The sequence below is a fragment of the Litchfieldella xinjiangensis genome, assembly GCF_000759345.1.
Lineage (GTDB): Bacteria > Pseudomonadota > Gammaproteobacteria > Pseudomonadales > Halomonadaceae > Litchfieldella_A > Litchfieldella_A xinjiangensis.
Map to the genome: position 1 here is coordinate 799,223 of NZ_JPZL01000002.1, position 57,671 is coordinate 856,893.

Below are 57,671 nucleotides of genomic sequence, written 5' to 3' on the forward strand. Positions count from 1 at the left end.
GCTTCAATATTACCTCGGATAGTGAACACGGCATCGGTGGCTGGCGCGACGACGAGATCGTCGCCTACCTACGCGACGGCGCCGTGCCCGGCAAGGCCCATGCCGCCGGCCCCATGGGCGAGGTCATCGGGCACAGCCTGCGCTATCTCGACGATGCTGACCTCTACGCCATCGCCACCTACCTCAAGAGCGTACCGCCGATCAGTGATCCGGAGCCCAGCCGTTTCGGACAGGGCGAACCTGCCGACGATGTCGAACGGATGGATGATCCCGGGTTCGTCGCATCACCGCAGGGGCAGGCGGCCAAGCGTTACCTGACGACCTGCGCCTATTGCCATGGCGACCGTGGAGAAGGGTCGCGCCGTGGAGACCCATCACTGTTCAACAGCAGCGTGGTCGGGTCGACGCATCTGAACAATCTGGTGCGGGTCATTCTCGAAGGGGTAGCGCGGGAGACCAACCAGGGGCAAGTCACCATGCCGGGCTATGCTGACGAGCTGGATGACGAGCAAATGGCCCAACTGGTCAATTACCTGGTCGACCGCTTCGGCAACCCCGAGGCCGAAACGCTCGCGCCCGAGGATATCGCTGCCATGCGAAGCACTCACTGACCTCGCTACCGACGCAGCAGTTAGGTGGGCTGGCGAACCGGGAAGCCACCGAGTGACTGTTTCACGGCCACCTTGGTCTTGGGGGCCAGATCGGTATCGAAGTCGACCTGGCCGGCGAAGGCCATCACCACGGTGGAGCCGAGCTTGAAGCGCCCCATCTCGGCGCCGCGTTCGAGGTGGATCGGCGTGTCGAAGCGGATGCGTTGCACCTGGCCAGAGAGCGGGGTGATCTGTCCGGCCCATACGGTCTCGATGGCAGCGACAATCATCGCACCCACCAGCACGACCACCATGGGGCCGTACTCGGTATCGAAATGGCATACCAGGCGCTCGTTTCGAGCAAACAGGTTAGGCACATGGTCGGTGGTGGCCGAATTGACCGAGAATAGCCGTCCTGGCACGTAGACCATCTCGGTCAGGGTGCCGGCCAGCGGCATATGCACACGGTGATAGTCGCTGGGCGAGAGATACACGTTGGCGTAGCTGCCACCGCGATAGCGTCGTGCCGTCTCCTCATCGCCACCGAGCAGGTCGGCCACCGAGAAACGGTGTCCCTTGGCCTGCAGCAAGCGATCCGCCTCGATAAGCCCGAACTGCGACAGGTTGCCGTCGGCAGGGGAGAGCAGTCCCTCGCCCTGGGGGCGTGCGCCCGGTTTCAGCGCCCGCGTGAAGAAATCATTGAAGGTCGCGTAAGCGGTCGGGTCGGGTTCGACCGCTTCGCGCATGTCGACCTGGAAAGCCTTGATGAAAGCGCGTATCAGCGCATCCTTGAGCCAGGCAACGCGGCATTCCGCAAGATAACCCACCAGCCGCGAGAGCAGATGATGGGGGATAGGGTACTGAATCAGGGCGAAGAACTTTGCGAGAGACAAGGTAACGGTTCCGTTGTGGGCGCTTCGATATAAACGTCTTGCTTTTTTACTTTTCTATGGGTGTATCGTCGCGGTTGCCCCACTCCTGCCAGGAGCCGGGGTATGCTCGAATCTTATCGAAGCCCAGCGCCTTGCCCACCAGCCAAGTGAAGCCGCTGCGGTGATGGGACTGGCAGTGGGTCACCACTTCCATGTCCGGCGTCAGCCCCAGGGCCTCGAGCTCGGTAATCAACTCGGCAAAATCGCGAATACGCATGTCGCTGTCCATGGCATCGGTCCAGGTCATGTTGACCGCCCCCGGGATGTGACCGAGGTGGCGGTTCTGTCCCTTCTCGCCATCGTACTCGGCCCGCGAGCGGGCATCCCATATGGCAACGTTTCTTTCATCGAGGCGCTGCAGAAGCTCTTCGCGATCGATCATCGCCTCGGGTTTGAGGTATTCAGCTTCGTAATCGCTTGGCTGAGAAGTGTGATGCTGGGTGGACACTTCGAGTCCTGCCGCCCGCCAGGCATGTATCCCGCCGTTGAGGTAGGAAATGCGCGTATGTCCGATCAGCTCCAGCGTCCACAGCAGCCGGCCCGCCCAGCCACCGCCTTCATCGTCGTAAGCGACCACATGCGTGTCGCGGGTCAGGCCCAGTTCTGAGAACAACGAAGAGAGCGCGGCTTCATCGGGAACGTCGTTGGGGACCTCGCCGCTGCCTTTCATCAGACGGCGATGATCCAGAAACAGCGCACCGGGAACATGGCCTTCGTTGTAGCTCTCCGATTTGAGCGGCACATCGATGATCATGACGTGTGGGTCGTCGATATGCGCGGCTAGCTGCTCCGGTTCGACGATGAAAGGCAACTGGTTCTCTTCAGAGCTCATGGCGGACTCCTCTGGCAAAGCGTATTGGCTGATGATGGCATAGCCGGCGTCGATTGGGCGAGCCACGAGCAACCCTGGCTCGTCAGGCATGCTTCAATACGTTTCGCCTTCAAGGCTCTCGAGGATCCTGCGATAGCTTTCGAAACGTTGCGGATGTATGTCGCCGTTGGCAACGGCCTCACGCAGGGCACATCCCGGTTCGGCCTCGTGCCGGCAATCCCGGAACCGACAACGACCTAGCAGCGGACGAAATTCGACGAACCCGTCGGTGACCTCGTCAGGCGTGAGGTGAGTCAGGCCGAACTCACGGATTCCCGGGGAGTCGATCAGTTCACCGCCGGCGGGAAGCCGATAGAGCCGTGCGGTGGTGGTGGTATGCGTCCCTTTGCGTGAATCGGCGGACAAGGCGCCGATACGCAAGGCTTCGTCGGGTAATAGGCGGTCGATCAGCGATGATTTGCCGACCCCGCTCTGGCCGACGAATACCGATGTTCGTTCGGTCAATTGCCGGTGCAGTTCATCCAGTCCGTTGGCATGTTGCGTCGTGGTGGTCACCACGGGATAGCCCAGCGCCTGGTAGCGCGAAAGTAGCTCGCGCAAATCACCGCCCTCGTCGGGCAGCAGGTCGGTCTTGTTGAGCACCAGTACCGGGGGAATCCCGGTGGCCTCGGCAGCCACCAGATAGCGGTCGACCAGGTTGGCGTGCGGGGCGGGCTCGACGGCGAAGACGATCAGGATCTGATCGATATTGGCGGCAACCGGCTTGAGCAAGCCACGCGGATCGGGACGCTCGAGCACGTTGTCCCGTTCACCGCGCGCCACGACGACACCGCTGCCATCGCCGGCTTCCCGCCAGATGACCCGATCCCCGGTCACCAGGGCATCGAGGTTGGCGCGCATGTGACAACGATGCAGGCTCCCGCTGTCAGCCATGACTTCGAGCGTGCGGCCGAAGTGTGCGATCACCCGGCCGGCCTGTTCGGCGCCATATTCGCCCGCCTCGAGCTTGTCCTGGTCCTGTTCGTCCCGACGCGAGGCACGCGACGCGCGTTCGGCCTGGATCTTCTCGATGCGCCAACGTTGTTGGCGGGAAAGCTTGCGTTTGCTCATGAGCCCCCGAGGGTCTGTACAATAGCGGCTAGTGTAACGTTGCGGTGCGTGACTGTCGCCCGCCCCCCTATTCAAGGAGATGTTTCAATGTCGGATGCCCCTGCCGTGGCCCCCCGCCAGGATCTACTGGTCTGGATCGATCTGGAGATGACCGGACTGGACCCGCAGCGAGAGCGAATCATCGAGGTGGCCACCCTGATCACCGACAGCGACCTCAATACGGTGGCGGAAGGGCCGGTGCTCGCCGTACACCAGCCCGATTCGCTGCTCGAGGCCATGGACGAATGGAATACTCGCACGCATGGCGCGTCGGGACTGGTCGAACGTGTACGCCAGAGCCAGGTCGATACGGCCCAGGCCGAGCAACAGACGCTCGATTTCCTGAGAGCGTATGTGGCGCCGGGAACCTCGCCGATGTGCGGCAATAGCGTGCATCAGGATCGCCGCTTCCTGGAGCGGGAAATGCCACAATTGCTGGAATTCTTTCACTATCGCAATCTGGACGTCTCGAGCGTTAAGGAACTGGCCAAGCGCTGGAACCCGGCCGCGCTCAAGGGCTTCCAGAAGCGTAACGTCCACCTGGCCATGGATGATATTCGCGAATCGATCGCCGAACTGGCGCACTATCGCCAGACCTTCCTGCGCATGGAACCGCCGGTCCCGGACGAAGAAGAACAGTAGGGATTACTGAACGGCGATCAGCGACACGCGACGCGTACGTTGACGGGCCAATGCCCAGCGCACGTGCTCGCGAACCAGATCGGAGGGATAGGCCAGGCGTGCCTGGAGAGCCGCTTCGACGGCTGCGCTCCAGGGCGCATTGCCCAGCCCCACGGCCAGGTTGCGCAGCCAGCGCTCGTAGCCGATACGGCGAATGGCACTCCCCTCGGTACGCTGCATGAACTCTTCTTCGCTCCAGGCAAAAAGGGTCAGCAGATCGGCGCGGTCGAGGTCGTGCCGGGGGGCGAAGTCAGGTTCCTGGCTTGCCCGGGTGAAACGGGTGAAGGGACACACCAGCTGGCAGTCGTCGCAACCATAGACGCGGTTACCCATGGCCTCGCGGTACGCCTCAGGAATCGGACCGTGCAGCTCGATAGTCAGATAAGAGATGCAGCGTCGCGAGTCGACCACCTTGTCGTCAATGATGGCCCCGGTGGGGCAGGCGGTCTGGCAGGCCGTGCAACGCCCGCAATGTTCGCTTTCGAAGGGGGGATCCACGGGCAGGGGCAGATCGGTATACAGCTCACCCAGAAAGAATAGCGAACCTGCTTGCGGGTGGAGCAGCATCGAATTCTTGCCGAACCAGCCCAGGCCAGCCTTCTGGGCCAGGGCGCGCTCCATCACAGGCGCCGAATCGACGAACGCACGATAGCCGAAACGACCGACGGTCTCCTCGATCTGGCGCGCCAGCTGTGCCAGACGTTTGCGAATCAACTTGTGGTAGTCGCGACCCAGCGCATAGCGCGATACGTACGCCTTGCCAGGCTGAGCCAGCAGACGCGTGGTTTCCACTTCGGCAGGAAGATAATCCATACGTACGCTGATCACCCGCAAAGTACCGGGAACCAGCATCTCAGGCCGGGTACGCTTGACGCCATGCTTGGCCATGAACCCCATTTCGCCGTGGTGACCTTCGTCCAGCCAGTGCTCCAGGTAGCGTTCGTGCGTGCTCAGGTCGGTATCCGTGATACCCACTTGCTGGAAGCCCAGTTCGCGGCCCCAGGTCTTGATATCGGCGGCCAGCGCGGTCAGGTTGACCGGGTCCGTGATCTGATCATTTTCCGATAAGGAAGAAGCGGGAGTCGCCATGCTGGAAGAACACTCGGGATCGGGGCCGCTCACGAAGGGGAGCCAAGGAAGCAAACGGTCTGCAGGGGTTTGGCCCATGCACGCGACACCCTACACTAGAAGCCATCTCCTCGTCATATGAGTAGAAGCAGATGAAACAGTCCCTTGGACGTCCGCTCTATCTTGCCGATCAGGTTCGCGAACTCGATCGACGCACAGTGGCTGCCGGAATGGATGGTTTCGCCTTGATGCAGCGCGCGGCGATGGCCGCCTACGATGTGTTACGGGCGCGCTGGCCTGGGGTGCGTCGCCTGAGCGTCTTGTGCGGCAGCGGTAATAACGGCGGCGACGGTTACGTGATGGCCGCCCTGGCCGTGTGCGACGGAATCGACGTCCAATTGATCGCTGTGAGCGACCCGGCCGGACTCAAGGGCGAAGCGGCTCGGGCGCGGGACATGGCCGAGCAGGCCGGTGTGCGGATACGTCATTGGCATGCCGGCCTTACGCTCGATGGCGAGGTTGCCATCGATGCGCTATTGGGCACGGGACTCAAGGGTGAGGTACGGGAGCCCTATGTCACCGCGATCGAGACGACCAATGCTAGCGGCAAGCCGGTCCTGGCCGTGGATATTCCGTCGGGGTTGGCGGCGGATACGGGCGCTTCACTGGGGCATACCGTCCGGGCCGACATCACGGTCACCTTCATCGCCGATAAGTTTGGACTGCATACCGGCGCCGCCCCGGCACATGTCGGGGAGCATCGCCTGGAAACCCTGGGTGTGGAGGCGGGGGCGCACGCCGACCTGGTACCCGCAGCCTGGTTGATGGTGGAAAGCAGAATCGCCGAGGCGCTCCCGCCGCGTCGCCGGGACAGTCACAAGGGCCACCAGGGGCATGTTCTGGTGCTCGGCGGTGCGCCGGGGTTCGGTGGGGCAGCTCTGCTGGCGAGCGAAGCGGCGGCTCGCCTGGGCGCAGGCAAGGTGAGCCTGGCCACGGCGCGCGAGCACGTCACGGCCAGCCTGGTGCGATGCCCCGAAGTCATGGTACATGGCGTCGATTCGCCCGGTGAGATTCAAGCGCTGCTGGCGGCAGCCGATGTCATTGTTATCGGTCCCGGCTTGAGCCAGGCTCCGTGGGGGCAGCGCATGCTACAAGCCGCCCTGAAGACTGCTGCAAGGTTGGTCGTCGATGCCGACGCCTTGAACCTTTTGGTGACCCGCTGGCCCGATCTGCGGCGTGATAATTGGATACTCACCCCGCATCCTGGCGAGGCGGCACGCCTGTTGAATATTGCAGGTAGCGAGGTGCAACGCGGCCGGCTGGCCGCTGTCACACAACTGCAGCATGAGCGGGGGGGTTGTGTCGTGCTCAAGGGGGCCGGTAGCCTGGTGGCCGGCCCGAATCGTGTCGGCGTGTGCCCTTTCGGCAATCCGGGGATGGCCAGCGGCGGCATGGGGGATGCGCTCAGCGGCATATTGGGCGCGTTACTGGCGCAGGGCCTACCTCTCGAGATTGCTGCCGAGGTCGGCATGCTGCTGCATGCCCAGGCGGCCGATGCCGCTGCCGAAGCACAGGGCGAGCGTGGTCTGCTCGCCAGCGATCTGGCATCCTATGCGCGTCGATTGGCCAACCCCATGGAATCATGATGCAGGTCACACTCGAAGATGAAGCTGCCCAGGTGGCGTTCGGCGAAGCGTTGGGGCTGGCCCTGGCGGGGCGAGGCCAGGTTCACCTGCAAGGGGAACTGGGAGCCGGCAAGACCACGCTGACGCGCGGCGTGTTACGCGCCTACGGCCACCAAGGGGCGGTCAAGAGCCCGACCTACACCCTGGTCGAACCCTATCGGTTCAATGACCGGGAAGTACACCATTTCGATCTCTATCGCCTGGCGGATCCCGAGGAACTCGAGTTCATCGGCGCGCGCGACCTGCTCGACGACGATAGTTTGTGTCTGATCGAGTGGCCAAGTCGCGGTGAGGGCTGGTTGCCCGAGCCTGACCTGGCCGTGCAGCTGAGCGTAAGCGGCATGGGGCGTACGGCCGAACTGCGAGCCATGACGGAGTATGGCCGCTCGGTACTGACACGATTGCAACGTGATTGGTCGCAAGCTCGCGACGAGTCCGATACGGAAGACCCGACAAGACCATGAGCGGTACGATCGAATTTCAACGAGACGCGCTGGCTTGGCGCGGCTCCCGACGCATCGGCGCCAAACGGTATCTCGCTGCGCTGCTTTGCAGTGCCTTTCTACTGGGTTTGCCACAGACGGGCAGGGCAGCCGACGTCGATAACATCCGGCTATGGGCAGCGCCGGATCACTCGCGCCTGGTCTTTGACCTCAGCTCACCGGCACGCGCCAACGTGTTTACCCTGGATAATCCCGACCGGCTGGTCATCGACCTCGATGACTCGCGCATCACCACCGATCCGGCAGGTCTGAATCTCGATGGAAGCGCCATCAGCGGCGTGCGCACCGGGGTGCGTGACGGTAACGGCCTGCGCATCGTGCTCGACCTGGAGCGCCATGTGCAGCCGCGCCACTTCACGCTGGATCCCAACGATCAGTACGGCCATCGTTTGGTGGTGGATCTCGAATACCCCGGCGAGAGCGCCGTCGAGGATCCAATCGATCCTATCGAGGCGATGATTCGCGATCAGGAGATTGCCGCCGGCCGCGCGCGTGCCGAGGCGGAGGCCAGTGGCGCGGAACGTGGCGCCGATACGGTTAACGCCCAGCAACAGGCCCAGCCACACCCCAAGCGTGACATCATCATTGCCGTGGACGCAGGGCACGGCGGCGAGGACCCCGGTGCCATCGGTCCTGGCGGGACGCGTGAAAAGGATGTGGTGCTGGATATCAGTCGTCACTTGCAACGCTTGATCAACGATACCCAGGGCTTTCGCGCCGTCATGATTCGTGATGGCGATTACTACGTGGGGCTGCGACAGCGCACACGAATCGCCCGCGAGCAGAAGGCCGACTTCTTCGTATCGATTCACGCCGATGCCTTCACGAGCCCTCGTCCACAGGGCAGTTCGGTGTATGCCCTGTCACAGAGCGGGGCGACCTCTGAAGCGGCGCAATGGCTGGCCAATAGCGAAAACCGGGCCGACCTCATCGGCGGTGTGGATGGCAATCTATCCTTGAAGGACAAGGATGAGGTACTGCGCGGCGTGCTGATGGACCTGACCATGACCGCCACGCTCAACGATTCGCTCTCCATCGGTGGCCAGGTGCTGGATCAGTTGGGACGTGTGAATCGGCTCCATAAGTCGCGTGTCGAGCAGGCCGGATTCATGGTGCTCAAGTCACCGGATATACCGTCGTTGCTGATCGAGACCGGATTCATTTCCAATCCCGACGAGGAGCGCCGACTCAAGGACAGTAGCCATCAGCGAGGCTTGGCCCAGGCGGTGCACAGTGGCTTGATGGCGCATTTCGAGCGCAACCCGCCCCCGGCGAGCCTGCTGGCCTGGCAGCGTGACCAGCAACGCGGGGGTGGCCAGGACGAGTACCGCATTCAACCCGGTGACACCTTATCCGAGATTGCTGCGCGCCATCAGGTCCCACTGGGGCAACTCAAGCAGGCCAACGAGATCAATGGCGATGTGATCCGTGTGGGGCAGGTGCTGAGGATTCCGAACTCATGACCCCATCTCGCCGTATTCACATTCTCAACCCGCGGCTGGCTAACCAGATCGCCGCAGGTGAAGTGGTCGAGCGGCCGGCCTCGGTGGTCAAGGAATTGGCCGAGAATGCCATCGATGCGGGGAGCCAGCGTATCGAGGTCGAGCTCGAAAACGGCGGGGCGCGCCTGATCCGCGTGCGGGACAATGGCAGCGGCATCGCCGAGGATGACCTGCCATTAGCGCTTTCGCGCCATGCCACCAGCAAGATCGAGTCGCTGAAGGATCTCGAGGGTGTGGCGAGCCTGGGGTTTCGGGGCGAGGCATTGGCGTCCATCAGTTCGGTGTCGCGCCTGGAGCTGGTCTCGAATACCGACGCGGATCCGCAGCAAGGCTGGCGCGTGGTGGCCGAGGGGCGTGAAATGGAGCCGCGGGTCAGTCCCGCTCCCCATCCGCAGGGCACGTCCGTCTGTGTACGGGACTTGTTCTTCAATACCCCGGCGCGGCGAAAATTTCTGCGCACCGAGAAGACCGAATTCGGCCATGTCGAAGAGACGTTCAGGCGTCTTGCGCTATCGCGTTACGATATTGGCTGGACGCTGCGCCATAACCAGAAGACGCTGCATCAGCTGCGTAGCGTGGAGGACGCGGCGGGGCGTGAGCGACGAATTGCCTCGCTTCTCGGGGCCAAGTTTCTCGATCATGCCCTGCATCTCGATATCGAGGCCAGTGGCTTACGCCTGTGGGGCTGGGTCGGTCTTCCCACGCATTCGCGTGCCCAGGCCGACCATCAATATTTCTTCGTCAACGGCCGGGTGGTACGCGATCGGCTCGTAGCCCACGCCATTCGACAAGCTTATCGCGATGTCCTCTTCCATGGGCGGCATCCGGTATTCGTGCTCTATCTGGAAGTCGATCCCTCGGTCGTGGATGTCAACGTTCATCCCACCAAGCACGAGGTGCGCTTTCGCGACGGCCGCCTGGTTCACGATTTCCTCTTCTCGAGCCTGCACCGGGCACTGGGAGAGGTACGGCCCAATGCCACGGCAGCTGACTCTCCAACACCTGAGGCCCAGCAGTCCGAAGCGACCGAGGACGAGACAGCCCCTCGACTGACTGGCCCCGCTTGGCAACAGCAGCCCATGGCCCTGCGTTCGTCGGAAACATCGGACCGCTATCCTGGGGCAGAACGGGTCAGGCAGTTCATGGCGGGCTATCGTGCCTTGCATCCCGAGCATGAGGAGAGCTTGCTGACTCCGCAAGCGGCCGCGCCGGGCACCGAGGCAGCGGAAGTCGCCGTGAGGGAGCGGCCGCCCCAGGGCTATCTCGGAGAAACCACTCCAGCGCAGCCGCTACCGGAGGACGATGCCACCCAGGCACCGCCGCTCGGCTATGCCGTTGCCCAGCTCCACGGGGTGTATATCCTCTCGCAAACGGCGCGGGGCCTGGTCGTTGTCGACATGCATGCCGCCCATGAGCGGATCGTCTATGAGCGCATGAAGACCCAGGTGCACGGTGGGGCACTCGACGCCCAGCCCTTGCTGGTGCCGGTATCGATGGCAGCCAGCCGGGCCGAGGTCGAGACGGCTGAGGCCGAGCGCGACGCCTTCGTGCGGCTTGGTGTGGAGCTTGATGTAGCTGGCCCCGAGACGCTGCTTGTGCGTCAGGTACCGGCCTTGCTGGCCGATGCCGATGTCGAGCCGTTGATCCGCGACATGCTGGGGGACCTCGAGCGCTATGGCCGCTCGGATCGGCTCGAAGCGCGTATCAATACGCTGCTTTCCACCATGGCCTGCCATGGCAGTGTCCGTGCCAACCGGCGCCTGACGATCGCCGAGATGAATGCGTTGTTGCGTGACATGGAACGTACCGAGCGCAGCGGCCAGTGCAACCACGGGCGACCGACCTGGACCGAAATGTCCATGCGTGAGCTCGACAAGCTTTTCCTGCGCGGCCAGTGAACGTGGTGGCAGCCTCCGCCCCTCCCGATAGTCGTCCGCTTGCCATCCTGCTGATGGGACCCACCGCAGCCGGCAAGACCGACCTGGCCATTGAGCTGCACGAGCGGCTTGGCTGCGAGTTGATCAGTGTCGATTCGGCCCTGATCTATCGAGGCATGGATATTGGCACGGCCAAACCCGGGCCCGACGAGCTGGCCCGTGCACCTCACCGTCTGATCGATATCCGCGATCCGGCAGAGGCTTACTCCGCAGCCGACTTTCGCCACGATGCCCTGGCAGCGATGCGGCAGATTACCGCAGCCGGACGGATCCCGCTGCTGGTCGGCGGTACTATGATGTATTACAAGCGCCTTCTTGAAGGGGTGGCCAATCTGCCTTCAGCAGACCCCGCCATACGCGCCGAACTCGACGCTCAGGCCCGGGCGCAGGGACTTTCGGCGTTGCATGACGAGCTGGGCCGCGTCGATCCCGAGGCGGCTAAGCGCATTCACCCCAACGATCCACAGCGTTTGCTGCGTGCCCTGGAGGTCTACCGAGTCAGTGGGCGATCCATGAGTGAGTTATGGCGACAGCAAGCTCAGGAAACCTTCCCGTGGAAGACGTTGTCGATAGGAGTGGCGCCTGCCGAGCGAAGCCTATTGCACGCGAGAATTGCCCAGCGCTTCGAGGCCATGCTAGAGCAAGGCTTCATCGATGAAGTCATTGCCCTGAGAGCGCGAGGCGACTTGCATCTAGGGCTACCGTCGATGAGGTGTGTCGGGTATCGTCAAGCCTGGGAGTATCTTGACGGTCAGCTTGACTGGGAAGGCTTGCGAGAAAGGGGCATCGTGGCGACACGTCAGTTGGCCAAGCGCCAGCTGACTTGGCTGCGCAGTTGGCCCGGGGTGAACTGGGTCGATAGCCAGCGCAGCGAAGCGCTGGAGGAAATCCTTAAACTCGTGCGCCATGCGGGTTCATAGCGTAAGATAAGCCCTTCGCTTGGCGGGTTGAGTCGAGCCGTTGACGAACCATGTGCCAATCGCTTGGCAGACAAAGAACACATTCAAAGAGACAGTTAGGGAGAGCAAAATGTCCAAAGGGCAGTCCCTTCAAGACCCGTACCTGAATATCCTGCGCAAGGAGCGCATTCCGGTTTCTATCTTCCTGGTCAACGGCATCAAGCTGCAGGGGCAGATCGAATCGTTCGATCAGTTCGTGATCCTGCTGCGCAATACCGTCAGCCAGATGGTTTACAAGCACGCCATCTCGACGGTGGTTCCGTCGCGCAACGTGCGTCTGCCGGCACAAGACCCTGCCGCAGCACAAGAAATCTAATCGCGAGGTAATGATTGTTTTTTGAACGACCCGACGCCGGCGAGACGGCGATCCTCGTCCATGTGGATTTCCATGACGAGAAGGAACGCGAAGATCCGGGTGAATTCCTGGAGCTGGTGCGTTCCGCTGGCGCCGAGCCGGCGACCCTGTTGCAGGGGAGCCGGCATCGGCCCGACCCGCGAACCTTCATCGGCAGCGGCAAGCTGGAGGAGCTGCAGGAACTCAAGCAGATCCACCATGCCGAGTTGGTGATTTTCAATCACGCGCTGAGCCCGTCTCAGGAGCGTAACCTAGAACGTGCCTTGAAGAGCCGGGTGCTGGACCGCACCGGACTGATACTGGATATCTTTGCCCAGCGTGCACGTACCCATGAAGGCAAGCTTCAGGTCGAGCTGGCCCAACTCGAATACATGTCGACGCGGCTGGTACGAGGCTGGACTCACCTTGAGCGCCAGAAGGGCGGTATTGGCCTTCGCGGTCCAGGCGAGACGCAGCTCGAAACCGACCGTCGCCTGCTGCGGGCACGCATCAAGTCGATCCACAAACGGCTGGACAAGGTGCGCAGCCAGCGTGACCAGAACCGTCGGGCTCGGGCCCGGGCGGAAATTCCCAGCGTATCATTGGTGGGCTATACCAACGCCGGCAAGTCGACGTTGTTCAATACGTTGACCGAATCCCACGTGTATGCCGCCGATCAGCTGTTTGCGACACTCGACCCGACCTTGCGTCGGCTGGAAGTCAACGACGTTGGGCCGGTGGTGTTGGCCGATACGGTAGGTTTCATCCGTCATTTGCCGCACAAGCTGGTGGAGGCGTTCCAGGCCACGCTGCAGGAGGCCTCGGATGCCAGCCTGTTGGTGCATGTCATCGATGCCGCCGATCCGGATCGTGAGCTCAACGTCGGTCAGGTCGAGACGGTACTGGGTGAGATCGGTGCGCTGGACGTTCCCACGCTGCGGGTCATGAACAAGATCGATCTGCTCGACACGGCCCCGCGGATCGAGCGTGATGGAACCGGCCGTCCCGAGGTGGTCTGGGTCTCGGCTCAGAAAGGCCTGGGCATGGACCTGTTGTATCAGGCTCTGTCGGAGTGTCTCGCCGACGATGTGCTCGAAGCCCATCTGACACTGGACCCGAGCCAGGGGCGGCTGCGTGCCGCACTGCACGATCTGGGCGCAGTGCGCGAGGAAAGCTTTGACGACAACGGCAAGATACGCCTGGATATTCGGCTCCCCAGACGCGACTTCATGCAGCTCATGGCGCGGCTGGGAGAAAAGGCCAACGATTACTTGCCCCCGGAACAACGGGAGCGCCCGGTATGGGACTGATGCGGCAGCATCGCCGGGTGTAGCGTTGGCAGCAAGACATCGCAACCGATGCTGTGATGCCCGATGATGAGTGATCGCATCGAGCATCAACGGACTTATTGCATAGTGGAGACGACGTATGGCTTGGAATGAGCCTGGTGGTGGCAACCAGCACGACCCCTGGAGCGGCGGCGGTGGCCGACGTGGTGGAAGCGGGGGCGGCGGGGGCGGGGGCGGGGGTGGTAACAATCAAGGCCCGCCCGACCTCGATGAAGCACTCAAGAAATTTCAGGACAAGCTGAACAACATGCTGGGCGGCGGGCGTGGCAAGCGCGGCGGCGGCAATGGTGGTGGAAAGCCGGGTGGCGGGCGTCGTAATACCTTCGCCTTGCCAGGACTGTTGGTCGTCGTTGCGCTCGCAATCTGGGCGGCGTCGGGTTTCTATCTGGTCGATCAATCCGAACGTGGCGTCGTGCTGCGCTTCGGTGAGTTCCAGCAGGTAGTGACACCGGGGCTTCACTGGAATCCGCCGCTCATCGATGACGTGCGCATGGTCAATGTGACGCGGGTTCGCTCACTGACCCAGACGCAATCGATGCTGACCCGCGACGAGAACATCGTCGAAGTCGAGATTTCGGCCCAGTATCAGGTCGCCGATCCTCGGGCTTTCGTGCTTAACGTGCGCAACCCCCAGCTCTCGATCGAGAATGCCCTCGACTCGGCACTGCGCCACGTGGTCGGTGGCACCGACATGATCGAAATCCTGACCTCCGGTCGTGAGATCCTGGGTAGCACCGTGGCCAGCCGTCTGCAGAGCTACCTCGACAGCTATGGCACGGGGTTGAGCCTTCAGACCATCAACATCGAATCGACGGCTCCGCCCGCTGCGGTGGTCAACGCCTTTGATGACGTGATCCGGGCGCGTGAGGATCGTCAGCGCACGATCAACGAAGCCATGGCCTATGCGAATGCGATCATCCCTGAGGCACAAGGCCAGGCCCAACGCCTGATCGAGCAGGGACAAGGCTATCGTGAGTCGGTGGTTTCCGATGCCCAGGGTCAGGCCAACCGCTTCAATTCGATGCTGACCGAATACCGCAACGCCCCCGAGATCATGCGTGAACGCCTGTATCTGGATGCGGTCAGTGAGGTGCTCGGCAACACCAACAAAGTGTTGATCGACGTGAGCGATAGTAGCCCGCTCATGTACCTGCCCCTCGATCAGTTGCGTAATGGCAACAGCGGTAATGGCAGCCAGAGCAACCAGAACACTAATGCCTCCAATTCAGAGAGCATTGATCCGCGTGTACTGGACCGCCTGCGTAATCAGCAGCAGTCGCAAGGTAACTCCAGCCGCGGTATCAGCCGGGAGGGCCGTCAATGATCAATAATCGTTCCCTGCTCATTGTGGGCGGGCTTGCCGCGGTGGCCTGGCTCGCCAGCAGTAGCTTGTATATCGTCGATGAAACCGAGCGTGCAGTGAAGCTGCGTTTCGGTGAGGTCATCGAGGAGAACATCCAGCCAGGGTTGCACTTCAAGATCCCGATCACCCAAACGGTTCGGACCTTCGATACGCGACTGCTCACCTTGGATACCGACCCCAGTCGTTATCTGACTCAGGAGCAGAAGGCGGTCATCGTTGATTCCTTCGTGCAGTGGCAGGTGGTCAATCCGACACGCTACTACGAGGCGACAGCCGGCGACGAGATGATGGCGGTTCGCCTGATTCAGCCGCGCGTCGACGAGAGCCTGCGTAACGAATTCGGTCGATTGAATTTGCAACAGATCATCGCGGAGCGTCGTGACGAGCTGATGGCGGGGCCGACCCAGGAACTCGACCGGCTGCTACAGAATGAGCTTGGTGTGGCGATCCGGGACATCCGCGTCAAACAGATCGATCTGCCGGAGGACGTGTCCCAGGCCGTCTACGACCGGATGCGTTCCGAGCGTGAGCGTGAGGCTCGTGAATGGCGCGCCCAGGGGCAGGAGGAGGCCGAGCGCCTGCGTGCCAACGCCGATCGTCGGCGTCAGGTACTGTTGGCACAAGCGACGGAACGTGCCGAAACCCTGCGTGGTGAGGGGGATGCCGAAGCCGCTGGGATCTATTCCCAGGCGTACCAGCAGGACGCGGAGTTCTTCTCGTTCTACCGTAGCCTCAACGCCTATCGTGACAGTCTGTCGGGTGACGGCAACATGCTGGTGCTGGAGCCTACCAGTGACTTCTTCCGCTATCTCAACAGCCCAAATCCGCCGGCGAACGGCGACTGAACGTCGCCTCAGCTGCACGGCCCCGGGGTTCAACCCGGGGCCAAACGTGATAGACTCCTTCAACCGGGCGTGGCCCGGTTTTTTTGTGGAGGAAATATGACCATCGCCGACCGCTGGTTGCTCCCCGACGGTATGGAAGAGGTGCTGCCACCCCAGGCGGCACGTATGGAAGAGCTGCGTCGTGCGCTACTCGATCAGTATCACCGCTGGGGGTATGACCAGGTCATGCCGCCGCCGGTGGAGTTTCTCGATTCGCTCTTGACGGGCACCGGAACCGACCTGGATTTGCAGACCTTCAAGCTCACCGACCAGTTGACCGGCCGGATGATGGGTGTCAGTGCTGACGTTACCCCTCAGGTAGCGCGAATGGACGCCCATTCCCTCAAGCGCCAGGGGCCGGTTAGGTTGTGCTACTGCACCAACGTGCTGCGTGCCAAGGCCGATCAACATCAAGGCGGTCGCAGCCCCGTCCAGGTTGGCGTCGAGCTGTTCGGTCATGCGGGCCCTCAGGCAGATCTCGAGATACTGCAACTCGCCCTCTCGAGCCTGCTCACGGCCGGTGCCGAAGAGATCCATCTCGCGCTTGGACACATCGGCATTTATCGAAGCTTGGTCCAGGCAGCGGCGCTCGACCCCGAGCAGGAGCGCGCCATTTTCGGCGCTTTGGAGCTGAAGTCGCCGGGTGAATTGGCCGCACGCGTGGCAGAGGGTGTCAGGGATCCGGCGCTGGCCGAGATGTTCCTGGCCTTGATCGACCTGCATGGGGGTCACGATGTGCTGGTGCGGGCACGGGAAGTCTTCGCCGAGGCGCCCCAGGCGGTCGGTGCGGCGCTCGATCAATTGGAAGGGCTGAGTGCCGGGGTCGTCGCAGCCTATCCGAATGTGGAGCTCTACTATGATCTTGCGGAACTTCGCGGTTATCAGTATCACACAGGGATGATGTTTGCCGCCTATGTGCCCGGTTACGGCCAGGCACTCGCCAAGGGCGGGCGGTATGACGATACCGGTCGCGCCTTTGGCCGGGCACGGCCGGCCACGGGGTTCTCCATGGACCTGAAACTGCTCGCATCGCTCGAGATTCAGGAGCCGACCCGGGACGGCATCTGGGCGCCAAGCGATGATGATGCGACCCTGGCCGGAACGGTTGCCGAACTGCGCCGTGCCGGCGAGCGTGTCGTCCAGGCACTGCCTGGGCAGCGAACCGGCCCGCAGGAGCACCGTTGTAACCGGCATCTCGTACAGGATGCGGGGCATTGGCAGGTAGCACCCTTGAACCAGGCATGACGTCGGCGTGTACCGAGACGCTGGATTATCATGATCGAATGCGCGATGTTTGGCCGCGCTGACGCAAGCAAGAGACGAGACCAATGGGCAAGAATGTAGTCGTACTGGGCACTCAGTGGGGTGATGAAGGCAAGGGCAAGGTCGTGGACCTGCTAACCGAATCGGCCACTGCTGTGGTGCGTTTCCAGGGAGGCCATAACGCCGGCCATACCCTGGTCATCGATGGCGAGAAAACGGTCCTGCACTTGATCCCTTCAGGTGTCCTTCGCGCCGACAAGACGTGCGTGATCGGTAACGGTGTCGTGCTATCGCCGGAAGCGTTGATCAAGGAAATCCGCGAGCTCGAAGCCAAGGGTGTGCCGGTACGAGAGCGTTTGCGTTTGTCGCCCGCTTGCCCATTGATCCTGCCGTATCATGTCCGCCTCGACCAGGCCCGCGAAAAAGCCCGCGGTGAGGCCAAGATCGGTACGACCGGCCGCGGTATCGGGCCGGCCTATGAGGACAAGGTGGCTCGCCGTGGTCTGCGCCTGGGCGACATGTTGCATCGCGAGCGTTTCGCGTCGAAATTGGGCGAAGTGCTCGATTATCACAACTTCGTTCTGACGCATTACCACAAGGAATCCCCGGTCGATTTCCAGGAAGTCCTCAATGAGGCCATGGAAATGATCGAAGAGCTGCGCCCGATGGTCTGCGATACCGTGGGCCTGGTGCATGGCATGCGCAAGGCGGGAGAAAATATCCTGTTCGAGGGCGCACAGGGGTCGCTACTGGATATCGATCATGGTACCTATCCTTTCGTGACCAGCTCGAACACCACCGCCGGGGGCACCGCGACGGGATCGGGCGTCGGGCCGCTGTACCTGGATTACGTACTCGGCATCACCAAGGCGTATACCACGCGCGTTGGTTCAGGACCGTTCCCCACCGAGCTATTCGATGAATTTGGCAGCCATCTCGCTAAGCGCGGTCACGAATTCGGGGCCACGACCGGGCGTCCCCGCCGGTGTGGCTGGGTCGATGCGGTGGGGCTGCGCCATGCGGTGCAGATCAACTCGGTCTCCGGGTTGTGTCTGACCAAGCTCGATGTGCTCGATGGCCTCGAGAATATTCGGGTATGCGTAGGCTACCGCAGCAAGGATGGCGATGTGTTGGATACGCCGGTGGATTCCGAGGGCTATGAGGCGATCGAGCCGCTCTATCGCGACCTGCCGGGATGGCGCGAATCCACGTTGGGCGTCAAGCGCGTGGAAGACCTACCAGCCAATGCTCGCTCCTATATCAGCTTCCTCGAGGAGCAGGTGGGCACGTCGATCGACATCATCTCAACCGGCCCGGATCGCGTCGAAACGATCGTGTTGCGTAACCCGTTCGATCACGACTGATACGAGACGTCTGGCAGGGTTTAGAAAACCGGCGCTCACGCGCCGGTTTTCTCGTTTGGCTCAGCCTTCGGACGTCAGGCCCTCGAAGGCCATCTTCTCCTGGCGCTCATCATCCATGCGTACGTGCTGCTGCAATTCCGGATCCATGAAGTAGAGTGTGGTGAAACCGCCGGCACTGCGGTTGTAGACCGGCCTCAGGTTGGCCAGGAAGGTATCGATACGCGGCTCCTGAAAACGCGAACGGTAGATCTCCATCCACGAGAAGAACTGCTTTTCCTTGATGAAATCGATGGATTGCTCACGAGGCGCCAGTTCATCCAGTAGCGTGGGGTCAGCCATAATATCCAAGGCGAAATCCACGGCGTCATGGATCGTCGACCCTTCGATATCGAGATCGTATATGTCATACCCCTGTCGAGCGATGATCTCCATGTTGGGAAGCAGGTACAGCAGGGCATAATTCTGGTATTGCACGGCACGCCGGCCGCGCTTCACCTCCAACGGGAGGGCGCCTTCTGCCGTCAGGTCATGCAGGGCGGAATAGACCCCGCTCACTCCGATCTGGAATAGCTCATCGTCCTGGGTCAGCACGCCGACCATACTGGCGTAGAGGGCCCGGCGGTAAAAGTGGTTATTGCAGCAACTGTTCCCTTCGCCTCCGGGAATGGCGACGTGAAAGTGAGCCAGGCCATTCAGCCAATCCTCGACGCGCTCTTGCTCTGCTTGCATCCCCTCGATGGCGGGGCGAACGGTGGAATAAGCCATGGCCGCGGAAAAGATCATCGAGGCACTATTGAACCAGGCCTGCGGCTCACCCGCTTCGTAGTGGAAATTGATCAGGGCGCTTTCGGTGGCCCAATGATCGAGGAACTGGACCAGGCATTCCGCATAATAATCGTCTCCCGTGGCTACATACGAGCCGGCCAGGGTACTCACGCTCTCCTCGAACTCGAACATGGGTTCCGTTGCCATTTCCCAATCGTCCCGGGCTGGATAGTAACCCGGTATGCGCTGCTGGGAGGTGAGGGGAGGAAGGTCGAGCAATTGCTTGCAGCTGGGACCAAGAGACAGCGTGTCGCGCTGTTGAAGGAGCAGGCTGTTGGTCGTTGTCCCAAGCATTTCCATGCGTTTTTCTACATCGAAATAGGAGGCATCGGGTACCTGGACGGTATAGTCGCTAAGATCTAGGGCGTTGCGCTCCGCGATCGTCATGGCACCGGCTGGGGGAACGGCAAGAACTAGAGTTGAAAGGAGTGACGTCGTGACTCCCTTGAAAACGCCGTAAGTGGGCTGTGTGCTCTCCATGATGTTATATCCTCTTCCTTGCGCGGATAGGGGGCGGTGTTGGACCGGCCTTGTTGTGCAATTCGAATTGATTGGCAAAGCCTGGGACGGAGACTTTCCGTCCCGGCTTTTTTATCGATTTGGTTCTAGCGGGGCGATTCAATCGGTGCTGGCGACTTCCACGTCACCCGCCGCTTCGACGGCACTCTCGTCGGTCAGCAGTTGGCGCAGCGTTTCCAGAGCGAGCTGGCTATCGCTTTGCATGACGCCATCGAGCCAGACCAGGGCTTGCTCGCGGTTCGCCATCTGAAGGCCCTCTGCGGAGAGGTAGGCTTCGGCCAAGGCAAGTCGTGCACTGCGATGGCCTTCGCTTGCTGCCTCGAAGAGGTATTCCGTGCCCTTGGCGCGGTCCATGGGGAGCCTCTCACCGCGCAGGTATTCGCGCCCGAGTGTCGCGAGGGCCCCTGTGTCGCCGCTCATGGCTGCCTGTTTCAGCAGGGTATGGCCGCGTTCGCTATCTTGGGCCAACGCTTCATCGCCCCTGAGCAGGGCGCGTCCCAAGCTGGCCTTCGCTGACACGCTACCACCCTGAATGGCTCGGGTGAGCCACCGGTCGGCCTGGTCGGTATCTTGATCGACTGCCGTCCCGCGCAGGTAGGCAAGACCCAGGCGATGTGCTGCATGGGGATTGCCCGACTCAGCTGCGGAGCGCAGATAGCGCAAGCCACGCTGGGCATCCTTCTCGACCTTGTTCCCGTCCAGATAGGCACGCCCCAGAACCAGGCTGGCACCGGCATGGCCTTCGTTGACGGCTTCCTGAAGTAGGGCGAGGCCCCGCTCACGGTCATAGGGGACATGACGCCCTTCGAGCATCAACTCGCCCATGGTGGCACGCGCACCCAGATGGCCTTGCTCCATGGCCCGCTCCAGGTACTCGAGCCCGCGTGACGTCTCGCCATTTTCCATGTACAGGCGGCCCAGGCTGGCAGTTGCCCCTTGGTGGCCCTCTTCATAAGCGCGCTCAAGCCACATGCGGGCCCGGCGGGGATTGCGTCCGACGCCCGTGCCATCCAGGTAGGCCCGGCCCAGGTCGGCCATGGCACTGGGCAGGCCTGACTCGGCGGCTTCCTTCAAGGCATCGATATTCCCTTCCTTGCCCTGGGCGCGATACGTTCGCGATAACGCCACGGCAGCCGAGGGATGGCCGGCACGCTGCGCCCGTTCGAGCCACTCTTGAGACCTAGCCAGGTCCTGTGAGACTCCTTCACCGTCCCGGTAAGCCCGGCCCATGACCACCATCGCGTAGCTGTCGCCCTGGTTTGCGGCTCGCTGTATCAGCTCGACACCCTGCGATACGCTACCCCTCAGTGCGCCATCGATATAAGCCTGGCCAAGCACGACCATGGCCGTGGTGTCATTCGCTTCAACAGCTGTGGCCAGAAGTTCCTGACCCTGTTCGGTGTCGTGTGCCAGCGTCTCGCCAGCCAGGTAGGCCTCGCCCAAGGTTCTCATGGCCGATGTCTGGCCCTGGTGGGCTGCGTCGCTGAGAAGCGCTTCGGCGCGCTGGGGATCACGTGAAACCCCAGCGCCTTCCAGGTAGGCGCTACCTAGAAGGGCCGTGGCATAGGGGTGTCCCAGCTCATGACCGCGCTGCAGGTACTCGACGGCTCGCTCGAGCTGACGTGTGACGCCACGCCCTTCCAGGTAAATATCACCCAGCAACGCCAGGGCCAGGCCGTCATCACGCTGTGCTGCGCTCTCGAGCAGGCTGATGCCCTGGCGGGTACTACGGCGCACACCGTTACCGTCCAGGTAGGCTTGCCCCAACGCGGTCATGGCCTGCGCATCGCCGGCATTGATGGCGTATTCCAGCATCGCAGCGCCACGCCGGGGATCGCCGCTCTCGAGAAGGACACGCCCAGCATTGCGTAACGCAGCTGGTTCGCCCGACTCAGCGGCTTGTACCAGCCATTTGCGCTGTTTTTCCGGCTGGTGGCCCAGTAGGCCATCCTCGGCGTAGAGGCCGGCAAGACGCGTCATGGCGTCGGTGTCGCCGTCCTGGGCCTGCCGCTCCATCAATGCAAGGTAGCGCTGGGTGTAACGCTCGGCCTGGTCAGGGCTTTCGCTGAGCCAGGAGCCTTGTTGATAGCCCTCGGCCAACGCCAGCAAGGCGTCCGGTTGACCCTCTTCGGCCGCCTCTTGATACAGCGCGACAGCGAGATCGGGATCGGCGTTGACGTTATCCCCGCCTTCCTTGAGAAGATCGGCCAACATCGCCTTGGCATCCCGGCCAACCTCTTCCTGGATGGCCTGGTTCAGCAGATGGTAGGCCAACACATCGTTGCGCTCGACGCCGACACCTGCGCGATAGAGCTTGGCCAGGTTGAGGGAAGCATGGCCGAGGATAGGGGAGGGGCGAGTGATAGCCTCACCGTAGAGCCGCGCCGCTTCGGCCTTGTCCGTATCGACACCTACCCCGTTATCGTACATCTTTGCCAGCTCGTGATACGCCGGCTGAAAATGGCCTTCCCCTGCCATGCGCTCCAGCCGCTCGATGGCCTCCTGATAGTTGCCCGCCTCGATGGCGGCCTGGGCCCGGTCGATCCGGTCCCAATCGGCGGAGTTCATGCGTGCAGGAAGGCCACCATCGAACCAGGCATGGTAACGTGCCGGAATAGGAGCCGTGGCATGTTGACTGGTGGTCGGGGTTCCCGGTGTGGCGCATCCGGTCAACCAGATGCTTAACGCTGCCGTGGCTAACCACGGCGCATGCGTTGCGACCTGACGCGTGAAAGACATGTTAGGTGTCGTCATGAGCCTCTCCTTGTCTCAATGATCCCTTGGGCTTGCTTAGCCCGCTATACGGGCTCTTCCTTTATTCGTACTCAACTAGTCGTCTTGCAGCCCTTCGAAAGCTACGGTTTCCTGGCGCTTCTCATCGTCGACTATATGTCCCTGGACGTCAGGATCCATGAAATAGAGTGTCGCGTAGCCGCCGGCACTGCGGTTATAGATGGGACGGAGGGTCTCTACGAATTCCTCGAAACGGTCATAGCCGAAGCGGGCTCGATAGATCTCGACCCAGGAAAAATATTGGGGATCCTTCATGAACCCGGTGTACTGCTCTCGCGGAGCGAGATCGCCCAATTCATCGGGGTCCTTCATGATGGTGGCGAGAAACTCGACCGCGTCGTGAATGGTCCTGCCGTCGACTTCCAGGTTGTAAATGTCGTAGCCCTGGCGAGCGATGATCTCCATGTTGGTGACCAGATAGAGCAGGGCATAGTTCTGGTAGTGGGTCGCACGACGTCCCCGCTCCATTTCCATGGGAAAGGCGCCTTCCTCGGTCATGTCATGCAACGCGGAATAGATGGCGCTGACACCGAACTGGAACATCTCGTCGTCTTCGGTCAATACGCCGACCATGGTGGCGTAGAGGGCCCGACGATAGAAGTGGTTGTTGCAGCAGCTGCTTTCCGCTCCATCGATGGACATATGTTCGGTGGCCAGTCGGTTCAGCCAATCCTCGACACGTTCTCGCTCCTCTGTCATCTCCTCGATGTCTGGCTGAACGACGGAGTAAGCCATGGCGGCGGCAAAGATCATCGATTCCAGGGAAAACCAGGCCTGCGGTTCCATCCAGTGGTAATGGAATTCCATGAGGGCATCTTCCTTCGCCCAGTTATCCAGGAATTTCACCAGGCACTCGGCATAGTAAGCATCCCCACTGGCCACGTATGACCCCGCCATCTCCGAGACGGTGTCCTCGAACTGGAATAGCGGTTCGGTAGCCAACTCCCAGGCGTCAGGGGTCGGGTAGAAGCCCGGGATACGCATGTTCTCGGTGATCGGTGGAAGGTCGAGGCGCTGCTGACAGCTGGGCCCGTAGTTCTTCAGCTCATCGCGCTGTTGTATGAGCAAGCTATTACTCGTCTTCTGGAGCAGTTCCGTGCGCGCTTCCCGGTCAAAGTAGGAGGCGCTGGGGTCTGTCACCGTGTAGTGGGACAGGTCGAGTTCCTTTCTCTCTTCCAGAGTCAGTGCAGATGCACTCGACGAGAGCCCGACAGCCAGTGCCAGGCCCGCACAGGCCGTAGTGAGTCGTTGGCCGGGACGCGACCTCGAATATTCTTTCATAAAGCGGGAAACCATGGCGTCTCACCCTCCTGGTTGGTGTCGCATCGGCCGGCTCCTGGCCAGCCATGGTCAATGGTGTGTTGAATAGATACGAAAGGCGGCAAAGTCGACAGACTGGTCGCGGGGCGAGCGCCAGGATTGACCAGTGCCGCCGAAGAAACTGGAGAACATGAGTCCATCGATGGCGACATCTTCAGATGTGCGGTATTCGATATTGCGCTGCTCAAGGACGGGCTTGCCGTCGACCCAGACCCTGGCGAGGCCGTCCGCCTTGCCAGGCGCGTTGAGAACGATTTCCTGCTCCAGGCTGACCCAGCGGCCGGTAGGGAAGGTCCACCAGCCGCGGCCTATCGAAGCCCCTTCATCGTCGACGACGTATTCGTAGAGTTCGCCTTGGCCGTCTTCTCGCCACATGAAGCGCATCGAGAAGCCGTTCTTGCCGGTCACCTCATCGCCGCCACTGGGTGCATCACCGCCATACAGCCCAGGCAGCTTTCCCCCCCTGACGAAGTCGAAGCCGGGTTCGAAGCGCACGTGATACTTGAGACAGGCCCGATCAGTAGCGCGTAGCTCTGCTTCCCGGGTATAGAACCCGAGACCGCCGCGAGGCACATCGGCCTTGTCAGCGTCACTGGGCGATGAGCTATCCTGGGGGTAGCGTACACGCAGACCAGGCTCTCCGAGGCCGGTCGCCAGAGCCGGAATCAGCAGGACATTTTTTTCCGTCCCCCAATCCCGGATCGATGCGTAATCCTCACGGATCGAGGCCTTGGCGTTACTGGCCTCGAGCTTGGGACGCGGGGAGGCCAGTAGGGAGTAACGTGTCGAGCAGGGCGCTAGCTCGGGCACGCTCAGATCATTCTCAGAGGCTTCCTTCGCCTGTGTAGACATCGGGACAAAGGCGGCACACGCGATCATGCACACGCGGCAAATTCCCTCGCCTATTCGTTTTTTCGCAAGCAGTTCCGGCATGCGTTCTCCTCGGGACCGCCGAAGCGCCCCTCTCCTTGAGCTGGTCGGGCTTGCTTGCCGCATCGTGGTGACCGCCTGCGGACAATCACTACCCAAGCGCACACGTTCAAACGTGTCACTGGAAGCGCCGCGATGGGCAACGAGACAAGATATTCATGAAGGATAAGCGGGCTCGTGATGTACGAGTTCCAACGCCAGTGGCCGCGCTTGAGCAGCCATTCCGTTCTGATTTTCAAGCTGGCCTGGCGTCCTGCCTGACACGCTTGAGGTCCTTGCAGCGAATATCTTTCCGATTCGTTTGTAACCGTTACTGACTATCGGAGATGCTCAGTCACATTTCATTTCAGCAAGCCTGAGCCGTTTCGTCAAATTGTGAGGGGGTGTATCTGAAAAAAAGCATGAGCCCCTTGGCGCGGAATGCCTTTTAGGCGGGAGGGGGGCTGATCGAGTGGAAAGGGAAGAGGAACCGTAGAAACAGTGGGCAGGCCGAAGGTCGGCCTGCCCGGTAGATCATTCGCTATCAGTGACTTGCTGCTCACTTGCCGCCTGAAGGGCGCGATCGTCGGTCAGCAGTTGACGTAGTGTTTCAACGGCCATTTGACCTTGGCCCTCGAAAACGCCATCGAGCCAGATCAACGCTTGCTCGCGATTCGCCTGCTCCAGGCCACGTGAACTCAGGTATGCTTCGGCCAGCGAAATACGTGCGCTCCGGTGGCCTTGGACAGCTGCCTGGAAAAGGTAATTGGCTCCTTTCTCAAGATCCTGCTCGATATTCTCGCCACGCAGGTACTCGCGTCCCAGGGTGGCTTGGGCGCCGGAATGGCCTTCCTCGGCTGCTGCCAGCAACAATTCATGCCCACGCTCGACGTCCTGTGCCATGGCGCCTTCGCCACGAATCAGGGCGCGTCCCAGGCTGGACCGGGCGGCAAGACTGCCCCCTTGGCTGGCTCGCTCGTACCAGCGCTTGGCTTGCTCGGCGCTCTGCTCGACGCCGTTGCCTTCCTGATAGGCCTGGCCGAGAAGATGCGCGGCGTGGGGATTGCCGCTATTGGCAGCGGCAGTCAGATACTCGACGCCTTTCTCGGAATCCTGTTCAACGTGCTGGCCTTGGAGATAAAGCTCGCCGAGCGTAAGCCGGGCGCCGCTATGGCCGCTCCTGGCAGCCTGTTGCAGCAACTCAACGCCGCGTTGAGGATCGGCGCTAGTACCTTGGCCGGTCAGCAGCGCCTCGCCAAGATCAGCGCGGGCTCCGTTATGCCCCCTTGCTACGGCGGCCTCAAGATAGTTGATGCCCTGGGAGGTATTGCCGCTTTCCATATACATGCGGCCTAAGCTCGCGGCTGCGCCTGCGTGGCCTTCCCGGTGGGCCCGCTCGAGCCAAATACGCGCTTGCTCATTGTTCTGCGGCACACCCCGGCCCTCGCGATAGGCGCGGCCCAGGTCGGCCATGGCCCCCGGGATTCCGGATTCAGCGGCTTCCACCAACGCTTCGATGTTACCGCCTTGGCCCTGTTCACGGCGGGTGCGTGCCAAGGCATCGTCGGCCGACTCATGGCCCGCATCCTGGGCCCGTTCGAGCCATTGTTGCGATAGCGCCAAGTCCTGTGGGACGCCGGTCCCTTCGCGGTAGGCGCGACCAAGCACCACCATGGCATAACCGTCACCGGCATTGGCGGCTTGCTTCAGGAGCTCTTCGCCCCGCTCGGGCTGCGACTGATTCAAGGTGCCTTCTTCGTCCGAACCGCCTTCCAGGTAGGCTTCGCCCAGCACTGTCATGGCCGTCGTGTCGCCGGCCTCGACGGCTTGCAGTAACCACTGCTCGCCCTGCTCAGGGTCGCGGGAAAGCACCTCGCCTGACAGGTAGGCCTCGCCCAAGGCGCGCATGGCCGATGTCTGTCCCTCATCGGCTGCCTGATTGAGCAGTTCGACTGCACGAACGGGATCGGGCGCCACGCCACGGCCTTGAAGATAGACCTCGCCGAGTTGGGCGGTGGCATAGGGGTGCCCTAGTTCATGCCCGCGCTGCAGGTAGTCGATAGCGATCAAAGGCTGCGTATCGACGACCTCTCCATCAAGATAAATACTGCCGAGTGAGGCCATGGCAAGCCCATCACCTTGTTCGGCGGCTTCTTCGAGCAGGCTGATTCCCCGCTGCGGATTGGCGGGCAGTGCGTCGCCTTCGACATACGCGCGGCCCAGGGTCACCTTGGCGTCCACCGAGCCTTGTTCGATGGCGGCTTGCAGCCACTGTTCGGCCTGGCCAGGCCGCGGCGTAATATTGTCCTCCTGACCCAACAGGGCCTTGCCAAGCAGGGCCATGGCATCGATATCGCCACTTTGTGCGCCCCGTTCAAGCATGTCGATGGCCTGGTCGGGATTTGATTCGAGCATGGCCCGGCCGGCATTGGTCAATGCCCCGGGATCGCCCGATTCGGCCGCCTGCATCAACCAATGTTGCTGCTGATCGGGTTGCGGGCCAAGCAGGCCATCTTCGGCATAGACACTGGCAAGCTGGGTCATTGCGCTTACTTCGCCACGTTGCGCTTCTCGTTCCAGCGCCTCGGCATAGCGTTGCGCATAGGTTTCGACTTGCTCCGGATTCTGCTCGAGCCATCCGCCGGGTTGGTGGGCTTCGGCCAAGGCAAGATAGGCTTCCGGATTGCCCTGTTCGGCCGCCTGGCGATATAGCCTTTGCGCAAGCTCAGGGTCGGCATTTACGTTCCGGCTACCCTCGGCCAGCAGATTGGCCAGTTCCAGGCCGGCATCGCGTTCCACCCCTTCGTCCAAGGCTTGCTTGAGCAAGTGATAGGCCAGAAGGTCGTTGCGTTCGACGCCCTGACCAGTCAGATACAGCTTCGCCAGATTTAAGGAAGCATGACCCAGGATAGGGGAGGGCCGGGTAATGGCCTCGCCGTAATGGTGGGCCGCTGTCTGGAAGTCCTGGTCGACCCCTTCTCCACGCTCATAAAGCTTGCCTAGTTCATGATGCGCGGGTTGAAAGTGGCCTTCCTCGATCATGTCTTCCAGCCGGCTCAGCGCTTCTTCGTAATTGCCGGCCTCGATAGCGGCCTGGGCGCGGTCGAGCCTGTCCCAGTCGGTAGAATTCATGCGAGCGGGGATTCCCCCATCGAACCATGCCTGATATTCGGAAGGCACGGGGGCGGTCGCATGCTGGGTTCTTCCAACACTGCCAGTTCCGCCACCGGTAGCGCAGCCGCCGATTGCCAGGGCCAGCGCAGCGCCCGCGACCCAACGCTGGGAGACATGCGTTCGTTCTAGCAGGGCGTGACGTGGTGTCTTCATGGGGTGCTCTCCTTGTCCTTTCGTTGCTGCCAATCCCTTGCAGGAGGCTCGCCGCGGTCAATCTCCGGATAATCCTTCAAAAGCTGCCGCTTCTTGCTGCGCTTCATCGACCACGACATTCTGCTGTACCTCAGGATCCATGAAGTACATTGTGGTGTAGCCGCCCGCACTGCGATTATAGGTAGGCCGCACGGTCTTGATGAACTCGGCGATTCTTGGGTCGTGGAAGTGGTGCTGATAAATTTCCATCCACGAAAAGTACTGATCGTCCTTGAGGAACCCGGTGTATTGCTCGCGTGGTGCCATTTCCCCCAATTTTTCGGGATCCTCGAGTATCGACATGATGAAGTCGACGGCGTCATGGATGGTCTTGCCATCTATCTCCAGATTGTAGATGTCATACCCTTGGCGCGCGATGACCTGCATATTGGTGATCAAGTACAGCGTGGCATAGTTCTGATAGTGAGTGGCTCGCCGCCCGCGTTCGATTTCAAGCGGGAGGGCGCCTTGCTCCGTCATGTCATGCAGGGCCGAATAGATGGCGCTCACGCCGAAGCGGAACAATTCATTATCCTCGGTGAGGACACCGATAATGCTGCCGTAGAGTGCGCGGCGGTAAAAATGGTTGTTACAGCAACTGTTTCCCTTTCCACCGGGGATCGCCATGTGTCGATGCGCCAAGCGATTGAGCCAATCCTCGACTCGCTCCCGCTCTTCTTCGAATCCGTCAAGCTCGGGGCGAACGATGGAATAGGCCAGACCTGCTGCAAAGATCATCGATTCAGTGGAGAACCACGCTTGAGGCTGGGTCGAGGCATAATAGAATTCCATCAAGGCATCGCTGCGCGCCCAGTGATCAAGGAATTTTACAAGACACTCGGCATAATACTTATCATCACTGGCCAAAAAAGAGCCGGCCAGCCCCGAGACGGTATCCTCGAATTGGAAGAGAGGCTCAGTAGCGAGTTCCCATGCTTGTGGGCTTGGATAATAACCCGGCACCCTCAGGCGTGTGGTGATCGGGGGGAGCGAAAGCACCTGACTGCAGCTGGGGCCTTGCTGCAACTCATCTCGTTCCTGAAGGAGAATGGAATTGCTGGTTTCAGCCAGCAGCTCCTTACGTGCTTCTACGTCGAAATAAGAAGCATCGGGATTATTCACGGTATAGTCGGACAGGTCGAGTTCCTGGCGTTCTTCCAACGTCAATGCGTGGCTCGATCCGATGCCGCAGAGCATGATGAAAAGAACCGTTGAGGCTGCCGTACCGAGGTGGGTCAGGGCGGTACATGAACGAGGTGTTAGCAAACCCATTGATGTGTCTTCCGAATAGGGGGTCGTCTCGAGGAGAACCGCCGCGCTAGATCAGCGCGGCGCGTAGAAGCGAAAAGCGGCAAAATCGATGGTCTGGTCCCGGGGCGTCCGCCACTCTTCACCATGGCCACCGAAAAAGGTGGAGAACATCATCCCGTCGATAGTCAGGCTGGGAGTGGTGCGGTAGACAATATTGCTTTGCTCGAGCACCGGTCGACCATCGATCCAGACGCGAGCAATGCCGTCTGACTCTCCAGGGGTGTTGAGTACGACTTCTTGCTCGACGGTCACCCACTGGCCAGAGGGAAAGACCCACTCCCCGCGGCCTACGGAATCGCCATAATCGTCTTCATCGCTCTGGCTGGCGACATACTCGTAAAGTTCGCCCTTGCCGTTCTCCCGCCACATGAAGCGCATCGAGAACCCTTCGTCGCCTTCGGCGGTTTCACCGCCACTTGGGCTATTGCCTCCGTAGAGACCTGGTAGCTTGCCACCCTTGACGTAATCGAAGCCGTACTCGAAGCGAACCTGGTATTGCAGGCAGGCGCGGTCATCAAGAGACGGGACATCGGCATAGAACCCTGCGCCGCCTTCCTCGGTATCGCCCGGAGAGGAGGTCCCTTCGGGATAGAGCACTCTGAAGCCAGGCTCGCCCAGGCCTGTCTCACTGGGGGAGAGAATTTCCACATTCTTGTCTGTCCCCCAATCGCGCTTGGTCTGGAAGCCTTCTCGAATCGCCTCCTGCGCATCGGCCAAGCCCATTGCGGGCTCGGGACTGCTGACTTGCGTATAGCGCTCGGAGCATTGAGCCACGGTCGGGGTGGACAACTGCGCTTCATCCTCGCCTTCGTCGGCCTGAACCGACAGGCTGGTCAGTGCAACAAGCGCTAGACTCGATAACATGACTTGGCTACGGGCCGGCCGTAGTAATGAATGTTGGCTGTATTTCAACGTGCTCTCTCCTCATCGCGGTGGGGTTGCCACCGCGACGTAGTAGGTGAGTTTCGTTCAGGGGTTAGCCTGCTTCTTCATCGGATTCGTTGACGGCGGTCTTGTATATCTCGTCGACGAATGACACCACGCTGCTAGTGCCTTGCCAGATCCATTCGGACATGGCGCTCAATACCGGGGTTTCGGCGAAGCGAACATCAACCGGCTGACCGACGGACTCGGGCGGAAGCGGCTCCTCGGGAACCAGAAGTACACTGGCAACATTTTGCTGCTGGCGAACCCAGCTGGGGAAACCGGCACGCGGTTGACGCTCGATGTCGAGAGCGACGTTACGCACCTTGGCGCGAATCGCCTCGTTTGAATTGGCCAAGGAGACGTAGGCTGTCTGCTCCGGCTCGATCCGGGCAATATCGCTCATGTGTACGAGCGCCTCGACCAGAATGTCGTCCTCATCCTCGGTACGAATGAGCGTCATGATACGCTCACTCTCATTGATGTAGGTACCATCGGCACTACTCAATGCCCAGGCCACCAGGCAATTGCAGGGGCTCGAGATCTCGTTCTGCGACATCCGCGCCTGAAGGGCACTGATCCGCGAGCTCTCGTAATCGCGAGCGGTCTCGAACTGTTCGATCCGGGTACGGGCAATTTCCGGCGATGCGGTCTCGAAGCTGACTGTCTCGCCGCTACCTGGCTGTGCCGAGTTGGCCAGGCTGACCTGTTCGACCCCAGCATTATTCAGGCTTTCCTGGAGGTTCTCGATCAGCTGCGAATTGTAGCGATGCGACGCTTCCGCCAGGATCAGGTCAGACTGTAGATCGCTGTTATTGACCGAGGTCAGGTACTGGTCGCGTTCCACGCGATCGCCGGCTTCGAGATTATGCTGCTCAAGAATCCCCGGCCCTGGAGCGCGAATATCGATACGTGGTGCGGTTACCGCGGCGAAGCTCGGCTCGATGAGCATGAAATTGCGGTAGACCGTTGCTGCAGCCACCAATGCAAGGATCCCGGCAGCCGCAAACAATGCGATATAGCGCCCCCAGGGTTTGGGAGGCTGGCTGACAGGCGGAGTCGAGCGCCGTGTGTTGCTTCGCTTGCGAGGGGTCTGCGGATCCTGGCCGCCCACCATGTCTTCGATGCTGGCATGGTGCCCGCTCAGATAAGCACGAATGACACGTCTCAGCACTTCACGTTGTGGCGCTTCGATCGAGGTGATCTCGAACGCGTTCTTGTATGCCTGCCCATCGTCGGTAGGTACGCTGCGTACGCAACGCGCCTGCACGGGTACGTTGAATTCCGCAGATCCCGCTTCCAGTAGAAGTGAGATATCTACCGGGGTTCCCGGCTCAAGCGCTTCTTCGCTATAGAGGGCAAAGCCTCCCAGGGCAAGATCGCCGCCTGTCAGCACCCGGTCATCCGGCATCTTGGCATGGAAGGGCGGCGATAGGCGTACGTGGCGCCGCTCATCGCGCCGTTCATGCTTCAGGAAATCCTCCCGAGACTGGGCGGCAGACTCGTGTTTCTCATTGCCGGGAGCTGCCGTGTTCTGCTGTGCCCCGTCCTTGCGACCACCCTGGCCCAAGGTCGGCTCAGTACGGTTTTCACCGTCACTATTGGGATGATTATGTTCTGTCATGTGTCCGCCTCTCCTTGCTTAGGTTGCTTGGGCGTCAATGCGTCAATGCGGGAACAGTCCCCAATTCTGCAGTATTTCCAACGACATCATGTCGGGTGGCAACAGCACGCCTGTAGTCAAGATCAGTATGAAGACTAAGCAACTGACTGCGAGGCCATGTAGGAAGTTGCCCATGCGACGTTGCCGCTTGACAGCTTTGGGGTCGTCGGGCTCGCCTGCGGAAATCCCTTGCCGCGACCACTTCTGGCGATTGAATCGGAAACTTACATAAATCTTGAGTAGCGCTCCGCCGATCTGGTTGTAGTAGAGCAGCGGTATCCACGTGAAGCTGAACCGCCCGTGTTGCCAGGCCAGCACCAGCGTCGCGATCGTTCTCGTGAACATAATCCACAACAGATACGCGAAGATGAACGATGGGCGGATGAATAGCGTCACCAGGATCGCGACGGTCGGCCCCACTAGCGTAGTCCACATCGAAATACGCTGATCGACCAGACTCCACCAGGTGAACATGCCCATTGGGCGAGGCCCCAGCTTGATGGCCCGGCCACTGGTGCGCAGCATGTTGCCGTACCAGCGCTTCATCAAGTCGAGTGTCGAACTGAAAAAACGGTGTCGATCCGGCAACTCCTCGAAGCCCGTAACATAGACATCGGGGATGTAGCGCATCTTCCAGCCACGTTGCAGTAGCCAGTACCACGTCGATTTATCATCGCCCGACAGGAACTTGAAATTCCCGAAGCGCCAATGTTCGACGTGATCGCTCTCTACTAGTTCAATGAAGCTGGGTTGCGTCGCCAGGTCGGCCCGGAAAGCGCTATAGCGCCCGGTAAGAACCAGCAGACGTCCCGACAGCGACATCGAGCTCATCATCAGATGGCGCTGCGCATAGCGCAGGTCATACCACTCCTTGGTGGCATCGTTGCCAGTGACAACGGCGTTATTGTTGGTCGTGATCGCACCCAGGTCATTCTGAATCATGAAGAACGACAGCGAATGCTTGAACGTGCCTGGCTCGAGGCGAATGTCGCCATCCATCGAAACCAGCAGCGACCGTTCCGTCGGCATGCACCGAGAGATCGCACGAAGCACTTCAGCCATGGCCGAGCGCTTGCCATCCCCTTTCTGGAACATGTACCGGACCTCGACATTCTCCGGCCAACCATTGTCATCCAACACATGATCGATCACGTCGATATCGGAACGATCCGATATTGCTGCGAAGACTGTGGTCGGCACGCCGAAATCAACGGCCTCACGGATCAGAGCGTCATACACCATGAAGCTGGTTTCGGGATCGATGCGAAAAGACGTGCAAAGCACGTACAGTGCATCGGGCTGATCCACTTCACTGGCGGCATCGGCTTGGGCGCGCAGCGGTGGAAACACCTTGCGGTTGTACCAAACCGAACGTGTAGCCTGAACGAACCACCACGAATAGCGCCAGATGCCGATGAAACCGATCACAAAGAAGAACTGCTTGGATTCCGGCGAGAAAATCTCGCTCGGAAGCTCCGACAGCAGCAAGATCAGCACCGACAAACCCAGCAATAGCGTGGCGACCTCCGTCGCCCAACTGGCGACGGAGGGTTGCGGTCTTTTAGGGTGTGACATGAGTGTCCCCCTTACGCTGCTTCCGCGTTGAGGGAATCTCCACGGCCCATGGCGAAGTAGAGCAGGCCTGCGGCCTTGACGGCGTCAAGGTCGAACAGGTTGCGGCCGTCAACGAGGACAGGAGAGGCCAGGGCGTTGCGCAGCTTCTCGAAGTCAATCGTACGGAATTCCTTCCATTCGGTGCAGATCACCAGGGCATCCGCCCCTTCCAGCGCATCGTCGCGGTGGTCGGCATAGGTCAGGTCATCACGCTCGCCGTAGATGCGGCGGCATTCGTCACTGGCCTTCGGGTCGTAGGCCTGGACCTTGGCGCCGGCTTCCCACAGCGACTCCATCAACGTGCGGCTAGGCGCTTCGCGCATGTCGTCGGTGTTGGGCTTGAAAGAGAGACCCCAGACGGCGATCGTCTTACCCTTGAGATCGCCATCGAAGGCTTTCATCAGCTTGTTGAATAGCTGGCCCTTCTGGCGATAGTTGACCGTTTCGACCGCTTCGAGCAGCTCCGAGGTCTGGCCCAGTTCATGAGAGGCACGCGCCAGTGCTTGTACATCTTTGGGGAAACAAGAGCCACCGTAGCCGCAGCCCGGATAGATGAACTGGTAGCCGATACGCGGATCACTACCGATCCCGTGGCGGACGTTCTCGATGTCGGCCCCCATTTGTTCGGCCAGGCGCGATATCTCGTTGATGAAACTGATCTTGGTCGCCAGCATGGCATTGGCCGCGTATTTGGTGAGCTCGGCACTGCGGATGTCCATGAACATCAGCTTGTCCTGCTGGCGGCTATAGGGGGCGTAACATTCACGCATGGCGCGCTTCACGCGCTCGGAGTCGGTGCCCACGATGATGCGTGCACCCTTGGAGAAATCCTCGATAGCATTGCCTTCCTTGAGGAACTCCGGATTGGAGCAAACGTCAAAGGCCAGCTCCGCGCCACGCTCGGCCAGTGTCTCGGAAACTGCGGCACGTACCTTGTCTGCGGTGCCGACCGGGACTGTCGATTTATCGATGATGACCTTGTAATCCTGCATATGGGTGGCGATGGTGCGCGCCACAGCCAATACATATTTCAAGTCGGCGCTGCCGTCCTCGTCGGGCGGGGTACCGACCGCGATGAACTGCAGCTGGCCAAATTTCACGGCCTCTTCAGCATCGGTAGTGAAGTTGATGCGTCCGGCTTTCATGTTATTGACGATCATGGTGTCGAGGCCCGGCTCATGGATCGGCACGATCCCTTGCTTTAGCCCGTCCACCTTGTTCTGGTCGACGTCGACACAGAGAACTTCATGGCCGACATCAGCCAGGCATGCCCCAGTGACCAGGCCGACATACCCTGAACCGAAAATTGTGATCCGCATACGTTTGGCTCCTTGCGCAATTTGCTCGCCCGCGTCTTGCAGGATGAATGGCGTCCTATAAGCACGTAGCGAGCCAGAATGTCCGTGTGTGAATCGGATTACACCAAGGTCTTAGCCAAAACCGTGCCGGATCAGTAGCTTATTATTCAATTTCAGTTAGTTACCTTGTTTCAGTTGGGTAAGTAGGAAGCTGGTGAAAAAATACTAGCTAAAAAGTGTCGCTTAATGGCAACGCTCATGATGGATATATTAAGAAAGGTTGCAGAACAGGGGGTTAAAGTGTCGCCTATTTGAGACAGTGAGGGTGCGGAGCTTCCCTAAGCTAATGATATTTAACTTGTAATTTTTTATGCTGCAGTGCTTTGTAAGAGAATCCGGATGCAAGCTAGGTCGAAACAGATGAGAAGTTTTTGCGTACGAGAAATCTGTGCAATTGTGCGTCATCTTCGTTAAACGTGCCGATTCGCTATACCTATTGCTCCGATTGCTGCTGGCGGCTTCACATACCCTTCATACAGGACTAAAATGGTCCTCAATTGAACCAGGCTAATCTGGACGGATGATCGAGGGGTGGACCCGGCATGATGAAGCTTTCCCGGATGACCGACTACGCTGCCGTGGTGATGGCGCAGATTGCCCGGCATCCCGAGCGTTCGCATGCCGCCGGTGATCTGGCCGATGCCGTGCTACTTCCCCACCCTACGGTGAGCAAGACACTCAAGATGCTGGTACGTGCCGGGCTTCTGGTTTCGCAGCGTGGCGCTCAAGGCGGCTATCGCCTGTCGCGCCCGGCCATTCAGATTACCGCCAGCGACATCATCACCGCTATCGAGGGGCCCGTGGCGGTGACCGAATGCAGCCACGATGATGGCGATTGTGACCTGGTTGCGACATGTGGCGTATCCGACAACTGGCAACGGGTGTCGCTGGCCATACGCACCCTGTTGGACAGCGTAACGCTGGTTCATCTCGCGCAAACGACGCCGATCAAGCTGCCCGTGCAGCTACCGATTCAAACCGTGACGCTGGCAGCATCCAGCGACCGATAACATCACCCGAGCAAGACTCGACCGTAACCGCCCGGGAGGGAGAAACCAATGGCAAGTCAGGAAATGGAGCAGCTTGTCCGTCGCGAATATACGCAGGGCTTCGTGACCGACATCGAAAGCGATACTGTCCCGCCCGGCCTGGATGAAAGCACTATCGCCTTTATCTCGGGTAAGAAGGGCGAGCCCGAGTGGATGCTCGAGTGGCGTCTGGATGCTTATCACCAGTGGCTGAAGATGACACCACCCTCCTGGGCCCATCTCGATTATCCGCCCATCGATTACCAGGCGATCTCCTATTACAGCGCGCCCAAGAAGCCGGAAGATCGGCCGCAAAGCCTCGACGAGGTCGATCCCAAGCTGCTCGAGACCTATGAAAAGCTAGGCATTCCCCTGCATGAGCGGGCCGCGTTGGCGGGGGTGGCGGTCGATGCCGTGTTCGATTCCGTGTCGGTGACGACCACCTTCAAGGACAAGCTTGCAGAAGCGGGTGTCATCTTCTGCTCGATTTCCGAGGCCATTCGCGATTACCCCGAGCTGATCAAGCAGTATCTCGGCAGTGTGGTGCCCAAGGCGGACAACTATTTCGCGGCCCTGAATTCGGCCGTGTTCACCGATGGCTCGTTCGTTTTCGTGCCCGAAGGTGTGACCTGCCCCATGGAGCTGTCCACCTACTTCCGCATCAACGCCGCCAATACCGGGCAGTTCGAGCGCACGTTGATCATTTGCGAGAAGCAGGCTCAGGTCTCTTATCTGGAAGGCTGCACGGCACCGATGCGCGACGAGAACCAGTTGCACGCTGCGGTGGTCGAGCTGGTGGCCCTCGAAGACGCCTATATCAAGTATTCCACCGTGCAGAACTGGTATCCAGGCGATGAAGACGGCAAGGGCGGCATCTATAACTTCGTCACCAAACGGGGCGACTGCCGTGGCGATCGCTCGCGCATCAGCTGGACACAGGTCGAGACCGGGTCAGCCATCACCTGGAAGTATCCTTCTTGCGTACTGCGGGGCAAGGACAGCATCGGTGAGTTCTATTCGGTCGCGGTCACCAATGGACGTCAGCAGGCCGATACCGGCACCAAGATGATTCACATCGGGGAGGGGACTCGCTCCTATATCGTCTCCAAGGGGATCGCGGCCGGGCGCTCCGACCAGTCCTACCGGGGTCTGGTCAAGATCGGGCCGCGGGCCAAGGGAGCACGCAACTTCACCCAGTGCGACTCGTTGCTGATCGGTGATCGCTGCGGTGCGCACACCTTCCCTTATCAGGAGATCGGCAACGCCACGTCCACGCTCGAACACGAGGCGACCACCTCCAAGATCGGTGAGGATCAGCTGTTCTATTGCCAGACCCGGGGCATATCCGAAGAAGACGCCGTTAGCATGATCGTCAATGGCTTTTGCAAGGATGTGTTCCAGGAGTTGCCGATGGAGTTCGCCGTGGAGGCAGAGGCGCTACTCAACGTCACGCTCGAAGGCGCTGTTGGCTAATAGAAACGGCTGCGCGACGCCTGAACGGCGTTATAAGCTGGTTCGAGAATGCTCATTTACCTGAGTAAACTCCGCTTCTCTCTCCAGCTTCTGCCTTGTTCAGGTGCCGCTCGCTCGTTTCTCGCCCTTGGTAGGGTTCAATTTCAGGAGTCGCTGCGGCGGCTCGCCAGAATCGAAAAAGGTACTCGATGATGCTCGAAGTCAAGGATCTGCACGTCACGGTGGAAGGTAGTGAAATCCTCAAGGGCCTTACATTGACTGTCAATCCCGGGGAAGTGCACGCCATCATGGGCCCTAACGGGGCCGGTAAATCGACCCTGTCGGCAGTCATCGCCGGTAAGGACGGTTACGAAGTGACAGGCGGTTCGATCACCTTCGAAGGCAAGGACGTGCTGGAGATGGAGATCGAAGAGCGCGCTCAGGCCGGTTTGTTGCTGGGTTTCCAGTATCCGGTCGAGATCCCTGGGGTCAAGAACATCTACTTGCTCAAGGCTGCGCTGAATGCGCAGCGTACGGCCCGCGGTGAAGAAGAAATACCGGCGCCGGAATTCATGAAGCTGGTGCGCGAAAAGCTCAACTTCATGCAAATGGATCCGAGCTTTCTACAGCGGGCCGTTAACGAAGGTTTCTCGGGCGGGGAGAAAAAGCGCAACGAAATCCTGCAGATGCTGGTACTCCAGCCGAAACTCGCGATGCTCGATGAGATCGATTCAGGGCTGGATATCGACGCCATGAAAGTCGTCGCCAAGGGGATCAACTCCCTGCGCAGCGAGGAGCGGGCGATTTTGCTGGTAACCCACTACCAGCGACTTCTCGATCATATCGAACCGGACGTGGTCCATGTGCTGGTTGACGGCCGTATCGTCAAGAGCGGTGACAAGAATCTGGCACTTGAACTCGAGTCGCGGGGATACGACTGGCTGGTGGAGGGGTCCGCTGCATGAGCGAAGAGCAAACCTTTATCGACGCCTTGAATCGTCGCATGGCAGCACGCGATGCGGCAGAGCCGACTTGGGTGGCAGCTCGCCGCCAGGCGGCCAGTGCTCGCTTCGAGGCCGTGGGCTTTCCTACCCGACGTGACGAAGCATGGAAATATACCGACACCCGGTCCATCGCCCGTGGCACCTTCGTACAGGCAGATAACGCCGAGTTCTCACCGGCCGCGGCCGCCGCACTGACGCTGCCACTCGACGCGATTCGCCTGACATTCGTCGACGGGGTCTTTTCCGCGGCGCTTTCTGACCTCGACGCCTTGCCCGCGGGCGCCACGGTGGAGACATTGTCACAGGCACTCGAGAGCAATCATGAGGCTGTCGGTGCCGTACTCGGCCGCTTGGCAGGCGTCGACTTTTCTCCGTTTGCCGCCCTCAATACCGCCTTTGCCGAGGAGGGCGCTATCATTCGCCTGGCCCCGGGGACGGTAGTCGAGACCCCGATCCTGCTTCAGTTCCTGTCTCGGGAAGGTGATCAGCCGACCATGTGCCATCCGCGGGTGCTGATCGAGGCGGGAGCGCGCAGTGAGGCGACTGTCATCGAGCATTACGTGGGTGAAACTGATGCCAAGAACTTCACCAACGTAATTACCGAAGTGTTGCTCGATCGCGGCGCCATCGTGCAGCACTACAAGCTTCAGGAGGCCCCCGTCGGCGACATGCACATTGCCAGCGTGCATGTTGATCAGGGGCGCGACAGCCGGTTTACCTCGTTCAACCTCAATCTTGGTGGCGCGCTGGTCCGCAACGATATCGTCGCGGACCTCAATGCCGAAGGTGCCGAGACCCAGTATTTCGGGCTGTTTTTTGCTCAGGGGCGTCAGCACGTTGACAACCATACGCTGGTCAACCACAACGCGCCGCGGACCTACTCGCAGGAAAGCTACAAGGGCATCCTCGACGATCGGGCCCGGGGGGTGTTCAACGGCAAGGTCATCGTCAAGCGCGACAGTCAGCAGATCGAGGCGTATCAGAACAATGCCAACCTGCTGCTATCCGATCGTGCCGAGATCGATACCAAGCCGGAACTCGAGATCTATGCCGACGACGTGAAATGTTCACATGGCGCGACCACCGGCCAGCTGGATGAAGAAGCGATCTACGCATTGCGCACGCGCGGCATCGACGAGCAGACGGCACGCGGGCTGCTGACATTGGCCTTTGCCGGTGAAGTCATGGAGCAGGTCAAGCATGACGCCATTGCCCAGCGCGTCGAGCTTGCCGTGGCTGGTAAACTTCCTGAGCGATTCAACCTGGCCGGATTGGTGGAAGCGGCCGTCGCGCTTGGCGAGGAGGGCTAGATGAGTGCATTCAGCGACCTGACGCTCGATGTGGTCAAGGTGCGTGCGGATTTTCCGATCCTTGAGCGCAAGGTGCATGGTAAGCCGCTGATCTACCTGGACAATGCTGCAACCAGCCAGACCCCGCGTCAGGTCATCGACGTCTTTGCGGATTATTATGAGCGCTACAACGCCAACATCCACCGGGGGCTGCATACGCTCTCGGATGAGGCGACGGCGGCTTACGAAGCCGTACGCGAAACGGTGGCTCGCTTCCTGAACGCCAACAAGCGCCACGAGATCATCTTCACCCGGGGTACGACCGAGGCCATCAACCTGGTGGCCAACACCTGGGGACGTGCCAACCTGAAGGCCGGGGATGAGATCATTTTATCGATGCTCGAGCACCACTCGAATATCGTGCCGTGGCAGCTTCTGGCCCAGCAGTTGGGCTTGATCATCAAGGTTATCCCTGTCGATGAACATGGTGCGCTCGACATGGCCGCGTACCGTGAACTCATCAGTGAGCGGACACGTCTGGTAGCGGTCAACCATGTTTCGAACGCCTTCGGCACGATCAATCCGATCCGCGACATGGCGGCGATTGCGCATGATCATGGAGCGCTTATCTTAGTCGATGGCGCCCAGGCGGCGCCGCACGAGCCGATAGACGTTCAGGCGTTGGGCGTGGACTTCTACGCCTTTTCAGGACACAAGGTCTACGGGCCCACGGGGGCCGGGGCGCTGTATGGCCGCGCTGAGCTGCTCGAGGCGATGCCTCCCTGGCAGGGTGGCGGTGAGATGATCAAGACCGTTGGCTTCGATGGCGGCACCTCCTTCGCCGACATACCTCACCGTTTCGAGGCTGGCACACCTGCTATTGCCGAAGTGATCGCCATGGGCAAGGCGCTGGATTGGGTCTCCAATATCGGCATCGGACTCATCGGCAGTTGGGAGCAGCGCTTGCTGGCACATGCCAATGACCGTCTGCGCACCATCGACGGCCTGCGTATCCTGGGTACGGCACCGAAAAAAGCCGGCGTCATTTCCTTTGTTGTCGATGGCGCTCATTCTCAGGATATCGGCCTGTTGATCGATCAGCTAGGGGTGGCGATCCGCACCGGACACCACTGCGCGCAGCCGCTCTTGAAGCATTTTGGTGTCGATGCCACCTGCCGAGCGTCGTTTGGGGCCTATAACACGCCCGAAGAGATCGATATCTTCGCGGATGCCCTCGAGCGAGTCATAGGTATGGTGCGGTGACACGGGTTCATTGAATCGCGTTGGGGGAAAGAGCCGATGGCTGCACTGGAGCAGATGAAAAGCCTTTACAAGGGGCAGGAGATGCCCCTGCAACGGGACGTGGAGGCCATCTCCATCCCGTTCGGCAAGACCGTGACCCTGACCGAGGACAGCGTGGTATCGATCATGCAGGCCAAGGGAAGCTCGGTAAGTGTCGCCTACGAGGGTCGCTTGTTTCTGATCGAAGGGGCTAATCTCGATGCCCTGGGCCTGGAGTCGGTGCCCCGCCCCACGCTGCATGAAGACGCCAGTGATGAGGAACTGGAGCAGTTCGTCTGGGACCAGCTGCGTACCTGTTTCGACCCCGAGATTCCGGTAAATATCGTCGATCTGGGGCTGGTGTATGGATGTCGCATCGAGCGCCTGTTGACGGGCGAGCGTATCGTCACGGTACGCATGACCCTCACGGCGCCGGGTTGCGGCATGGGCGAAGTGATTGCCGCCGATGCTCGTAACAAGATTCTGGGCGCTCCGCAGATCTCTCGAGTCCATGTGGAAACCGTGTTCGATCCTCCGTGGAGTCGTGAGATGATGTCCGAAGAGGCCAAGCTGGAACTGGGCATGTTCTAGCCGGTCGAGACGAGGATTGCGGATGCGGCTAAGGCTGCTGACATGGGTCAAGGCGTTCGTGATGTCGCTGGGAGTCGTTGTGCTCTTGGCGACATTGCTATTTATTGCCGCCAATTTATGGATCATCTCGCGGACGTACTCACGTATCGAGCACGATATCGAGCAATGCACCAGCGCTCCTGTCGGGATCGTCTTCGGCACATCCCATTGGAGTCGTGGTGGGGTACGCAATCCGCATTTCGAGGCACGCATGAGCGCGGCGGCCGAACTCATTGCATCACGCCAGGTCGCGCACTTGCTCTTATCCGGTGATAACCGCACCCGGTACTATAATGAGCCGATCACCATGTGGCGGGACCTGCGAGGGCGTCAGGTGCGCGACGATGACATGACGCTCGACTATGCCGGTTTCAGCACGTTCGACACTCTAGTGCGTTCCCGTGAGATCTTCCGCGTATCGAATGTACTCCTGATCACTCAGGCTTGGCATCTTCCCCGTGCACTGATTATTGCCGATGCGCTGGGACTGGACGCTGAAGGATGCGCAGTGCCTTCCCGCCATGTCTCGGGGGTCTGGCGTCTTCAAGTGCGGGAGTGGATTGCTCGCGTGGCGACACTGGGGGACCTGTACCTATGGGAGCGTCAGCCCTACTTCCTTGGACCCGAAGAGCCGCTATTGATCGCTCCCGAGCGAAAGCCACCGCGCTACGAGACACCCGAAGGCATCGACTAGCTCGGCCATAATAAAAACGGGGTCAGCGGCGTCGCTTCTGCAGCTTATAAAGCTCACGTATCAACGATCTGCAGCCTTTCCAGCAGCGTTCAACCGCGGGCTCGATCGGGTCAGGCAGGGGATGGGTATATAGCGTGGCCAAAGCCTGCATCAATACGCGCTCCTGTTCGAGCAATTCGTTGATCAGTACTTGGCTATCGTTGCCGACGAAGCTCTTGAGGCGGCTCCACAACCACAGGTAGTCGTCGCGTTCGACATCGGCATCGCGGGGGAGCAGGTGGAGGTGCTTCTTGGCCAGCTCCTGCAACTCATGCATGGATTCGCTGCGCGCTTCATAGTGCGGCTTCAAGGCTTCACGCAGAGAAGGGCGCAGGCGTTCGAGATTGTCCTGAAAATAATCGAGACTGTCGGCCAGCGCTTCCAGGACGCTGTCCATCGCCACCTGGCGATTATCAAGAAACATGAGCGGTCACCTCCTCCGGTGACGCTGATTGTGCGGGGGAGAACACTGTTTTGCTACCCCCGCAAGCAATTAATTTATAGATTCTCCGGTTTCGGCCGCTTTTCGACGAATTAACCGTTGGGTTTGGGCGGCGCCTTGCGTGGAGTCACGGCATTTTTCTCGATGTGGTCGATGATCAATCCCGCGATGTCCTTGCCGGTGGAGGTCTCGATGCCTTGTAGCCCCGGCGAGGAATTGACCTCCATGATCACCGGGCCGTGGTTGGAGCGCAGCAGGTCGACACCCGCCACACGCAACCCCATGGCCTTGGCCGCTCTGATTGCCGTAGAGCGCTCCTCCGGCGTGATGCGAATGACGCTGGCGCTTCCCCCACGGTGGAGATTGGAGCGAAACTCCCCCTCGGCGGCCTGGCGCTTCATGGAGGCGACCACCTTGTCACCGATCACGAAGCAGCGGATATCGGCGCCCTTGGCCTCCTTGATGTATTCCTGAACCATGATGTTGGCTTTCATGCCCATGAAAGCCTGGATCACACTCTCGGCGGCCTGGTTGGTTTCCGCCAGCACCACGCCGATGCCTTGCGTACCCTCGAGCAGCTTGATGACCAGTGGCGCGCCCTTGACCATGGTGATCAGATCGGGAATATCGTCCGGCGAGTGGGCAAAGCCGGTAATGGGCAGCCCCAAGCCCTTACGCGAAAGTAGCTGAAGCGAACGCAGCTTGTCCCGCGAGCGGGTGATCGCTACCGAGTCGTTGAGGACGTAGGTGCGCATCATTTCAAACTGACGCAACACGGCACAGCCATAGAACGTCACAGACGAACCGATCCGCGGTATGACCGCATCGAACGGCTCCAGCTCAGCGCCTTTGTAGTGGATCGAGGGCCGGTGCGAGGCAATGTTCATATAACAGCGCAGCGTATCCACGACACGAATGGTATGCCCACGGGCTTCCGCAGCTTCGATCAGGCGCCGGGTAGAGTACAGGTTGCGGTTACGCGAAAGCAGGGCGATATGCATGTGATTCTCCGTTTCGAAGCGAAAGCGGCTAGAAGATGTCAGGCGGTTCAGCTCAGGGCTCGCCGTGCAGGAAAGCGGTGCCGGGTGCCACCAGCAGGCGGCGCATGGCACGTCGGCCGAGCAGCATCGGATGCCGCATGTCCCGTCGATCAGTCAAGGTGAGTTCTACCGGGAATTCCAGTTCGCCGAGCTGCATCGGGGTGCGTATGACATAGCGCCACTCGCTGTGCCCGTTGGAGCTCGTCACCCGGCGACGGTCATGTAAGTGCAATTTCATGGGATGACCCGGGCTGTGCGGGCCGCCACTGCGCGTCAGGAAGCTGACCCACATGTGGCCATCCTCCTCGAAGGACTCGATCTCCTCGGCATGCAGGGCGGAGGTCCTGGCGCCGGTATCGATCTTGCAGCACAGCGACAGGTGCAACTCGGGTAGCGTAACCATTTCCCGGCGTCCGACGATGGCTTTGGCCTGATAGGGAAGTGCTTTCATGCGTTGCCCTTCTGGTGATTCACGGTACAGGATGCATCAAGCCTGATGCAGGGCTGCCAGACGTTGACCGATGGCCGAATCCGCCGGTGCCTCGCGCAAGCTCATGAGCACGGGGAGGCGCAGACGCGGAATCAAGGCGAGATCGCGCACGAGGGCCAGGAAATCTGCTCCGGGATGCTCGGCGAGGCGCTGGAGAAAGCGGGGCAGGCGCTCGGCATCTTCCAGATGCTCCCAGCCGCGTGCCGCCATCGCCGCCAGCAGATCCGGCCCGCTGGCATGGGTGTCCGCGAGCAGCGCATCGTACCACTTCAGCGTCGTGTCGCTGACGCTGGTCCCTACAGCACGGACGCAGGCGCAAAGGGTCTCGACATCGCCATGTTGCGCTGCCGCCTCGCCGCGGGCACGTAAGGCGATGACCAGCGACTCGTCGAGAGGCTCATGTTCAAGACAGTAGCATAGTGTACGCACCACATCCGACGGCAGCGCGTCCAGGCGATCGGCAAGCTGACGGGACTGTTCGGTGTCCTGACGAATGACGTAATCGGCCATGCCTTGTAGCCCCAGCGCTTGCCAATGGGCTTCATCCTGCTGTCCCTGAAGGTAAGCTTCCACCAGTTCGAGATGCTGGCTTGCGGGGCGATCAAAGGCACGCGTTGCCCTGGCGTGCAGCATCGCGCGAAAGGGCAGGCTGGGCTCAAAGCTGAGTGGATTCCCTTCCATCAGGTTTTCCGCTGCGCCGTCCTCGGCTTGGTTCTGACGTTCGACTATGCGGCCCAAGGTTTCGAGCAGTCGCTGTACGAACGCATCGCGAGGCGCAGGCATCAGATGGCCTTGTTCGTCTAGCGGCATGGCCAGGAACCAGATGATCGGTTCCGGACTGTCCCCCAGCGTGAAAACGCATGCCATGCGGGCCTGCGACCGCCAGGGTTGCGGCCAAGGCAGCGTACCGTTCTCGAAGGCCGCCAATGTATCCAGCCCGAAGGGCGTGACTCGGCGCCCCATATGGAACAGGCGAAGCTGCGCGCCACTGCGCAGGAAAAAATCGTGAACGGTGTGGATCGGCTGCATATCGTCATTCCGGCGTTGAACCGCGCACTGTACCGCGGGGCCGGCTACCTTGTCAGTAGCGGGCAAGGCCGCCTGATCGAACTGGTCAGTTTTTGATCGATTCTCTGAAGCTGACGTCCCGTCACGCGGTGCGTGTGTTTTCCACGGGTTATCCACAGCCTCGCTCAGGGTTTCTGTGAATCCGTGGATAGCAGCGGGGCTTCGTCGTTCTCTCTGCGGCTTTCACCCGATTAATCAATAGCCTACTATGCGATCTTTTTGATCGCAGCGACAGATGACTCAGGAGATCACTATGCTACGTACCATTGCGCTTGCCCTGGCCCTGGCAGGACTGGGGACAGCCCAGGCACAAGAAACCCCCTTGAGGGTCGGCATGTCGGGAGGATACTTCCCCTTCACTTTCGTCAAACAGGACGAGTTGCAGGGCTTCGAAGTGGATGTGATGGAGGCCGTTGGCAAGACTCTGGATATCGAAGTGACATTCGTAACCGCCAATTTCTCCGGCCTGTTCGGTATGTTGGGGTCCGGCCGCATCGATACCATTGCCAACCAGATCACCATCACCGAAGCGCGTCAGCAACAATATGCCTTCACCGAGCCCTACGTTTATGACGGGGCTCAGGTGGTGGTCAGGCAGGGCAATGAATCGATCGAGGGGGTCGAGGATCTGCGAGGCAAGTCGGTGGCCGTCAACCTGGGCTCCAATTACGAGCAGCTGTTACGTGAGCTTCCCTACGCCGACGAAATCGATATCCGGACCTACGAGAGCAATATCGAGCAGGACACGGCCCTGGGCCGGGTGGACGCCTTCGTGATGGATCGTGTCAGTGCCAGCCAGGTGATCCAGGAGACGCCGTTGCCGCTTGCCCTCGCGGGCCAACCGTTCTCCGAGATTCGCAATGCGCTGCCGTTCCGTGATACCGAGGAAGGCCGGGAACTGCGTGATCGTGTCGACAATGCCCTGGAAACGCTGCGTGAAGACGGCACCCTGACGAGTATTTCCGAGCGCTGGTTCGGCACCGATATCACGCGTCCCTAAGGCAGGAGATCCCCATGCGAGAGCTAGATTTCGGGTATATGCTCGAGCTGTTCCCGATCCTGCTCAGATACCTGCCGTTGACACTGGAAATGGCCGGGGCCGGTATGGTGCTTGCCCTGGTACTGGCCTGTCTGCTGGCGGTCATCCGTGTGCTCAAGCTGCCTGGCCTCAATGCCCTGACCCTGCTGTTCATCTCGTTCTTCCGGGGAACACCGCTGTTGGTCCAGCTATTCCTGTTCTATTACGGGTTGCCCCAGCTACTGGCCTTTCTCACCCAGATCAATGGCGTCACGGCAACGATCATGGGGCTGACCCTGCACTTCTCGGCCTACATGGCCGAATCCATACGGGCGGCCATCGTCGGGGTCGACCGCAGTCAGACAGAGGCTGCGCTCTCGATCGGCATGACCAATGCTCAGCTGATGCGCCGTATCGTGCTGCCTCAGGCCACTCGTATCGCCGTGCCAACGTTGATGAATTACTTCATCGATATGATCAAGGCGACGTCGCTGGCCTTTACCCTGGGCGTCACCGAGCTGATGGGCGCCACGCAGAAGGAAGCGGCAGGCAGCTTCCTTTATTTTGAAGCGTTCATCACAGTGGCCATTCTTTACTGGGGGATTGTCGAGCTGCTGGCATGGGCTCAGCGACGACTCGAATCACGGCTCGGGGAGGCCTACCGGAGATGATCGAGCTTGAAGGATTGATCAAGCGGTTTGGCGATACCACGGTGCTCGACGGCATCGATCTGGAAATTCAGGAGGGCGAGATCATCGTCGTCATCGGTCCATCGGGAACCGGCAAGTCGACGCTTCTGCGCTGCATGAATTTTCTCGAGCGCCCCGATGCCGGTCGCTTGCGAATTGGGGATCTGGATCTCGACGTGACGCGCGCACGCAAGGCCGAAATTCTCGCACTCCGGCGCCGCACCGCATTCGTATTCCAGAATTATGCCTTGTTCGCCAACAAGACGGCTCTGGAGAACATTGCCGAAGGTTTGATCGTCGTCAATCGCTGGCCGCGTGCCAAGGCGCATTCCCGCGCCCACGAGATTCTCGAGCGGATCGGCCTGGCTGAAAAGGCCAACGCCTATCCGGCTTCCCTCTCGGGTGGGCAGCAACAACGCATTGGTATCGGGCGCGCCATGGCCGCTCAGGCCGACGTGATCCTGTTCGATGAACCCACCTCGTCCCTCGATCCCGAGTGGGTCGAGGAAGTGCTCGGCCTGATGAAACAGTTGGCGCGAGAGCGTCAGACCATGCTGGTGGTCACGCATGAAATGGGCTTCGCGCGCGATGTTGCCGATCGTGTGATCTTCATGGATGGCGGGCGTATCGTCGAGCAGGATGTGCCTTCGCGGCTTTTCACCCAACCGCGTGACGAACGAACGCGTGACTTCCTTCGCAAGGTTCTCGCCAATCAGGCAGCCAGCCTGGGGCCCGAGGGTAGCCATTCGCGAGGAGAGCCGGATAATGGCCAGGATTCGATAAAGGAGACCCCATGAGCGTACACCAGGAACTCGACGAGGCTCTTCGCCGCCTCGAGGCCACCATGAAGGCCTCCAATCTCTGGCAAATGTCCCAGCCTTCAGCCGAGGCCTTTGACAGCCAGCAACCCTTTTGTGTGGATACCATGGCATTGCCGCAGTGGCTGCGGTTCGTATTCATCGCTCGTCTCGATGCCCTGGTCGAGGCACGTGGTCCGCTACCCACAAGCTGTGACGTCGCGCCCGCTGCGGACATGTACCTCAAGCAGTCCGATGCGCGTCCGAGCGAGCGCCTGCTCCTCGTCAAGGCGATCGAGGAAGTCGATCGTGTCATTACCGAAAACGAGTAGTTCCCTGCATGGCGTATTATTTTGCCTATGGCAGCAACATGAACCCGGCGCGGGTCGCAGCCCGAATCGGTGCCACACGGGCTGTCCTGGCAGGGCGGCTCGATAACCACGAATTGCGTTTCGACAAGGCCTCAAGCGTACCGGGCATTGCTCATGCCAATGTCGCAGCAAGATCGGGCATTCACGTCGAAGGGGCGCTCTACGAGCTTGAATCTCCCGATCAAATCCAGCTCATGGATCCCTTCGAGGGGGTTCCTCACCACTATTTTCGCCAGCAGCACCCCATTCTTACCGAACGGGGCGTCATCGAGGCCTGGGTCTATATTGCGCACCCCGGTCAGACCCGGGCGGCACTCAGGCCGGCCCGCGAATACCTGGAGCATCTTCTGGCCGGCAAGGCGTTCCTCTCCGATGAGTACTACACGCGCTTGGCAGCGGTTGACGCTGTGGAGGGTTTGGAGGACACCCTTTTGACGATGCTTGGCCTGTCACGCCACTCCCCCCGCTAGCCCCCGCACAACGACGTCGCCCGCCGGGAGGCGGGCGACATTTCAGCGATTATCGGGGACCCGCGGATCGGGGTGTCGTCTAGAAGCGATAGCTGATACCACCCATGACCACGATCGGATCGATGTTCACAGTGCCCAGATCGTTACCACCGAGGCTGGCGTCGGTGTCGATATCCAGATACCAGGCCGCGGCATTGAGTGCCCAGTTGTCATTGATCAGCAGATCCACACCGATTAGGCCGGCGGCTCCCCAGGAACTGTCGAGCTCCAGCTCAGCTCCGTCAATCCCGATCTCTTCATCCGAGAAACGCGTGTAGTTGATACCGGCCCCGAGGTAGGGCTGTACGCGCGCATCGGTGCCGCCCAGGGGATAATATTGCAGGGTCAGCGTCGGCGGCAGGTGCTTGGTGGAAGCATTGATGTCTGTGCCGGCTGCATCTAGGTCTATCTCGTGCTCGAAGGGCAGGGCGGCGAGCAGTTCGACGCCCAGCTTGTCATGGAAACGATAGCCCAGGGTAAATGCCAGCCCGAGCTCATTCTTCACATCGACATCGATAGTGCCGTCAGCCAGGGAGCCGTTGCTATCCTTCGGCGCAACCTTGGCGATACCTACGCGGGTATAGATATCGCCAGCGCCATAGGCGAAGGCCTGATTCACGGTGACTAGACCGCCGGCAATGACCCCAGCGACCAGCAGGGCGGAAAAGGAAGACTTCTTCATAGGGCGACTCCTTGTGAGAGGACACGCTGAGCGTGCGTCGAAACTACGAGGAGTCTAATGGTCTTGTCGGGGGCGCTTATTGACCCAGCGCAAGACAGATCGAGGTGTCACACGAAAAACGCCGGGCAATGGCCCGGCGTTATCTTTCTCCGTAGCTAACGGCGAGTGGATCAGAAGTGCAGCGTGACGCCACCGCCAACAGTCACCGGATCGACGTCGGCACGGCCGATCGTGCTGCCACTTTCGCGGATGTCCGAATCGACATCGGCGTAGTTGGCGAAGCCATTGAGAGATACGTTCTTGGTGATGGCCAAGTCAATGCCGACTTGCCCGGCAGCACCGTAGGACTTCTGTAGGTCGACACCACTCGGTTCGCCTGAAAAGCGCGTGTAGTTCAGGCCGGCACCTACATAGGGCTGCACTTTAGAGTTGAGCCCACCGAGGGGATAGTAGTTGACCATCAGGTTGACCGGCTGACGATCGAAGCCGAAGCTGTCGCTGCCCATGGCTAGATTGTGGCCGATCTTCTCGGAGCTGTTGAGCTCCACGCCGATCTTGTCGTGGACCAGATAGCCTACACCGAAGGTGAAGCCGTTCTCGTCGCTGACATCGATTTGCTCGCCACCGGCGCGACCATTGTCGCCCTCAGGATTGGATTGGGCGAAGCCGCCCCGGGCGAAGAAGTCACCGGCACCGTAGGCCATGGCCGCCTGGCTGGCGACAAGACTGGTTCCCACGATGACTGCAGCTGATACCCACTTAGTCTTGCTCATTGGTTCCTCCTTGAGGCCGGTAAATCCGGCGCGCCAATTAATTGGACAACATCATTATAGGAAACAGTGTTTCCTTAGTCTCGTTACGAAATGTAATGAATGCTGAGGATATAGTAAGCGCAGTGCAGCGCGATTCTTCTTTATAAGGTGCGACTCAAGTCTAATGCCGTTGGGGTTTGAGATGTATAGCCTTTGTCTAAATCAAGGCTGGGCGTGGCGGGGACAGTCTGGCTACGCTTGAGGAACTGAAGCCATCGTATAAGGAAATCCTGTGGTGACACGTCTTCTGTATCGCTTGCCTTGGTCGCCCATGCTGGCGATGGTGCTCTCTGCGACGATGGCCGTAGGGTTGTTATGGTGGCCTGATCTGCTCACCCAGCTTTCGATGCCGATGCGCTTCCCGTTGATTCTCTTGGGGGTATGGGCGCTGGGGGCCGGTTTCACCCAAGGCATGGGGCTCGAACCCCGCGCAAGCTGGCTGCGATGGCTCGTCTCGGAACCGCTCAGTTGGGGGTTGCTTGTAAGCTTCGCGCTGGTCCTCGTCTGGCGTGCGCTGGTCCTTTTCCACGGGGCATAAAAAACGGGGCCGCCTATGGCGACCCCGTGGTTTGCACGCTTTGCGAATCAACGCTTGAGGGCATCGAACTCGGCGGTGATCTCATCGCTCGGCTCGCCTGTAGCCAGGCTGGCAACGACGATGGCGATATAAGCGAATATCACGCCCGGAACGATTTCGTAGAGATCGAACAGGCCACCGGAAATCTCCGCCCATACGACGACGGTGACACCGCCGACGACGATACCGGCCAGGGCACCCCACTGATTCATGCGGCGCCAGAAAAGCGACATGATCAGCGCGGGGCCGAACGCGGCTCCGAAACCTGCCCAGGCGTAGGAGACCAGGTCGAGTACCGTTGTGTCCGGATTCAGGGCGAGGAGGTAGGCAATCACGGCGATAGCCACCACGGCAAAGCGACCCACCCAGACCAACTCACTCTGTGATGCTTCCTTGCGTAGCAACGCCTTGTAGAAGTCATCCGTCAGCGCTGACGAGGAGACCAGCAACTGCGAGTCGGCTGTCGACATGATCGCTGCCAGGATGGCAGCCAACAGGATGCCCGCGATGACCGGATGGAAGATCAGGTTGACCATGACCATGAACACCGTCTCGCCATCACCCAGCTCACGAGAAACGAAGCCAACGCCCAGCAGGCCTACGGCCACCGCACAGAACAAGGTCAGCCCCGACCAGATGACGGCGATGCGACGTGCAGCCGGGATATCGTTCTCGCTACGGATACCGGCGAAACGCGCCAGGATATGCGGCTGACCGAAGTAACCCAGACCCCAGGCCAGGGAGCTGATGATTCCTACGGCCGTCAGGGCATCGCCGGTTGAGGCGTCACGGAACCAGGACAGCATGTACTCGCTTTCGGCGGCCAGGGCTGCACCTGCGCCACTGGCACCGCCAAGGTCCATGAACGCGATGATCGGGACGATAGCCAGGGCGGCGGCCATCATCAGGCCCTGGATCAAGTCGGTCCAGGAGACCGCCAGGAACCCGCCGATAAACGTATAGACGATAATGGTCAGGGTCCCCACGGTGACCGCAATGCGGTAGTCGAGACCGAAGACCGTCTCGAAAAGACGGCCACCTGCCACCAGCCCGGAACTGGTATAGAACAGGAAGAAGACCAGAATGAAAATGGCCGAAATGATCCGTAGCAGGTGAGTCCTGTCGCGGAAGCGGTTGGCAAAGAACTCGGGCAGTGTCAGCGAATCGCTGGCCTGGAAGCTATAGATGCGAAGCCGGCGGGCGACGATCAGCCAGTTGAGCCAGGTACCGATCAACAGGCCGACGGCGATCCAACTGGCAGAAATGCCGCTGACATAGGCGGCGCCCGGCAGACCCAGCAGTAGCCAGCCCGACATATCGGAGGCACCGGCGGAGATCGCCGATGTCCATGGGCCGAGCGAGCGCCCGCCAAGAATGTAATCGGAGAGGTTGGTAGTGCGCTTGTAGGCAATGATACCGATGCCGAGCATTACTATGAGGTAGACGGCGAACGTCAAGCCGATGAGGAGGTTGTTTTGGACCATAAGATCTGTCCCACGTAAGGGTAAGTTTGTTGTTTATCAGGCGCGAAACCTCCCTGGCCACCGGCCAAGGAGGTTTCGGGCGCCCCCGTCGTCATCGAACCCGGCAGGATGACGACGGGCTGCGGCGCTTGCTCAGGTATCGCCGAGCGCCAGCAGCGACGCGTTGCCGCCCAAGGCGGCGGTATTGATGGTGACCGTCTTTTCGGTGGCGAAGCGAAGCAGGTAGTTCGGGCCACCTGCCTTGGGGCCCGTGCCCGACAGGCCTTGCCCACCGAAAGGCTGAACGCCAACCACGGCGCCGATGATATTGCGGTTTACATACACATTACCAACCCGAATTTTCTGAGCAATGGCTTCCGCAAAGGATTCGTTTCTGCTATGGACGCCAAAGGTCAAGCCGTAGCGCCGGTCATTGATCGACTGGATCACCGCATCGATTTCGGAGGCCTTGTAGCGCACGATATGCAGCACGGGGCCGAACTGCTCGCGCTCCAGGGCATCGATACCGTCGATCTCGAAGGCCGTCGGCGGCACGAAGGTGCCGTCTGCCGTATGGGCGGGGTTCAGGCGCGTCTCGGCGATCAGACGCCCTTCGGCTTTCAACGCTTCGATATGTCCGACAAGGCCCTCACGTGCGTCTTCATCGATGACCGGGCCGACATCGGTGCCCAGATCGCGCGGATCGCCGACGTGCAGCTCGGCCATGGCGCCCTTGAGAATCTCGATGACACGGTCGGCCACGTCTTCCTGAAGATACAGTACTCGCAGTGCAGAGCAGCGCTGGCCGGCGCTCTGGAACGCGGACTGCACAACGTCGGCCACGACCTGCTCGGGAAGCGCCGTCGAATCGACGATCATGGCGTTCATGCCGCCCGTCTCGGCAATCAGCGTGGGCAGCGCCGCCCCCTCGCGAGCCGCAAGCGCGCGATTGATGATCTGGGCCGTATCGGTTCCACCCGTGAAGGCGACCCCGGTGATGCGCGGGTCGGAGGTCAGCACGCTGCCCACTGTGGGGCCATCGCCCGGCAGCAGCTGGACCACGTCGCGCGGCATGCCCGCTTCGTGAAGCAATTCGATCACGCGGTGAGCGATCAAAGAGGTCTGCTCGGCGGGCTTGGCCAGTACGGTATTACCGGACACGACCGCGGCCATGATCTGTCCGCAGAAAATGGCGACCGGGAAGTTCCACGGGCTGATGGCTGCGAACACGCCCTTGCCGGTAAGCAGCAGTTCGTTCGATTCTCCGGTCGGGCCGGGCAGCGGGGTCGGGTTGAACAGATCCTCGGCGCGCATGGCGTAGTAACGACAGAAGTCGACCGCTTCGCGGATTTCATCGACACCATCGGTCAGCAGCTTCCCGCCTTCGCGCGAGCAGAGCGTCATCAGCTCCGCCATGTTGTGCTCCATCAAGTCCGCCAGGCGGCGCAGGATCGCGGCGCGTTCGGCGACCGGCGTCGCGTCCCAGCTCGGAAACGCCTGCCAGGCGGCATCGATGGCGCGGCGTGTCTGCTCGCTCGAGGTCCACTGCACCGAGCCGACACGCACGCGGCGGTCGAAGGGACACAGCACGTCATGGGTGTTGTCAGCGTCGTCATCCACCGAGAACGCCAGCAGTGGCTTGACATGATGCTCCTTGTCCATGAAGGAGCCCATCTCGTCCACGAGCGGCTGGTACTGGCTACGTATATTCAAGTTAACGCCCTGAGAATTCTTGCGATTCTGCCCATAGAGATCCCGGGGAAGCGGAATACGGGGGTTGGCGTAGGAAGGGTACTGCTTGAGCGTCTCGACCGGGTGCACGCAAAGCGACTCAACGGGGACGCGGGGATCGACCAACTGGTGCACGAAGGAGGAGTTGGCGCCATTTTCGAGTAGCCGGCGCACCAGGTAGGGCAATAGGTCCTTATGCGCCCCCACGGGGGCATAGATACGACAGTAGGTGCCCTTGGGTGCGCGCTTTAGCGCGGCGTCATACAACGCTTCGCCCATCCCATGCAGACGCTGGAACTCGAAGGGACGAGAGACCTCATTGGCCTGTTCCAGAATGGCACTGATGGTATGGGCGTTGTGCGTGGCGAACTGGGGGAAGATCTTGCCCCGGGTGTTTTCCGACAGCAGGAAACTGGCACAGACCAGGTAGGCGACATCGGTATTGGCCTTGCGCGTGTAGACAGGGTAGCCGTCCACGCCCAACTGCTGCGATTCCTTGACTTCACTATCCCAGTAGGCGCCCTTGACCAGGCGGATGGGGATCTCGTCACCCTGTTCGTCGGCAAGGCGGTTAAGGTACTGGAGCACGGGCAGGGCGCGCTTGGAATAGGCCTGAACTACCAGGCCAAAATGCCCCCAGCCGCTACATACGTCGCTTTCGAATACGGCGCGGAAAACCTCCAGTGACAGTTCCAGTCGATCGACCTCCTCGGCGTCGATGGTCATGGCGACGCTATACTCACGCGCCAGGGTCGCAAGGCGCTTCACACTGGCGACCAACTCCTCGAGGACCTGCTCGCGACGGCCGAACTCATAACGCGGATGCAGCGCCGAGAGTTTGATCGAGATCGAGGGGGCAGGGGTCTTGTCGGCCAATGTCTTGCTGGTCTTGCCGACCTGCTCGATGGCGCGTGCATAGTCGTTGAAGTAGCGCTCCGCGTCCTCCCGCGTGCGGGCGGCTTCGCCCAGCATGTCGTAGGAATAAGTATAGCCCTTGTCGAAAAGCGGCTTGGAGCGCTTCAGCGCCTCGTCGATATCGCGCCCCAGCACGAACTGCTTACCCATGATCTTCATGGCCTCGACCATGGCGCGGCGGATGACGGGTTCGCCCATGCGGTTGACGAGGCGATTGATGAAATTGGCCGGCTTGCCGTCGCGGGGATGATCCATGGTGGTGACGCGGCCAGTCATCAACAGGCCCCAGGTCGAGGCGTTGACGAACCACGACTCGCTCTGGCCGACATAGGATTTCCAGTCGGCGGGGCCCAGCTTGTCCTCGATCAGGGCATCGGCAGTAGCCTTGTCGGGAATACGCAGCATGGCTTCTGCCAGGCACATCAGCATCAGCCCTTCGTGCGTATCCAGACTGTATTGCTGCAGCAGTTCGTCGATGCTGTCCACGGCCGTATCCATCTGACGGACTTCGCGCACCAGCTCAGCGGTCTTTTCGGCGATGCGCTTGAAGTCTTCCTCGTCGTTGGCCAGGAATTTGACCTGCTCCGCCACATAGGCGTTTTCGTCGACGATATAGTGGTCACTGACCCGGGCGAACAGCGTCGCCAGGTCCTGGTTCCACGTAGCACTATCCAGCATGTTGTTGGCGTTGAGCATGTGACTACCTATAGCGATGGGTGAACGAAACCCGCACTTGGCCAGGTCGGTCCCCGTGATAATGAGATGAATGTAGAGCGGGGTGTAGACGCCGTCTTGCCGAATCCTCGGCAGGAGTTGTCAAAAACGCGGATTTTCACAAAGAACCATCTTGTCACCCTAGTCCAGGATGACGAGACGTGCCGTTGGGGTTAGCGCTGCGGGCTACCGGCCAAGAGCGAGCAACGAGGGAGCGTCGGCGCGTCGCAATAGGCTCGGCGGGTGACCGTAGGTTCGGCGGAATGCGTGGGACAGGGCGCTCTGATTGGCAAAGCCGGTATGCGCAGCGATCTCGGATAATGGTAGTCGCGTTGAAGTGAGAAGATGGCGAACGGCACCGAGACGTTGCCGCAACAGATATTGATAGGGCGAGAGCCCGGTCTGTTGCCGGAAGCGCTCACTGAAGTGTGCTTCACTCAGGCATGCCTGCTCGGCCAGATGCTTGACGGTGATACGTTCGGCTAGGTTGCGCTGTATGTAGCGATCGAGGGTCTGGAGGTTCAACCGACGCGGACCGCGTGTCGCCAGGTCGGGGTGCAGACGGGCATAAAGACAGCTGAGAAAAGTGGCCGCCAGCAGGTCGCCCTGCCTTTCATATTGTCCGCCCTGGCCAAGTTCCTGGGTAAGAAAGTCGAGGTACGATCGCAGGGGAGCGTCGAGTTCGAAGAAGCGGGGTGCGTCGAAGAGGCGGGCAAGCTCATGGTTAGCCCCTGTCAGGCAGGGTCCGTCACCGGGCAGGTCCAGGATCAGCTGGCGATTTTCTCCGATGCCCTCATAGTAGTGCACATGGTTGGCCGGCACGATACAGCCCGAAAGCGGGGCGATTCGCCCGCCCAGCCCTTCGATCTCGAGCTCGGCATGACCACTCAGCCCGATCACGATTTGGTGGAAATCGTGATCGTGGTGCTTGGTCATATTGTCGAGCGGAATCAAGCGAATGGCGCTGGACATGTGTCACCTCGAGCGAGCCGGCGATGAGAGCCGATCTCAGTATACCCGCTTCGTCCACTGAAATGCGTCAACGCGAATCGTGGCGTCGCTCACGCAGTGCAGTGTGAGCCGCCAGATGATCGCGTAGTGCGGATAGTTCCTTCTTGCCTTCAGGCGATAGCAGTGAGCCGCCACGTGATGCCCTCCAGGGGCGGCCATGATCCTCCATCAGGCGCTGTGCACGGCGTCTCACGCTTTCGAGATAGGCGTCGTGCCGTATGGGATAGCCGACGATGGTCTGCCATTCGGTATCGCCGATCTGATCGTTCAGGGCGCGATCGAACAGGGCTAGCAGGTCGTGTGGCTCAGTGCGGTAGCGTGGGGTTCTCGACAGTAGAAGGACGCCCAAGGTACTGCCGATGACGAGTAGGCAGACCGCGAAGACCAGTAGATAGGTTGCCATGACCAGGAGTCCGTGGCGAGGGTGCGGAACCCAGACGCGGGTCGCAGGAATGGAGCGGGTGAAGGGAATCGAACCCTCGTCTTAAGCTTGGGAAGCTTCTGCTCTACCATTGAGCTACACCCGCGACGCGTTTCGATAGTAAACTCAAGGCCTTATCCGGATCAAGCTGTCTCACGTTTTTCGCGTTCCATGGGACTTAAGTCGTTGTTATCTCGCTTGCACGCCAAGGCTGGGCGCTGCCTGGCCAGGAAAAGAAGAGAAAATCTTGCGCTGGCATGAAACTTTTGCCGAATCCATGGTCATAGAGACATAAGCGCAATTTCAAGGTGATAGCAGTCGCTCTTCCAATTGTGTTTATGCTCGCAGTTTCGATCTCTTGGCCGCCATATGCATGCATATGGCGGCTTTTCTTTGCCATGCTGTCAGGCGAGGCATCAGCGGCCATTACGCATGCGCAACAGGGCGGTAAGCACGTCATGACGGGTGACGATACCGATGAGCTTGCCTTGTTCGACCACAGGAAAC

The 57,671-nt window shown here is 60.4% G+C and carries 51 protein-coding genes and 1 tRNA gene (2 of these 52 running past the window's edge); 26 read left to right on the plus strand and 26 right to left on the minus strand.

All coding sequences use genetic code 11. The annotated features are described in order from the left end of the window. A protein-coding gene (locus JH15_RS11025) for a c-type cytochrome (RefSeq protein WP_043530172.1) crosses the window boundary here: on the plus strand, positions 1-611 show its end. Its footprint begins 697 nt before the window's first position; the window shows 611 of its 1,308 coding nt (coding positions 698-1,308); the start codon falls outside the window, past its left edge; it ends in the stop codon at positions 609-611. A 20-nt stretch (positions 612-631) separates the two neighbouring features. Here JH15_RS11025 and asd read toward each other — a convergent pair whose 3' ends face one another. The 3 genes from asd to rsgA all read right to left on the minus strand — a co-directional run bounded on the left by asd (position 632) and on the right by rsgA (position 3,464). Then, positions 632-1,483 (minus strand): archaetidylserine decarboxylase, encoded by an 852-nt coding sequence (gene asd / locus JH15_RS11030; protein WP_043530174.1) that lies wholly within the window; start codon positions 1,481-1,483, stop codon positions 632-634. 46 nt (positions 1,484-1,529) lie between these two features. Further along, positions 1,530-2,354, minus strand: coding sequence for a sulfurtransferase (locus tag JH15_RS11035; RefSeq protein ID WP_043530752.1), 825 nt, complete (start codon positions 2,352-2,354; stop codon positions 1,530-1,532). 93 nt (positions 2,355-2,447) lie between these two features. Further along, the gene (gene rsgA, locus JH15_RS11040; protein WP_043530176.1) at positions 2,448-3,464 is read right to left on the minus strand and encodes a small ribosomal subunit biogenesis GTPase RsgA; all 1,017 of its coding nucleotides are present in this window, start codon (positions 3,462-3,464) and stop codon (positions 2,448-2,450) included. A gap of 87 nt (positions 3,465-3,551) precedes the next feature. On the opposite strand from rsgA, the gene orn reads away from it, so the two are divergent. After that, complete coding sequence (gene orn, locus JH15_RS11045; protein ID WP_043530178.1) at positions 3,552-4,145, plus strand: oligoribonuclease; 594 nt, start codon at positions 3,552-3,554, stop codon at positions 4,143-4,145. 3 nt (positions 4,146-4,148) lie between these two features. On the opposite strand, the gene queG is transcribed toward orn, so the two are convergent. Beyond that, a complete protein-coding gene (queG, locus tag JH15_RS11050) occupies positions 4,149-5,273 on the minus strand; it encodes a tRNA epoxyqueuosine(34) reductase QueG (RefSeq protein WP_043530754.1) in 1,125 nt (374 codons plus the stop codon). A 131-nt stretch (positions 5,274-5,404) separates the two neighbouring features. On the opposite strand from queG, the gene JH15_RS11055 reads away from it, so the two are divergent. The 11 genes from JH15_RS11055 (at position 5,405) to JH15_RS11105 (ending at position 18,395) form a co-directional block, all read left to right on the plus strand. Next, positions 5,405-6,898 carry a bifunctional ADP-dependent NAD(P)H-hydrate dehydratase/NAD(P)H-hydrate epimerase gene (locus JH15_RS11055; RefSeq protein ID WP_043530180.1) on the plus strand — a complete coding sequence of 498 codons (1,494 nt, stop codon included), beginning with the start codon at positions 5,405-5,407 and terminating at the stop codon, positions 6,896-6,898. Beyond that, the gene (gene tsaE / locus JH15_RS11060) at positions 6,898-7,401 is read left to right on the plus strand and encodes a tRNA (adenosine(37)-N6)-threonylcarbamoyltransferase complex ATPase subunit type 1 TsaE (protein WP_043530182.1); all 504 of its coding nucleotides are present in this window, start codon (positions 6,898-6,900) and stop codon (positions 7,399-7,401) included. Before JH15_RS11055 ends, tsaE begins: the two co-directional genes overlap by 1 nt. Beyond that, positions 7,398-8,903 carry an N-acetylmuramoyl-L-alanine amidase gene (locus JH15_RS11065; RefSeq protein WP_052384052.1) on the plus strand — a complete coding sequence of 502 codons (1,506 nt, stop codon included), beginning with the start codon at positions 7,398-7,400 and terminating at the stop codon, positions 8,901-8,903. Before tsaE ends, JH15_RS11065 begins: the two co-directional genes overlap by 4 nt. Continuing rightward, positions 8,900-10,840 (plus strand): DNA mismatch repair endonuclease MutL, encoded by a 1,941-nt coding sequence (mutL, locus tag JH15_RS11070; protein WP_043530184.1) that lies wholly within the window; start codon positions 8,900-8,902, stop codon positions 10,838-10,840. The genes JH15_RS11065 and mutL overlap by 4 nt, the downstream gene beginning before the upstream one ends. Positions 10,841-10,893: 53 nt before the next feature. Continuing rightward, a complete protein-coding gene (gene miaA, locus JH15_RS11075; protein ID WP_043530758.1) occupies positions 10,894-11,799 on the plus strand; it encodes a tRNA (adenosine(37)-N6)-dimethylallyltransferase MiaA in 906 nt (301 codons plus the stop codon). Between the two features lie 109 nt (positions 11,800-11,908). Next, a complete protein-coding gene (hfq, locus tag JH15_RS11080) occupies positions 11,909-12,154 on the plus strand; it encodes an RNA chaperone Hfq (protein ID WP_043530186.1) in 246 nt (81 codons plus the stop codon). A gap of 14 nt (positions 12,155-12,168) precedes the next feature. Continuing rightward, positions 12,169-13,482, plus strand: a complete 1,314-nt coding sequence (gene hflX, locus JH15_RS11085) for a ribosome rescue GTPase HflX (RefSeq protein ID WP_043530188.1) — start codon at positions 12,169-12,171, stop codon at positions 13,480-13,482. 118 nt (positions 13,483-13,600) lie between these two features. Next, the gene (gene hflK, locus JH15_RS11090; RefSeq protein ID WP_043530189.1) at positions 13,601-14,845 is read left to right on the plus strand and encodes an FtsH protease activity modulator HflK; all 1,245 of its coding nucleotides are present in this window, start codon (positions 13,601-13,603) and stop codon (positions 14,843-14,845) included. Next, positions 14,842-15,729 (plus strand): protease modulator HflC, encoded by an 888-nt coding sequence (gene hflC / locus JH15_RS11095; protein ID WP_043530191.1) that lies wholly within the window; start codon positions 14,842-14,844, stop codon positions 15,727-15,729. Before hflK ends, hflC begins: the two co-directional genes overlap by 4 nt. Before the next feature lie 96 nt (positions 15,730-15,825). Beyond that, positions 15,826-17,013 carry an ATP phosphoribosyltransferase regulatory subunit gene (locus JH15_RS11100; RefSeq protein ID WP_043530193.1) on the plus strand — a complete coding sequence of 396 codons (1,188 nt, stop codon included), beginning with the start codon at positions 15,826-15,828 and terminating at the stop codon, positions 17,011-17,013. Between the two features lie 83 nt (positions 17,014-17,096). Then, positions 17,097-18,395 (plus strand): adenylosuccinate synthase, encoded by a 1,299-nt coding sequence (locus tag JH15_RS11105; protein ID WP_043530195.1) that lies wholly within the window; start codon positions 17,097-17,099, stop codon positions 18,393-18,395. A 60-nt stretch (positions 18,396-18,455) separates the two neighbouring features. Here JH15_RS11105 and JH15_RS11110 read toward each other — a convergent pair whose 3' ends face one another. From JH15_RS11110 to JH15_RS11155, 10 genes are all read right to left on the minus strand, one after another. Beyond that, entirely contained in the window at positions 18,456-19,700 is a 1,245-nt protein-coding gene (locus tag JH15_RS11110) for an alginate lyase family protein (RefSeq protein WP_052384053.1), read from the minus strand. 138 nt (positions 19,701-19,838) lie between these two features. Then, the gene (locus JH15_RS11115) at positions 19,839-22,493 is read right to left on the minus strand and encodes a tetratricopeptide repeat protein (RefSeq protein WP_043530197.1); all 2,655 of its coding nucleotides are present in this window, start codon (positions 22,491-22,493) and stop codon (positions 19,839-19,841) included. A 75-nt stretch (positions 22,494-22,568) separates the two neighbouring features. Further along, entirely contained in the window at positions 22,569-23,828 is a 1,260-nt protein-coding gene (locus JH15_RS11120) for an alginate lyase family protein (RefSeq protein ID WP_231566419.1), read from the minus strand. Positions 23,829-23,882: 54 nt separating this feature from the next. Then, positions 23,883-24,662 carry a polysaccharide lyase gene (locus tag JH15_RS11125; protein ID WP_231566420.1) on the minus strand — a complete coding sequence of 260 codons (780 nt, stop codon included), beginning with the start codon at positions 24,660-24,662 and terminating at the stop codon, positions 23,883-23,885. 633 nt (positions 24,663-25,295) lie between these two features. Beyond that, complete coding sequence (locus tag JH15_RS11130) at positions 25,296-28,088, minus strand: tetratricopeptide repeat protein (RefSeq protein WP_043530201.1); 2,793 nt, start codon at positions 28,086-28,088, stop codon at positions 25,296-25,298. 57 nt (positions 28,089-28,145) lie between these two features. Continuing rightward, on the minus strand, positions 28,146-29,288 hold the full coding sequence (locus JH15_RS11135) for an alginate lyase family protein (protein ID WP_231566421.1): 1,143 nt from the start codon (positions 29,286-29,288) through the stop codon (positions 28,146-28,148). A 162-nt stretch (positions 29,289-29,450) separates the two neighbouring features. Next, complete coding sequence (locus JH15_RS11140) at positions 29,451-30,350, minus strand: polysaccharide lyase (RefSeq protein WP_231566422.1); 900 nt, start codon at positions 30,348-30,350, stop codon at positions 29,451-29,453. Positions 30,351-30,414: 64 nt separating this feature from the next. Further along, positions 30,415-31,986, minus strand: coding sequence for a PilZ domain-containing protein (locus JH15_RS11145; RefSeq protein ID WP_043530202.1), 1,572 nt, complete (start codon positions 31,984-31,986; stop codon positions 30,415-30,417). A gap of 42 nt (positions 31,987-32,028) precedes the next feature. Then, a complete protein-coding gene (locus tag JH15_RS11150; protein ID WP_081948992.1) occupies positions 32,029-33,600 on the minus strand; it encodes a glycosyltransferase in 1,572 nt (523 codons plus the stop codon). Between the two features lie 11 nt (positions 33,601-33,611). Beyond that, a complete protein-coding gene (locus JH15_RS11155; protein ID WP_043530203.1) occupies positions 33,612-34,958 on the minus strand; it encodes a UDP-glucose dehydrogenase family protein in 1,347 nt (448 codons plus the stop codon). A gap of 581 nt (positions 34,959-35,539) precedes the next feature. Here JH15_RS11155 and JH15_RS11160 point away from each other — a divergent pair. From JH15_RS11160 to JH15_RS11190, 7 genes are all read left to right on the plus strand, one after another. Next, positions 35,540-36,007, plus strand: a complete 468-nt coding sequence (locus JH15_RS11160; protein WP_043530205.1) for an SUF system Fe-S cluster assembly regulator — start codon at positions 35,540-35,542, stop codon at positions 36,005-36,007. 48 nt (positions 36,008-36,055) lie between these two features. Then, positions 36,056-37,498, plus strand: coding sequence for a Fe-S cluster assembly protein SufB (gene sufB / locus JH15_RS11165; RefSeq protein ID WP_043530207.1), 1,443 nt, complete (start codon positions 36,056-36,058; stop codon positions 37,496-37,498). A 191-nt stretch (positions 37,499-37,689) separates the two neighbouring features. Continuing rightward, positions 37,690-38,442: a Fe-S cluster assembly ATPase SufC gene (gene sufC, locus JH15_RS11170; protein WP_043530209.1), complete on the plus strand. Its 753-nt coding sequence runs from the start codon at positions 37,690-37,692 to the stop codon at positions 38,440-38,442. Next, a complete protein-coding gene (sufD, locus tag JH15_RS11175) occupies positions 38,439-39,791 on the plus strand; it encodes a Fe-S cluster assembly protein SufD (RefSeq protein ID WP_043530211.1) in 1,353 nt (450 codons plus the stop codon). Before sufC ends, sufD begins: the two co-directional genes overlap by 4 nt. Then, complete coding sequence (locus tag JH15_RS11180) at positions 39,792-41,033, plus strand: aminotransferase class V-fold PLP-dependent enzyme (RefSeq protein ID WP_043530213.1); 1,242 nt, start codon at positions 39,792-39,794, stop codon at positions 41,031-41,033. Between the two features lie 36 nt (positions 41,034-41,069). Then, positions 41,070-41,642: a putative Fe-S cluster assembly protein SufT gene (gene sufT, locus JH15_RS11185; RefSeq protein WP_043530215.1), complete on the plus strand. Its 573-nt coding sequence runs from the start codon at positions 41,070-41,072 to the stop codon at positions 41,640-41,642. 22 nt (positions 41,643-41,664) lie between these two features. Continuing rightward, positions 41,665-42,375 (plus strand): SanA/YdcF family protein, encoded by a 711-nt coding sequence (locus JH15_RS11190; protein ID WP_043530217.1) that lies wholly within the window; start codon positions 41,665-41,667, stop codon positions 42,373-42,375. A gap of 22 nt (positions 42,376-42,397) precedes the next feature. On the opposite strand, the gene JH15_RS11195 is transcribed toward JH15_RS11190, so the two are convergent. The 4 genes from JH15_RS11195 to JH15_RS11210 form a co-directional block, all read right to left on the minus strand. Beyond that, entirely contained in the window at positions 42,398-42,838 is a 441-nt protein-coding gene (locus JH15_RS11195) for a hypothetical protein (RefSeq protein ID WP_043530218.1), read from the minus strand. Between the two features lie 110 nt (positions 42,839-42,948). Next, positions 42,949-43,857: a 30S ribosomal protein S6--L-glutamate ligase gene (rimK, locus tag JH15_RS11200; protein ID WP_043530220.1), complete on the minus strand. Its 909-nt coding sequence runs from the start codon at positions 43,855-43,857 to the stop codon at positions 42,949-42,951. A gap of 52 nt (positions 43,858-43,909) precedes the next feature. Next, positions 43,910-44,347 (minus strand): ATP-dependent zinc protease family protein, encoded by a 438-nt coding sequence (locus tag JH15_RS11205; protein WP_043530222.1) that lies wholly within the window; start codon positions 44,345-44,347, stop codon positions 43,910-43,912. 36 nt (positions 44,348-44,383) lie between these two features. Continuing rightward, complete coding sequence (locus JH15_RS11210; RefSeq protein ID WP_043530224.1) at positions 44,384-45,415, minus strand: DUF3549 family protein; 1,032 nt, start codon at positions 45,413-45,415, stop codon at positions 44,384-44,386. A 292-nt stretch (positions 45,416-45,707) separates the two neighbouring features. Here JH15_RS11210 and JH15_RS11215 point away from each other — a divergent pair, with 292 nt between their 5' ends. Genes JH15_RS11215 through JH15_RS11235 form a run of 5 tightly spaced genes read left to right on the plus strand, consistent with a single transcriptional unit; the run spans position 45,708 to position 48,799 of the window. Then, positions 45,708-46,454, plus strand: coding sequence for an amino acid ABC transporter substrate-binding protein (locus JH15_RS11215; RefSeq protein WP_043530226.1), 747 nt, complete (start codon positions 45,708-45,710; stop codon positions 46,452-46,454). A 14-nt stretch (positions 46,455-46,468) separates the two neighbouring features. Beyond that, positions 46,469-47,143 carry an amino acid ABC transporter permease gene (locus tag JH15_RS11220; RefSeq protein WP_043530229.1) on the plus strand — a complete coding sequence of 225 codons (675 nt, stop codon included), beginning with the start codon at positions 46,469-46,471 and terminating at the stop codon, positions 47,141-47,143. Continuing rightward, positions 47,140-47,958 carry an amino acid ABC transporter ATP-binding protein gene (locus JH15_RS11225; RefSeq protein WP_081948993.1) on the plus strand — a complete coding sequence of 273 codons (819 nt, stop codon included), beginning with the start codon at positions 47,140-47,142 and terminating at the stop codon, positions 47,956-47,958. Before JH15_RS11220 ends, JH15_RS11225 begins: the two co-directional genes overlap by 4 nt. Further along, a complete protein-coding gene (locus JH15_RS11230) occupies positions 47,955-48,290 on the plus strand; it encodes a YqcC family protein (protein ID WP_043530231.1) in 336 nt (111 codons plus the stop codon). The genes JH15_RS11225 and JH15_RS11230 overlap by 4 nt, the downstream gene beginning before the upstream one ends. A gap of 8 nt (positions 48,291-48,298) precedes the next feature. Then, positions 48,299-48,799: a gamma-glutamylcyclotransferase family protein gene (locus JH15_RS11235; protein ID WP_043530234.1), complete on the plus strand. Its 501-nt coding sequence runs from the start codon at positions 48,299-48,301 to the stop codon at positions 48,797-48,799. A 79-nt stretch (positions 48,800-48,878) separates the two neighbouring features. On the opposite strand, the gene JH15_RS11240 is transcribed toward JH15_RS11235, so the two are convergent. Together JH15_RS11240 and JH15_RS11245 are read right to left on the minus strand one after the other, a co-directional pair. Beyond that, positions 48,879-49,520, minus strand: a complete 642-nt coding sequence (locus JH15_RS11240) for an OmpW/AlkL family protein (protein WP_043530236.1) — start codon at positions 49,518-49,520, stop codon at positions 48,879-48,881. 170 nt (positions 49,521-49,690) lie between these two features. Continuing rightward, entirely contained in the window at positions 49,691-50,293 is a 603-nt protein-coding gene (locus JH15_RS11245) for an OmpW/AlkL family protein (protein ID WP_043530237.1), read from the minus strand. Positions 50,294-50,567: 274 nt separating this feature from the next. Between JH15_RS11245 and JH15_RS11250 the strand changes: the two genes are divergently transcribed. Continuing rightward, positions 50,568-50,870 (plus strand): cyd operon YbgE family protein, encoded by a 303-nt coding sequence (locus tag JH15_RS11250; RefSeq protein WP_156105293.1) that lies wholly within the window; start codon positions 50,568-50,570, stop codon positions 50,868-50,870. A 47-nt stretch (positions 50,871-50,917) separates the two neighbouring features. Here JH15_RS11250 and putP read toward each other — a convergent pair whose 3' ends face one another. The 6 genes from putP to JH15_RS11280 all read right to left on the minus strand — a co-directional run. After that, positions 50,918-52,393 (minus strand): sodium/proline symporter PutP, encoded by a 1,476-nt coding sequence (gene putP / locus JH15_RS11255; RefSeq protein WP_043530241.1) that lies wholly within the window; start codon positions 52,391-52,393, stop codon positions 50,918-50,920. Positions 52,394-52,525: 132 nt separating this feature from the next. Continuing rightward, the gene (gene putA / locus JH15_RS11260; protein ID WP_043530243.1) at positions 52,526-55,714 is read right to left on the minus strand and encodes a bifunctional proline dehydrogenase/L-glutamate gamma-semialdehyde dehydrogenase PutA; all 3,189 of its coding nucleotides are present in this window, start codon (positions 55,712-55,714) and stop codon (positions 52,526-52,528) included. A gap of 204 nt (positions 55,715-55,918) precedes the next feature. Continuing rightward, positions 55,919-56,704: an AraC family transcriptional regulator gene (locus JH15_RS11265; protein WP_043530244.1), complete on the minus strand. Its 786-nt coding sequence runs from the start codon at positions 56,702-56,704 to the stop codon at positions 55,919-55,921. A gap of 67 nt (positions 56,705-56,771) precedes the next feature. Beyond that, complete coding sequence (locus tag JH15_RS11270; RefSeq protein ID WP_043530246.1) at positions 56,772-57,146, minus strand: hypothetical protein; 375 nt, start codon at positions 57,144-57,146, stop codon at positions 56,772-56,774. A 50-nt stretch (positions 57,147-57,196) separates the two neighbouring features. Next, positions 57,197-57,270 (minus strand) — tRNA-Gly (locus JH15_RS11275). A gap of 310 nt (positions 57,271-57,580) precedes the next feature. Beyond that, on the minus strand, positions 57,581-57,671 hold the 3' portion of the coding sequence (locus JH15_RS11280) for a CBS domain-containing protein (RefSeq protein WP_043530248.1). It continues 320 nt past the right edge of the window; only the last 91 of its 411 coding nucleotides appear in the window; its start codon lies off the right edge, out of view — the gene reads right to left on this strand; its stop codon occupies positions 57,581-57,583.

What these genes read in the sequence shown, in the direction of transcription:
- queG (WP_043530754.1), bottom strand. Translation starts at nt 5,273, where the DNA reads ATGGCGACTCCCGCTTCTTCCTTATCGGAAAATGATCAGATCACGGAC.
- JH15_RS11190 (WP_043530217.1), top strand. Translation starts at nt 41,665, where the DNA reads ATGCGGCTAAGGCTGCTGACATGGGTCAAGGCGTTCGTGATGTCGCTG.
- JH15_RS11220 (WP_043530229.1), top strand. Translation starts at nt 46,469, where the DNA reads ATGCGAGAGCTAGATTTCGGGTATATGCTCGAGCTGTTCCCGATCCTG.
- JH15_RS11195 (WP_043530218.1), bottom strand. Translation starts at nt 42,838, where the DNA reads ATGTTTCTTGATAATCGCCAGGTGGCGATGGACAGCGTCCTGGAAGCG.
- rimK (WP_043530220.1), bottom strand. Translation starts at nt 43,857, where the DNA reads ATGCATATCGCCCTGCTTTCGCGTAACCGCAACCTGTACTCTACCCGG.
- JH15_RS11100 (WP_043530193.1), top strand. Translation starts at nt 15,826, where the DNA reads ATGACCATCGCCGACCGCTGGTTGCTCCCCGACGGTATGGAAGAGGTG.
- JH15_RS11180 (WP_043530213.1), top strand. Translation starts at nt 39,792, where the DNA reads ATGAGTGCATTCAGCGACCTGACGCTCGATGTGGTCAAGGTGCGTGCG.
- sufD (WP_043530211.1), top strand. Translation starts at nt 38,439, where the DNA reads ATGAGCGAAGAGCAAACCTTTATCGACGCCTTGAATCGTCGCATGGCA.
- JH15_RS11215 (WP_043530226.1), top strand. Translation starts at nt 45,708, where the DNA reads ATGCTACGTACCATTGCGCTTGCCCTGGCCCTGGCAGGACTGGGGACA.
- JH15_RS11065 (WP_052384052.1), top strand. Translation starts at nt 7,398, where the DNA reads ATGAGCGGTACGATCGAATTTCAACGAGACGCGCTGGCTTGGCGCGGC.
- sufT (WP_043530215.1), top strand. Translation starts at nt 41,070, where the DNA reads ATGGCTGCACTGGAGCAGATGAAAAGCCTTTACAAGGGGCAGGAGATG.
- sufC (WP_043530209.1), top strand. Translation starts at nt 37,690, where the DNA reads ATGCTCGAAGTCAAGGATCTGCACGTCACGGTGGAAGGTAGTGAAATC.
- JH15_RS11145 (WP_043530202.1), bottom strand. Translation starts at nt 31,986, where the DNA reads ATGACAGAACATAATCATCCCAATAGTGACGGTGAAAACCGTACTGAG.
- orn (WP_043530178.1), top strand. Translation starts at nt 3,552, where the DNA reads ATGTCGGATGCCCCTGCCGTGGCCCCCCGCCAGGATCTACTGGTCTGG.
- JH15_RS11115 (WP_043530197.1), bottom strand. Translation starts at nt 22,493, where the DNA reads ATGACGACACCTAACATGTCTTTCACGCGTCAGGTCGCAACGCATGCG.
- JH15_RS11130 (WP_043530201.1), bottom strand. Translation starts at nt 28,088, where the DNA reads ATGAAGACACCACGTCACGCCCTGCTAGAACGAACGCATGTCTCCCAG.
- JH15_RS11225 (WP_081948993.1), top strand. Translation starts at nt 47,140, where the DNA reads ATGATCGAGCTTGAAGGATTGATCAAGCGGTTTGGCGATACCACGGTG.
- JH15_RS11240 (WP_043530236.1), bottom strand. Translation starts at nt 49,520, where the DNA reads ATGAAGAAGTCTTCCTTTTCCGCCCTGCTGGTCGCTGGGGTCATTGCC.
- JH15_RS11055 (WP_043530180.1), top strand. Translation starts at nt 5,405, where the DNA reads ATGAAACAGTCCCTTGGACGTCCGCTCTATCTTGCCGATCAGGTTCGC.
- JH15_RS11245 (WP_043530237.1), bottom strand. Translation starts at nt 50,293, where the DNA reads ATGAGCAAGACTAAGTGGGTATCAGCTGCAGTCATCGTGGGAACCAGT.
- JH15_RS11105 (WP_043530195.1), top strand. Translation starts at nt 17,097, where the DNA reads ATGGGCAAGAATGTAGTCGTACTGGGCACTCAGTGGGGTGATGAAGGC.
- JH15_RS11205 (WP_043530222.1), bottom strand. Translation starts at nt 44,347, where the DNA reads ATGAAAGCACTTCCCTATCAGGCCAAAGCCATCGTCGGACGCCGGGAA.
- sufB (WP_043530207.1), top strand. Translation starts at nt 36,056, where the DNA reads ATGGCAAGTCAGGAAATGGAGCAGCTTGTCCGTCGCGAATATACGCAG.
- JH15_RS11230 (WP_043530231.1), top strand. Translation starts at nt 47,955, where the DNA reads ATGAGCGTACACCAGGAACTCGACGAGGCTCTTCGCCGCCTCGAGGCC.
- hflC (WP_043530191.1), top strand. Translation starts at nt 14,842, where the DNA reads ATGATCAATAATCGTTCCCTGCTCATTGTGGGCGGGCTTGCCGCGGTG.
- JH15_RS11150 (WP_081948992.1), bottom strand. Translation starts at nt 33,600, where the DNA reads ATGTCACACCCTAAAAGACCGCAACCCTCCGTCGCCAGTTGGGCGACG.
- tsaE (WP_043530182.1), top strand. Translation starts at nt 6,898, where the DNA reads ATGCAGGTCACACTCGAAGATGAAGCTGCCCAGGTGGCGTTCGGCGAA.
- JH15_RS11120 (WP_231566419.1), bottom strand. Translation starts at nt 23,828, where the DNA reads ATGGTTTCCCGCTTTATGAAAGAATATTCGAGGTCGCGTCCCGGCCAA.
- JH15_RS11265 (WP_043530244.1), bottom strand. Translation starts at nt 56,704, where the DNA reads ATGTCCAGCGCCATTCGCTTGATTCCGCTCGACAATATGACCAAGCAC.
- putA (WP_043530243.1), bottom strand. Translation starts at nt 55,714, where the DNA reads ATGCTCAACGCCAACAACATGCTGGATAGTGCTACGTGGAACCAGGAC.
- JH15_RS11160 (WP_043530205.1), top strand. Translation starts at nt 35,540, where the DNA reads ATGATGAAGCTTTCCCGGATGACCGACTACGCTGCCGTGGTGATGGCG.
- miaA (WP_043530758.1), top strand. Translation starts at nt 10,894, where the DNA reads ATGGGACCCACCGCAGCCGGCAAGACCGACCTGGCCATTGAGCTGCAC.
- JH15_RS11235 (WP_043530234.1), top strand. Translation starts at nt 48,299, where the DNA reads ATGGCGTATTATTTTGCCTATGGCAGCAACATGAACCCGGCGCGGGTC.
- rsgA (WP_043530176.1), bottom strand. Translation starts at nt 3,464, where the DNA reads ATGAGCAAACGCAAGCTTTCCCGCCAACAACGTTGGCGCATCGAGAAG.
- hfq (WP_043530186.1), top strand. Translation starts at nt 11,909, where the DNA reads ATGTCCAAAGGGCAGTCCCTTCAAGACCCGTACCTGAATATCCTGCGC.
- JH15_RS11155 (WP_043530203.1), bottom strand. Translation starts at nt 34,958, where the DNA reads ATGCGGATCACAATTTTCGGTTCAGGGTATGTCGGCCTGGTCACTGGG.
- putP (WP_043530241.1), bottom strand. Translation starts at nt 52,393, where the DNA reads ATGGTCCAAAACAACCTCCTCATCGGCTTGACGTTCGCCGTCTACCTC.
- JH15_RS11035 (WP_043530752.1), bottom strand. Translation starts at nt 2,354, where the DNA reads ATGAGCTCTGAAGAGAACCAGTTGCCTTTCATCGTCGAACCGGAGCAG.
- JH15_RS11210 (WP_043530224.1), bottom strand. Translation starts at nt 45,415, where the DNA reads ATGCAGCCGATCCACACCGTTCACGATTTTTTCCTGCGCAGTGGCGCG.
- JH15_RS11110 (WP_052384053.1), bottom strand. Translation starts at nt 19,700, where the DNA reads ATGGAGAGCACACAGCCCACTTACGGCGTTTTCAAGGGAGTCACGACG.
- hflK (WP_043530189.1), top strand. Translation starts at nt 13,601, where the DNA reads ATGGCTTGGAATGAGCCTGGTGGTGGCAACCAGCACGACCCCTGGAGC.
- JH15_RS11270 (WP_043530246.1), bottom strand. Translation starts at nt 57,146, where the DNA reads ATGGCAACCTATCTACTGGTCTTCGCGGTCTGCCTACTCGTCATCGGC.
- mutL (WP_043530184.1), top strand. Translation starts at nt 8,900, where the DNA reads ATGACCCCATCTCGCCGTATTCACATTCTCAACCCGCGGCTGGCTAAC.